This is a genomic window from Synechocystis sp. PCC 7509 (genome assembly GCF_000332075.2).
GTDB lineage: Bacteria > Cyanobacteriota > Cyanobacteriia > Cyanobacteriales > Chroococcidiopsidaceae > Aliterella.
On record NZ_ALVU02000001.1, the window covers coordinates 1548977 to 1606215 of the forward strand.

Consider the following 57239-nt stretch of genomic DNA (forward strand, 5'->3'; position numbering starts at 1 on the left):
AGCTTTACTCCATCTTCAAAAGGACGCTGGAAAGTTTTGCGCCCCGAAATTAAACCAGAACCGCCAGCACGTTTATTAATTACGGCGGTGCGAATTGCTTCAGCAAAGTCATTTTTGCCGGAAGCACCACCAGAATTGATTAATCCCGCCCGTCCAGAGTAGCAATTTAGCAACTGGTAGCGCGTTAAATCGATGGGGTGATCGGTGGTAAGGTCAGAATATACGCGATCGCTCGTTTTTCCGTAACTTTTCCCTGAAGCCTTCTCTACGGCTTCGTAACCGCGATTGTCTTCCGGTAATTTTTGTTTAATAATGTCGGCTTCAATGGTTACGCCTAAGTGATTTGCTTGTCCGCTCAGATCCCCTGCTAAATGATAGTCTTTGTCTTGCTTAAAAGCATTATTACGGAGGTAGCACCACAAAATTGTTGCCATTCCTAGCTCGTGAGCGCGGGCGAAAGCCTTGCTTACTTCTTGAATTTGCCGCGTCGATTGTTCCGAACCAAAATAGATTGTTGCGCCTACAGCTACTGCTCCTAAGTTCCAAGCTTGTTCTACTGAAGCGAACATTATTTGATCGGCTTGGTTGGGAAAAGTTAACAACTCGTTATGGTTAATTTTGGCAATGAAGGGGATTTTATGAGCATATTTGCGGGAAACACTGCCTAAAACTCCTAAAGTAGTAGCTACAGCATTACAACCCGATGCGATCGCCAACTTTACTATATTTTCCGGGTCAAAATATATTGGATTGGGTGCAAAGGAAGCCCCCGCCGAGTGTTCAATCCCTTGATCTACAGGCAAAATTGATAAGTAACCAGTGTTTCCCAATCGTCCAAAGGAATACAGTTGTTGTAAGCTGCGTAATACTTGGGGAGAGCGATCGCTGATAGTAAATATGCGATCTATAAAGTCTGCGCCAGGTAGATGCAATAAATCCCTAGAGACTTTAGCTTTATGAGTAAGTAAGTCTTCAGCTTCCTTACCTAGCAATGATGCGATCGATTGAGGGGCGGATAATGTTGCGGTCATAGCAGTTATGCCTCAAATACTTAAGTTGTTAGTTGTTCTTGCGGTGGAAAGCCGTGTTGTTCTCTTCTTGGTGCGCCATCGTATTTTTTGGAGGTTTTGTATAGTTCAAAACTTCCATCGGCGGCTAAAAGTGTAAATTTATCGCGCAGCGCTTGCAATTGTTCAGTATTCATCAGTTTAAATCCCCTAGGTACAGCCAAGTTTTGCCGCAACACTTGTATTGACCTCCTCCCCGACCTTAAGGTACGGGGATTCCTAAGACTCACGACTTAGGTTTCTGTTTCTTTCCCTTTCGGGTTTTTTGCAACTGCCTTTTAGACTCTTGCCTATCGGGTCTTATGTTCGCTCCACAGACTGACACCGCAAGCCCTGCGGCAAGTATATTCCTACTCGCGTTGATATCACGGTCATGGTTAGTTTGACACTTAGGACAATCCCACTCACGTACATTCAACGGCATTTTGTCTACTATATGCCCACAGTTTCCGCACCTTTTGGAGGAAGGAAACCATCGGTCAATTTTAATCAGTTCTCGCCCGTGCCACTCGCACTTGTAAGCAAGCTGGCGGACAAATTCACCCCAACTAGCATCGCTAATCGAGAGCGCCAATTTATGGTTTTTGACCATGTTTTTGATTGCCAAATCCTCAACCACGATGGTTTGGTTTTCGTTCACCAGTTGAGTAGTTAGCTTATGCAAAAAGTCTTTGCGACTATCAGTTATTTGTCCATGTACTTTGGCTACTTTGAGCCTTTGCTTATGTCGATTGTTCGACCCCTTCTGCTTACGAGACAAAGATTTCTGGACTCGTCTAAGCTTTGCGATTCTGCGTTTAAAGTGCTTGGGATTAGCGATTTTGTCCCCATTACTGGTAGCAATCAAGCTAGTTATCCCCATATCCAAACCAATAGATTTATTGGATTTTGGCAATGGTTCAATCACTGTGTCTACGAGCAAAGAAACGTGGAATCGCCCACTCGCATCCAACTTGACCGTGATGGTAGACGGTTCGCATCCCTTGGGCAGTTGCCTACTCCAACGAATCGGCAGCGCTTCAGTACACTTGGCAAGCCATACTTGCCCATCCTTCCACTTAAAAGCGGACTTAGTGAACTCAGCAGAGCCACCATTATGCTTCTTTTTAAAGTTGGGATACTTAGCGTGTCCCGCCCAAAAGTTTGCAAAGGCTTTTTGCAAGTGTCTAAGTCCTTGCTGCAAAGGTACGCAGCTAACCTCGTTCAGAAATTGCAAGTCTTCTTGCTTTTTCCATTGGGTAAGCATGGCAGAAGTTTTGATGTAGTCAACCTTTTCTTGCCTTTCGTACCAACCTTCCGTCCGGGAAGCCAACGCTCGGTTGTAAACCAAACGCGCACAACCCATAGTTCTCCGCAACAAGGTTTCTTGTTCGGAAGTTGGGTAAACGCGGTAACGGTAAGCTTTTTGCATACCTCACATTATAACACAAAATATGTGGGAATCTCCGGGGTGTTGAACCCCATCGATTCCCCTCCTATCCCTCCCCGTGCTGAAGCAACGGGGTTTCCCGGAGAATCCCGATGAATCTATCCTGCTTACGGTTGTAGTTACAGGTAAATTCATAGCGTAGCGTAAAGCTTCAACAGGGGTAATTACGACTTTTTTTACGGATTCGCCACCGCCTCCTATGCTTTTCATTCCAATTACAGCAATTCCCCGCTTATTTAATTCTGGCAAAACTTCCCGCTCAAAGCTGCGAAAGTTAGCATCAAAACAGTTAAGCGGTAGTTGACAAACATCAAAGGGAAAATTGTAGGAAAGCATTTTGAGATGAATTGCTGGATCTTTATACTCCCAGGCGTTATCGATAAACGTTATTCCCGCATCCATTGCTTCCTGTAGAGGCGGGTTGCTTCGGCTTGGGTTTTTACCATGCCAAGATGATAACCACCTAAAGCTAGGGCAGATACTTCAATATTAGCCCGTCCAAATTTGCGTTTTGGGACTGTACCAAAAACTACACTTGGAGGAAATTGGGCGATCGCCTCCTCATTCCCAAAACTCTGTACTATTAAGTCAGTTAATGCTACTCCTGCGCCAATTATCCCCCACTCTTTTCAAAACCTCACGCCGTTTCCAATCAAATAGGGGATTTTTGTTTTCTGTAATTTTCTACGCCTAACAATAATTTTGTTTTTAACAATTATGCTTTCTGCTAATTTAACGTGAGTTCGACAACGAACGAAAGCCAGAAAGCTTGTTCTTAGGGGAATCTAAGAAATTGGCTAGAATACAATAACTAAGATTTATGGAGAATAGGTGAAAAAGGCATAAAAAAACACCGACACTAAAAAACAACTTAGAAAAATCATGGTTTCGGCTAGGTCTACTAATAGACATCTCCAAAATCTATCAAACAGTTACTGGCAAAGAGTTTCATCTAAAAATACAAGTCTAAGCAAATACCGAAAATCGACGCTACAATCGAGTTTTGAGATATTTAATGTTAATATCAATCTAAAAAATAATCGGTTGCCTCCTCAATTATTCTTGTTCCTAACCTCAGAATTAATATTAGGTAATCTTAATCCTCCAATCCTTAATCTTACAATTCCACAAATAGTGAGAATTATTTGTTTGTATTTGTATATATTTAATCTAAATCTTTCTTTGGCTACGCGGAAGACTTGTACTAGACGAATTAAATGTTCCACAAATATTCTTTGATAAGATAGCTTTTTATTCTGGTTTTTTTGTTCAGCCGTTAACTCAAGTCTGGGCTTTTTCTTTTGTGGAGTTCTAATGAACGGCTCTCCAATATAAGCCTTGTCTCCTTTAAACTTTTGCTCTCTGTTAAAATTCTTCTGCTGTTGCCATGAACAAATTAATATCACTTTTTGTTCCCGGACTTCCTAGGATAACATCCTATACTATTTGCCGAAAAAACTGTTTATTGACATTTGTCCAAAAGGCTTACCGGCGCTAATTCCTGCTATTTTTTAATTCTGTCGAACTCACGTTACTTTATAAAGCGATCGCACTATTTCAACTTACAATAAGGCGATCGCCCTTAATATAGAGAGGTGAGAAAATATTATCCATTACCATAAGCAGTAAATTGATATTTGAAGGCAGATTGATTGATTAGGCGGATTTCTTACCTAAAGCAAAAATAACTGGCACATCTAGCCAAATTCCTTTATCTGTCGCCAATTTCTCAACTTCTGCCAAATGCTCGGTTTTAAACTGTGCTAATTTTTCTGGTAAAATCTGCGAAACTGAATGACGAAAGCCAGTATGCCACACAATATCCCACCATTCGTTTGCATTTTGGAGATGGTAGCCTAATTGCTCTGGATGAATTTTAATATTGTCTCTACAAAAACCCGCTTGCTGCATTAAATCCTGGCATTTTTGAATAGTATTCAACCTCTGAAATCCTCTAGATGCTGGTAACACAACACCATAATTATTTTGAATCCTATTTGCATACATTTCACGCATTGGATTAAAAGCAGTTTCGCCAAAACTAGAAAATGCTACTACTCCACCGGGTTTAGTTACCCGCAGCCATTCCTTTAACCCCGCCAGCATATCAGGTAAAAAAAAGATCCCCGAAGCGCAAACTACTCGACCAAAACTGCACTTCTCAAAGCTGAGATGTTCCGCATCTCCTGGTTGCAACTGGATATTATTTAGACTAGCTTTGGTAATATTTTGCCGTGCTACTGTCAGCATATCAGGTGCTATATCGATACCAATTACTCGACCCCTTGCACCGACAAGTGTTGAAATTGCGATCGCACTATGTCCCGTTCCGGTCGCTACATCTAAGATATTTTCATTAGTCTCAATGGCAGCTATTTCTACTAAACGTCTGGCTGTCAAAGCCAAAAATCTCACCGCTTGGCGATCGTAGCCTACTGAGGCTAAATTAAAACCCGCCGCCACTTGCTGTTTGCGATCGCTAAAAGTTTGCTCTTGAGTCATAGTTTTTAAGATTTAACATATCACAGCAACAGAAGTGATGATTTTGTAAAAAATATTGCAGTTTGTAACTATTTTTGTATCCCTCTACACTATTCCTTTAGACTAATTGAAATAAAAAATCTTGGGATACAAAGCTATATGCACATCCTAAATTTGGGTTGGCACAATCTGCTAATGATTTTTTCTTTCTGTGCTTGTATTACTGGTCTTTCGCTCCTGATAGACACCAAGTCTGACAAAGTAAACGACCTACAAGAAAGCGAACAAATCTTGTTTAGAATGACTTTTTCCTACTGGATGGTTTACTGTGTTTGTTTTGGTCTACAAAAGCTCGGTTTACCAGAAAATGAAATTGTCCTTATGAGTATAAATATTACGGCGGCGCTCTCTTACTTTCTTACCTTTGCTTGCGTGTTGTGTTTGCCATTGCATCGGTTTTCCGTCAAGCAAGTTGAGCAGTAGTACACACGAGCATTTAGCAATATCAATATTACAAAAGGTCAAAAGAATGATTATTTCTTTGACCTTTCTACTTTTTTCTGGCTTTATTATCAAACCATGACAAATTAGCTTTTACTCAAATTATGTCATGAAAGCATGACATAACGATCCCCAAAAGGCTGATTAATGCGTATATATGCCTAAAAAGGCTGCCAAAAACCTTGATCCCAGCTAGTGTTTGCTGCTACAAATTTAATCATAGAGCGATCCCCAAGCTCGAAAAGCACATCTTTATCAAATTGCTGCGAACTCAGTTCAATAAAAATCGAATATGTTTAAACAGCAAATAGCAAAGCTGTAACCCTTTAATAAGTAAGCGTAGAAATTGTATAACTCCTAGTTTTCAATGCAAGACTACGCGCTCAAAAGAGTTTTTGTCCGTAGAGAAAAGGATTCAAAAGATCGAACTATCGGAGAACACGACATGGCAAAAGAACGCCCCCCTTTAGAGGAGATGACATTACGTCAACTACGTAAAGTAGCTAGTGAATGCAGCATCTCTCGTTATAGTCGAATGCGTAAATCGCAACTGCTGACAGCAATTCAACAAGTCCAGCACCCAAAATCCGTAGTCCCATCTCAAACCCTGGAGGCACAAGAAACTGTGGAAGCAGCAAAATTTGAATTAGGTACTGAAGATCGTATCGGTGGTGATATTTCAGATGTAGACGAAGGACTTGCGGACTTACCTGCGGGTTACGGTGAAAGCCGGATTGTCCTCATGCCTCGCGATCCTCAGTGGGCTTACACTTATTGGGATATCCCCAACGAGCGCAAAGAAGAAATGCGCCGCCAAGGTGGACAGCAATTAGCCTTGCGGATTTACGATGTTACCGACATCAACTTAGAATACCAAAGCCCCCACAGCATCCAAGAATACCCCAGCGACGAACTAGCAAGAGAATGGTACTTACCAATTCCGGTTAGCGATCGCGATTATGTAGTAGATATTGGTTATCGTTGCGCTGATGGTCGCTGGCTGGTTCTAGCTCGTTCTATTCCTGTCCATGTCCCGCCTGTCTATCCTAGCGATTGGATTGAAGATCAATTCATTACTGTTGATTTTGAGCAAGATTTACGCGCTAAGACAATATTTGAACTAATAACACCTGCTAAACGCATGGCAGCTACCTCTAGCGAACAAACGACTCCTACTGGGACTTATGGCAACCCAATTTATGATGATATTTTTGGGATGGCTCAAGGCGCGGAAACTCAAAGAGTTGCCGGATCGATCTTTGGCTCGATGCAGCAAGCGCCTATGCACGAACAAGCGATTAGTTCCTATGTATTCCCTTCTGGGGTAGGTATGTGGGCAGTTCCCACTGCTTCAGGTTTAACCATGTCTGGTGTGGGAATGTCTGGAATCGGTTTTGGCGCTTCCATGGCTCCGATTCGTCCTCGTCAGTTTTGGTTGGTTGCGGATGCGGAATTGATTGTTTACGGTGCAACCGAGCCAGATGCTACAGTCACTATTGGCGGTCGTCCGATTAAGCTCAATCCCGATGGGACTTTCCGCTATCAAATGTCTTTCCAAGATGGTTTAGTTGACTACCCAATTATGGCGGTAGCTGTAGATGGAGAGCAAACACGCTCGATTCATATGAAGTTCAATCGCGAAACTCCATCGCGCAATACTAATACCAAAGAAGAAGCCGTACCGGAATGGCTAATCTAAAAGTTACACCTTGATAACAAAAAATCTCTAACATACCGTTAGGGATTTTTTGTAGCTATTATGCTACTACTTGCGTAGTAGTCAAGTAAAAACAATTGCTAGTTTTTTAATTAAAAACCCACCTAACGATACAAGTAGCTTGCTTGGGTATTAATTAAAATCAAATAATATTAATCATTTCCTTGACCTAAACCGTGTGTAAAATAATACTAAGTAGTATTTAAGGAATTGGTTTGCTAACTAGCTAAACAACAATAAACCTATGACACCACAAGAAATTGCGATCGCATTAGCAAAATTATTTGAACCAACAACAATAACAACAATTGCTCCTGGTTCATGGCAAATAGAACAACAAAATTTGCGATTATTAGTATTGCTATCGGAAGACCACTCTTGGCTAAGAATTTTAGTGCCAATTATCTCCGCCCAAGTAGCCAAGCCATTTATGGAGCAGTTTCTAGAGTCGAATTTTGATGATACTCAAGAAGTGCGCTATGCGCTGCATCAAGGCGTAGTATGGGGAATATACCAGCATAGCCGCGAGAGTTTGATTCAAAGCGATCTAACCAATGCGATCGCCCGTTTGGTAGCGTTGCATCAAACAGGAATAACCGGAGTATTTAATCAATTAGTAGAAAGTCGTATCGGTCAAATTGTCCAAACTGCCAAGCAGCAAGGACAATCGTTAGAAAACACCCTACAAACTTTAGATCGTTTTTATGAAGAAGGAGTATTAGGCGACCTCGAACAAAACTCCCAATCACGCGAACAAATTTTACAATCTTGGCGACGGCAATTAGAGCGGATGTGGGCAGAAAGATAGGAAATTATGGATATTGTAGAAATACTGGTTGATGATTATCGTAGGTTTCCAGTCGATCAAAATTACAACCTTTATGCCCAAGATGTGTTTTTTCAAGATCCATTGAATAAATTTCGCGGCATCAACAAGTACAAAGCAATGATTGGTTTTATCAATACTTTTTTTATTGAACCAAAAATGGATTTGCTGGCAATTAATCAAGTGGGCGACACAATTAAAATGGAGTGGGTTTTAAGTTGGAATACTCCCCTTCCTTGGAAGCCTCGCATTGCTATTCCCGGTCAAAGCGAACTAAAAATCAACGCCGATGGACTGATTGCTTCTCATGTTGATTATTGGAATTGTTCTCGCCTTGATGTAATAAGGCAGCATTTTTTAAAACCAGTTAAGTAAAATATGCCAGGACGCAGATTTGAACTGCTGACATGAGGATTTTCAGTCCAAGTATAAAGGCTGGTAAATATTGAGTTACAGCTATTTTTGCTAAAATTTACACCATCTTTACACTATTTAACGTCAGTTCGGGTCAAGCAGAGGGCAGCAAATTGTGGATGGTAGCAAATTGTGGATGGTAGCAAATTGTGGATGGTAGCAAATTGTGGATGGTAGCAATACTTGGCTTCTTTGGTTGATGTCAATAAGCAATCAATTCACAGAGGATGTTGACAAAGCAGTTGACTGGCGAACGATGCCTTGAATGCTCTATCTGGGAAATATTCTTCAATTGATCAATAATAGTTTCGATCACAGCACGTTTACGTAAAGCTCTCCGGGGGAATCTTGCCCCGGAAGACTTTACGTAATAGTAGTCGATTACTGAGGGGCATCAAACGCTGCTTCATGTTGCGCTTGAGCTTAGTAATAAGTTGTACTCCAACCTTCTCCAACAAATCTTTTGTAAGTTTCACAGAGATGTAGCCCTTATCAGCAAACACTTTACCAAAAAGATGTTGTAGTAGCTTAGGGACAGGTCGACGATCATCAACATTGCCTGGAGTCACCTGAAAGTTAAGCAATTCACCAAAATCATTGACGACTAGATGTAGTTTAAAACCAAAGAACCAATCTACGGAGGTCTTGCCACGAGCCGCTAGATTCTCAAATACTTTATGCTGACTGATGCGCTTGTTATGACAGACTCTCAGGCTAGTGGAGTCCATGAAACTGATACCACTGCAAGCGCCAAAACGAGAACGTAGATAGGCGCACAAGGGTATTAAAGTGCTAGGCATCCACTCTAAAAAACGGTTGTAACTCACAAAGAATGGAAAATAAGCCCGCCAATGTTTTTGTACCTTTTCCAAGTAATAGGTTTTAAAATTCCGGTAACAAGACTGGTGAAAGCCAATCAGAATCGTCATGATTTCGCTCAAACATAAAGTGCGCCTACGTTTGCGCCGTTGTAAATTGTGACCAAGCAATTGATTTTCCCACCGTGGTTCAAAGATTTGGCAAAAATCATCGACGGAGCAGAATAGTTCCTCTAAACTGAGCATAAGGCAGCCAGGTGGATTGATTAGTTAGTTAGTTAGTTAGCACTTTCAGACTACCTGTTTTGCCCCTTTTTTGCTTTTTCCTTATCCCGAACTGACGTTATTAGTGACGCTAGTTGGTCAAAGTTTGTCTCCATGCTGGAATACAAAGCGGATTGGCATGACAGAATTGTGCAGAAAGTTGGTACATTCTTCCCCTCATCTCAAACTTGCAATTCTTGCAAAGTGATTAACCCACTTGTCAAAGATTTAAAGTTGCGTGAATGGACTTGCCCTAGCTGTAATAGTTATAACTTGAGGGATAAAAACGCAGCCCTCAATATATTAAGTGAGGGTTTGAGATTATTAACCGCCGTCGGTACGCCGGAGGTTATAAAAAACGCTTGTGGAGAACTTGTAAGTCCTGGAGTAATTCAGGCAGAGATCGTTGAAACAGGAATCACGCCACTTTTTTTTAGTGGTGTGAGGTTCAATCTACAGAACTAGCTAGTAGAAACACGCGATCCCCAGAACCATGAGTTGGATCGTCCATTAAGTTTATAAGTTTTAAGTTTGTTAATTTACAAAATTCTTGAATTTGTTTGGTACTTAACGATGTACCTGTCCATGTCGGGTCAAAAGTGAAGGGAGCAAAACCAAAAGTTTGCAAAAACTTTTGTGGGGTAAGATGCTTAATAAATTTTTTAATAGCCTTTTTGAGTTTGCCCTGGTCGTTCATTAAATGTATATAAGCAATGCCTTGAGGGCGTAGCACTCTATGAATCTCTTTTAGGTTATTTAAAATGATTTCTGGCGAAGGCATATGTTGAAATACTTCGTAAGAGAAAACAAAATCAATGCTGCTAGAAAGTATAAAATCCAGCGATGTACCGTTTGTAGACTGTAAATGCAAATTAGGATAAAGATTAGATGGATGTAGCTCTCTAGCTTGGTTAATCATTTCGTCAGAAACATCAACGGCTGTTACCTGTTGAAAACGTTGAGAGAGTTGGCGACTAAAACGTCCTAAGCCACAACCAATTTCAAGAATATGGGACTTTTGAATATCAACATTCATATCCTTCAACATTGGATCTAGAATAAGTTGAGTTCGTTCTTCACCTAGAAGAAAAAACTTTTCAACATCACCATCCCAGAATGCAGATTCAACATAGTAGAAAGCATCCTTTTTTGCCCGCTGATTCCACATCTGTTTCATTAATGGAGTAGTCATAATTCCCTCACAAATCTATTTTTGCAAAAAGTATCGCATTTGGCAGAAAATTTTCGTATAGCATCCCTAGTTGGAGAAAGTAGAAATTTTCTGTCTGTTCAATATGTATGGAACTGTCTATTCATTATGTATGGAATTAGTATACATAACTTTCCTCATATATACACATTTTATTGTGCTAATATTGCGGGGATATTTTTTTGCTAAAGTAATAGTTTGAACGCCTATTAGTAGTATTAAAAACAAAGTTTTTTAATATTACTAACTAAAAGCAAACAAGCTCTAGCTTTTTAGAGATTGTTTAAGTATTATCACTGCTTTAATTAGTTTTTATATATACAGTAAATATTTTGCAATTAATTAAAGCAATCAAATTTTGGCGATCGCCGGTCTTACCAACTGGCAAACAAAATGTCTAAAAAAGAAATAACGTTTGTTGTATAATCCGCTATTGACTGCTACAATTACATATTTGGCAAACTTTAAGCATAATTAGTAGATACAGGAAAATTCATGTCCCGATACAGAGGACCACGGCTAAGAATCATCCGTCGCCTAGGCGACTTACCAGGATTGACGCGCAAAAGCGCTAGACGAGCTTACCCACCAGGTCAGCACGGACAAAATCGTAAAAAGAGATCGGAGTACGCTGTTCGTTTAGAAGAAAAGCAAAAGCTAAGGATGAACTACGGATTGACCGAAAAGCAAATGCTGCGCTATGTCCGTAGAGCAAGACGAGTTACCGGATCTACCGGGCAAGTATTGCTACAACTATTAGAAATGCGTTTAGACAATACCGTATTTCGCTTAGGGATGGCTCCGACTATCCCCGCCGCTCGTCAATTGGTCAATCACGGTCACGTGACGGTAAACGGTCGCGTAGTTGATATTGCAAGTTACCAATGCCGTCCTGGAGAAACCGTTGGAGTCAAAGATAGAGACGCGTCGCGTAAGCTGGTAGAAGCAAACTTGCAATATCCAGGTTTAGCAAATTTGCCCAGTCATCTAGAATTTGACAAAAACAAGATGGTAGGCAAAGTCAATAGCTTAGTAGAGCGCGAATGGGTAGCGCTGCAAGTTAATGAATTACTGGTTGTTGAGTACTATTCAAGACAAGCCTAGTCTTACATTGGCTACAACTACCGTGCGGCTGCGGTAAGCCATTTACAGAATTATTATAGTTTTGAGCAAGCTTCCTAAATCCGTTAATTAGGAAGCTTGTTTGATTTAAGTAACTTCTTGTCCTCCCCCTAAATTCCCATAAATGGTTGTACGCTTTACCGCTTGTAACGCTGATAACAATCAAAAGGCTCGGCTTTTGATTAAACTAAATTACAATATTTACTAAGCTGAAAATCAAACGATAAATTTCAACGCATGGATGCTTTTGCGCCAAATCCTCCAGAATGGATAGCTACCGCCACTCACGCTCATCAATTTTGCTGTCCTAGTTGCCTTTCAAGTAGCCAAGAAGCTGACCAAGTTTGGCTAAACCGACGTTCTCCAGTAATGACTGACAACTACCGCCGTAAATGGCAAGAATTTTATCAATGTCGCTGCGGTTATGTTTGGTGGGCTTGGAGTAGCGATCGCCCGCCATCAAAATATAGCAAAGAAGAAAATATTTAGTTGCAACTACGGCAATTTCTATGCTATAGTAGCAAAGGTTAAAAACAAATGGCTCAGTAGCTCAGTTGGTTAGAGCGCGGGACTCATAAGCCTGAGGTCGGCGGTTCAAATCCACCCTGAGCCATAAATAATTAAAAATAATTGAATAAAAGTATTACGAAGCTCAAGAACTCGACATACTGCGAGTATGTCAAAATCCTTGCTCTCTAGCTTCTTGATACCATTTCTCGGCTTTTGCTTGATCGATAGCTATACCGCGATCTCCAATCGCAAAAATTCCTGCTAAGTTATTCGATGCTATGCCATAGCCCTGAGCGGCGGATTTCTTGTACCACTTAACTGCCTCCAAAACATCCTTTTCTAATCCAAGACCTAAGTGATACATATTTGCAACTATAGATTGCGCTTCAGCATCTCCCCGCTCGGCAATCGGTTTTAATAATTTGAAGGCATCATGATAATTTTTAGCTTCAAAAGCGGCTAAACCTGCTTTCAAACTGGACATTTTAATTAAACTCCTTTTTGGAAATAACTTGCGATCGCTGTCACTCAAGACTTGATATCGTGCCAGTGGCGAATTAATTCGGCAACAGACCAAGCTTGAGAAACCGCACCTTGAGGCGCGTGAGGCGGATCGCCATCAAAAATCTCTGATATTGAACCAATACAACCAGAATTGTACAAATGCTCTAGTAAAGGTTGCTTGCTAATCGGGAGAGTTTCATCAGGGTAAAAACGCTGCCAAGCACGGATAAAAGCACCCATTAGCCACATCCAAACTGTACCTTGATGATAAGAAAGATCGCGGTGGTAAGAATTGCCCGCATAGTTGCCTATATATTCGGGATCGGTGGGATCGAGACTGCGTAAGCCATAGGGCGTAAGTAAGCGATTTTTTGCTACTTCTACAATGCGTTGTCCTTGCGCTGCACTAAATGCACAGTAATGCAGAGATAGAGCTAAAACAGCATTAGGACGGATTTGGGCATTGAGGAGATCGTCTGGCTCAATTAAATCGTACAAGTAACCTGTAAGCGGATTCCAGAACTTTTGCAAAGAGTCTTTTACTTGTTGAGATTGGGCGGTGTAATACTGAGATTGTTTGAGATAGCGATCGCTTCCAGTAATTGCAAATAAGCGCTCTGCCCAACTGCTAGACCAACATAACGCCGAATACCATAGGGCATTAATTTCTACAGGCTTACCGCACCTCGCAGTCACTGGCTGAGTGCCAATTACAGCATCCATCCATGTTAAAGCTACATGGGGCGCATCCCAACCGAGCAAACCATCCGCCGCATCTACTTGAATGTTGTATTTCGTACCAGCGCTAAATGCTTTATAAATTTGCCGGACGGTGGGGTATTGCTCAATTAAAAAATCCCAATCTTTAGTCGCTTCTAAATATAACCCCAAGGCTTCAATCCACCACAGTGTTGCATCAAGACTGTTATAAAATGGTTCGCTATTGGTATCGGGAAAAGCGTTAGGAATCAAACCATCACGGCAATAACGCCCAAAAGTTTGCAATAGTCCTTTTGCTAGATCAAACCGTTTAGTAGTTAGTGCTAATCCCGGTAAAGCAATCAGCGTATCGCGTCCCCAATCATTAAACCAATGATAGCCAGCGATCGCACTAAGTCCTTTAATTGACTGACGATAAACTATAAAACTATCTCCAACCTGTAATAGTTGCGGCAGCACAGAAGTTGCTGAGAATAATTGTTTGAACCTGCTTTGCTGGGATTCGACGGCGCTAGTAAAGTCTTGCTCTTTGAGTATTGGTGTGTCACCAGATCCTAAGCTTGCTTCTATAGTTAGGCTTTCTCCTGGCAATAATTTTACGGTTAGGTAGCCCGGACTATGTAAGTCTTCGCGATCTCCTAATCCTCTTCTAGTTTCTTCAATCAGTTGATAATCCCAATACCATAAAGGGTTAGCTTGATACTCTCCTCTTGTCCATTGCAACTGCCAAAGAGTACCGATTTGTCCTGGTCGAATTGCTTGCAAATATAGCTGGTTTTGTTTTACTGATTGAGAAAATTGTAAATTGGGTTCGGCGCGTTGCTGGTGGTGAAAATTGCGATCGCCAATCATCAATCGCAACCTTAAAATTGCGGCTTCTTTGCCTTCGTAGCGATATTGAATCAAGACGCAATGGGAAAATTTTTCGGCTTTTTCTCCTTCATGGGGCATAACTATTTGTCTAGTCAATTGCCAATCACTTTCACCCCATACCCAAGTTGGAATTGGATCGATACTAAAGGAGCGCAACAACTTATAGCCCAATGGCTCTACTATGCCGCTACCCCAGAAATTTGTCCCCAAATTCTGCATTTCCCCACTTACTTCTAAGCAGGCTTCTAAGTGGGAAAATAACATAGTGCGACTTCTTGGGGGATTGAGCGCCGCTACTAGCCAACCGTGATAAGTCCGCGTCCTCGCATCGCTTACCGTCCCACTGGCAAAACTTCCTAGCCCGTTTGTTAGCAGCCATTCTCTTGTATCTAAATCGCCCATTTGCTACTCAAAATCGTTATGACTATGATATAGTTGTAACAGTTCGTAAATAATCAATTATTTCATGGGCGGGTAGAATTTAGCTAAATATTACCCGCGAACAGATTGAGAAAACGTATAAGTTATTAAGGAGAACTAATTTAATGCCTCTAAGTTACGCAGCCGAAGGATGCTTGAGAGTTGGACAAACAGCGCCAGAATTTTCCGCCACCGCCGTATTTGACCAAGAATTTAAGACAATCAAGCTATCTGACTATCGTGGCAAATACGTCATTTTGTTCTTCTATCCTCTAGACTTTACCTTTGTTTGCCCTACAGAGATTACTGCTTTTAGCGATCGCCATAACGAATTTAAAGCCATCAACACGGAAGTATTGGGAGTTTCGGTAGATAGCGAGTTTTCACACTTAGCATGGATTCAGAGCGATCGCAAATCCGGCGGTGTGGGCGACTTAAATTATCCTTTAGTCTCGGATATCAAAAAAGAAATTAGCGCCCTTTACAACGTCCTTGATCCCGAAGCAGGGGTTGCTTTACGTGGTTTATTTATCATTGACAAAGATGGCGTAATTCAACACGCAACCATCAACAACTTGTCCTTTGGACGTAGTGTAGATGAGACATTGCGGACATTGCAAGCGATTCAGTACGTACAATCTCACCCTGACGAAGTATGTCCCGCAGGTTGGCAACCCGGCGATCAAACAATGGTTCCCGATCCCATCAAGTCAAAAGTATTTTTTGCTTCGGTCTAAGTTTCGTTAACTGAAAATTAAACTAAAAAATGCCCCAATTGCTAAGAGATTAAATATCTACGGCTGATTGGGGCTTTAATATTTTTAAGGAGATAACTATTTATGCTGACTTCTAACGACTTTAGCGGTTTATTAACCGAGCGTTTTTTCCGCAATCTTTTGCCGATTCCCGCCACGAACGATTTAAAACTAGGCGAACTAGCACCGGGTTTCAGTTTGCCAGATATTACGAATAGTCGCACGATTAAATTTTCCGAATACCGCCACAAGCAGCCTGTATTGCTTGCTTTTACGCGCATTTTTACTGAAAAGCAGTATTGTCCGCTTTGCTTTCCCCATATAAAAGCTCTAAATGAAAACTACGAAAAGTTTACAAGTATGGGTGTAGAAGTTTTATTGATTGCTAGTACCGACGAAGCGCAAAGCCAAACAGTTGTTAAAGACTTAAAGCTGAAAATGCCTTTATTGAGCGATCCTACTTGTCGGGTGTTTCATTCTTATAAATTAGGTCAAGCCTTGGGAGCGCCTTTACCAGGGCAATTCGTTACAGATATAGAAGGTAAGTTGCGCTACAAACATTTATTTTCCTTTCTTTCTCACAACGCTAGTATAGAAACTTTGCTAGAGCAATTTTAGAGATTAAGTATAAGAATTTTGATGTGAAGACGTTACATTGCAACGTCTCTTTTATATCCCGGAGAAAGGCACGAATGGCAGAGAGTAAGTAATTATAGTTTTAGTGAGGAAGTAGTTGTAATGTAATGCACAAGGAAATAGCTTGATAAATCCAACACCACCACAGCTATTAGCTTTATTTCAAGATTCAGTATTTTTAAGCGATGCGTTAAAAAGTATTCATTTAGTAAGAATTGACGAGCGCACGAATAAAGTAGTGATTTTAGCAGGTGATTCAATCCAAATAGAAATTAGCATTAATGGAAGGAGAGAGATTCGATGACTAATTTAGGGTTTATGACTTTGGGGGACGATTCCCAAAAACGCCCAGACTTCTCTAGTATGTCTGATACAGACTTGAGAGATTACGTGCTTGCTCACAGAAAAGACCAAGCAGCTTTTTATGCCTATGTAGACCGGATGCACGAACGCCCGCCAATTGCCATAATTGAACCGGAGGACTGGAGCGAGGAAAGGATGCAGGAAGCTATAGAAGGGACTAATGAACTGTAAAATCATTTACAGACCAAAACTTTTGATTAAAAACTTGGACGGAGGAAATTTCTCCCCGTCCATTTTTAACAAAATTTACAACTTAACTTGCTGTAAATTACTGCGCGGATTAAAGGTACGGAGATCGCGGATTTTTTCATAATACTCGCGCTCTTGGGGAGTTATTTCTTTGGGAGATGCGATCGCAATTTTGACTAACTCGTCGCTGCGTCCATCTTTGGCTAAACGCCATCCCTTACCCTTCAACCGTAAAGTTTGACCGGAGCGAATTCCCGCCGGAATATTTACTTTTACCGTACCATCTGGTGTTGGGACATCAATTGACGCACCTAGCACCGCTTCATCGGGTGTAATCGAGACTTCACAAGTTAAATTATCGCCGTCAAACTGAAAAAATGAATGGGGAAGTATATCTATTTTGAGGTATAAGTCGCCCCGTTGTTGGTTTGTAGGGTTGATTTGACCTTTTCCCCGTACTCGCACTCGGCTACCAGCTTTAACACCCGCAGGAATGCGAACTTCAATAGTTTCATTGCCTAAACTCAAGCGTTTTTGTACGCCATTAAACGCCTCGCCAAAACTTAGAGAAATTGCTGCTTCTGTATCTTGAGCCGTTGTTCTCGCGGTAGCATTATTGAAACCCGCAAAATCGCCGAAATCATCAAACCCCGCACTTCCCGGCGTAGTTCGATAACTGTAAGCTTGTCTATTGCTAGAACCGCCGCTACTAGGCTCGTTGAAGCGTCCTAGTAAATCATTGATAAATTCATCAAAATTAGTATATTTACCAAATTCAACTTCATTAAAGTCAGTGTTAGCCTTAGTATTTCTAGAAGCCCAAGGGGTTTGTCCAGCCTGTCGCCAATACTGACCAAACTCGTCGTATTTTTGCCGTTTTTCCTTGTCTGACAGTATCTCGTAAGCTTCGCTTACTTCTTTAAACCGGGCTTCCGCTTCTTTGTTTTTTGGGTTAACATCTGGGTGATATTTACGAGCTAGTTTGCGGAAAGCTTGTTTAATGTCTTCGTTGCTGGCAGTTTTGTTTACTCCCAAAATACTGTAATAATCTTTGAAGTCGGTTGCAGCCATCTACTAGCCTCCTGTAGTCCCCATTATATTTTCTCTAAAATATCGATTTACTGAATAAATCTCGTCAAAACCTTATAGTCTTTGAGCTTAACCTATCAAAGCTTAAAGTACCGTCAAGTTTGGTTATTGCTCAAAAAATCGCCACAACTTCCGCCCAATTTCAAATTATGCTGTTTTCAATCGCCTCTAACTAAATTTAATTTATGCAAACTAAAGTTATTTGGCAGCAAAATAGCCAACAACCTGATAATACTGATAACTTAGCTTTGATTAGTCAATGGTGGTCATCTTTAGCCAATCAAGGTATCACTTTCGCCCAGCGATTGATTCCCGATAATGGCGCATTAGACCAAATTAATTGGGAAACACAGCGTTTTGATGAATTTTTCCCGATCGCAAATCCTCAAATTCGCGGGATTACTCTTTATTGGTGCAAATTAGATTCCGATCTTGAACGCAACACGTTGCCTTACCAACTTGTACTCGATACTCGCCGTCAGCAGTTGTATATATTTCCCCAATCCCAAAATCAGCTAATTATTCGCGTCGGATTACCAGAGGTTTCCTACGAAAAGGTAGAAATTACTAATCCAGAAATTGAGTGCAAGCAATTTGATAGCAAGTATCTTTTAACTTTACGGGATACAGCCCAGCATATTGAAGTTAAAGTAACTCTCACCCCGGAAAATTTGAGCCAATTAAAACAAAAATTATGAGGATAATTGCCACTAGAGAGAGTTTAGTTTTTGATAAACAACTTTTTGCCTAGCTGCCTATCTTCGCTCTATACAGCAATACAAATGAACTATTCAATCTAGAATTTGTTTGATAAATGTTACGACAAGAGTATTGTTAATATGTTTGTGCTGATGGCAAAGGAAATTTTATGGAGTCCAAACATACAACTAATCAGGCGATCGCGTATCCTCCAGTAACGCCACCTAATAATCATCTTAAAATTTTGGTAGGGATAACTGGCACTAGCGCGCTAATTTTATTTATATATAGCGCTTTACGCCATATATTGTTTCAGTCAACAGCTTTTGATTTAGGTATTTTTGACCAAGCAGTCTATCTGATTAGTCAAGGAAAAACACCAATTTCTACATTCATGGGATTTCATATTATTGGCGATCATGCAGGTTTTATTTTTTATCCCTTGGCTTTGTTATATAAAATCTATCCTAGTGTTTATTGGCTGTTTGCCTTACAGGCTTTAGTTTTAGCATCGGGGGCGGTGTTTACCTGGTATATCGCCTTGCATCGGGGGTTAAAGGCAGATATGGCGATCGCAATTTCTGTGGTTTATTTACTGTACCCGGTAGTTTTTAATATTAATTTATTTGATTTTCATCCCGAAGTCATTGCTGTACCACTACTATTGGCAGCAATTTTAGCCGCACAGTTAGGAAAAATTGGCTGGTTTTGTTTGGCTATTTTAATAGTTTTGTCGTGTAAAGCAGTCCTATCTTTGACTGTTGCTGCCATGGGTTTCTGGCTATTAATCTTTGAAAAAAAACGTTGGTGTGGTGCGATCGCTATTTTTGCTGGTATTAGCTGGTTTTTAATTAGCACTCAAGTAATTATTCCCTTTTTTAGTGGACGAGAAGCCGCCGCCGTCGGACGTTATAGCTACTTGGGTGACTCTGTTCGAGAAATTGGTCAAAATATTTTATTTCATCCAGGACTTGTTTTTGGGAAAATTTTATCTTTAGCCAATTTAGAATATTTAGTTTTATTGTTTGTACCTATAGTTTGGGGACTTTCCCTCTTAAGTCTCAAACCATTAGTTGGTGCGATACCGTGCGTTGCACTCAATATATTAGCTGACTATCAAGCGCAAAAAGATTTAGTTCATCAATACTCTTTACCTGCGTTGCCTTTTTTAATTTTGGCGGTCATATCTAGTTTGGCGGTAGGTAAAGGATTGGTGCAAAATAAACGAGTAATTATTGTCTGGTCGTTAGTAACATTTTTGTTTTTATCAAAGCTTTTTAGTTTTGGCTCAAATAATTTTCAGCAGCTAGATACTTGGCAAGCCACAAACACAGCAACGTCACACGTTACAACTAAAGGCAGCGTGCTGACAACGGCAGAAATTGCCCCACACTTATCTCATAGAGAATTAATCAAGTTAGCTCGTGCTGATGCTCCACCAGACAATCTCAATGAATTTGATTATTTTCTCCTCAACGTCCGTCATCCTGGATGGGCGAGTAATCCTGAATTTGCGAAAAAGTTAGTCGAGCGATTGCAAAAAGCCCAAGAATTTAACATGAAATATCACCAAGACGATGTTTATCTATTCGCTAAAAAGTAGACCCATACATGGCTAAACTACAAAAAAGTTGGAAGTATTGGTTATTATTTCCACTCTGTTTGTGGTTATTTAGCCGCTTAGTTATTTGTATAGTCATGGTAGACTTCGCCCCATTATTACCCGCACCACCGGGGGGAATTGTTGCTACAGGGGGATGGGATGTGTTTGCAGCTTGGGATAGCGACTTTTACGAACGCATTGCTATTTTTGGCTACAACACGCCTCATTCTGTCGCTTTTTTCCCTTTATATCCGCTTCTGGTCAGGGGAGTAATGGCTTTAGGTTTGCCCTTTGTGGTGGCGGGTACTATAGTCAATAATTTAGCTTTTTTAGCGGCATTAATCTTTATCTACAATTGGGTAGCCAGCAGTCATAGTAAAAGCGTTGCAAGGTGGACAATAGTTGTTTTAGCCTGGTTTCCACTTTCTATTTTTGGCACGGTTATTTACTCCGAAGGATTATATTTATTACTTAGTTCTGTAGCCTTACGTGCTTTTGAGCAAAAGCGTTACTGGTGGGTAGTTTTGACGGGTTCTCTAGCTACTGCTACTCGTCCAACTGCGATCGCCCTAATTCCCACATTTTTAATTGTCTGTTGGCGAGAAGGTCGAAAAGTAAAGGCTTACATTGCTAGTTTAGCTACGGGTTTAGGTGTATTTTTTTATAGCTTGTATTGTCAAATTTATTTTCAAGATGCTTTAGCGTTTATCCACGTCCAAAAAGCTTGGCAACCAGCACAGGATTTTTTGGGTCAAGATTGGCTAAAAATGGTGATGCAGGTTGCTGTAGGTACGAGAAACTGGCAACGGGGGACAATTGTTGATGTTTGGCATCCCCTAATATTTGTAGTTATTTGCGTTAGTGGTTGTTCATTGTGGAAGTCAAGTTTTAAGCTACGCGGTTATAGTTTGTGCTTTTTGGGGTTTGTTTTATGGTTAGTTGCGGGGAATCCGTTACTTAATAGCGCGATTACTTTTGGTGGTATTTATTTACTATGGTATTGTCGCTCTTTACTTAGCAATACCTTAGTTACTTACGGGATTTGTAGCTATGCTTTGATTTTGAGTACCGGGCGAACAACTTCTATTGAGCGTTATGTTTATGCAATTGTCAGTGTGGCGGTTTCTCTAGGAATATTATTGTCGCGCTATCCTCGCTATGGATATATAGTTAGCGCTTTTTTTGCTTTTTTGCTTATTCTCTACTCTTTGCGCTTTGCACAACACCTGTGGGTAGCTTAGAAAAATTGCTTTGCTTCTAGCTTATTCCAGTTTGGTTGGGCGATCGCTCCCAACAATTGTTCCTTTGTTAAGAAGTTTTACATAACCTCCCATCCTTCCGAAAAATAGAGATGAAAATCTGATTCCTAGTTTAGGGAGCAAAACATTAACTTGTGATTGCTCAAGCATGACTTGAGAACGCATCTTTCTACCTTGGTTCAAATCTCATAAGCCTATAAATACTTTACTGATTACCTCGATTAAATAAAACCATCAAATTACACCCTTTAGGGAGAATTAATTATGAGGGATACATCTAAAGACGGGTTTAGAAATAAACTAGAAACCTATGCTTTGACTCACTTTAAGCCAATTTGGAACTTAATTCAAAGCAACGATACTCTCAAAAAAAAAGTTAATAAGTTTCTTGTCAACAACGCCATTTATAAAGTTCCTACTCGCCCTTATCCGTTTAGTACCATGTCTCCCTACACTTCTTGGGATTCATTGAGCGATCGCACTTATAGCGGGCTTCATCTTCCACCCCTTGATTGGCAACCTTTAACTAATGAAAATCATTTAAAACTTAAGTTGGCTGATACGAAAGACTTTGAGAAAAAGCTACCAGCTATAGAAGATTTGCGGGGGTTATATCGCAAATCTGGCGAAACAAAATACTCGCCCAAATCTACCTTAATTTTTCCTTATTTTGTTCAATGGTTTACCGATAGTTTTCTCCGCACAGATCGCCATAATCATCGTAAAAATACTTCCAATCACCAAATCGATCTCTGTACTGTCTATGGATTAAATGCAAAAATTACTCACTTGCTGAGATCCTACCAAGGAGGTAAATTAAAAAGTCAAATTATTAATGGCGAAGAATATCCACCTTTTTATTATGACGAAAAAGGAGAAGCAAAAAAAGAGTTTATTGGTTTACCACATCAATTAGATAATGATGGTAATCCAAAAGCTGATACTTTTCCTCTCGACAAAAAACAAAAGTTGTTTGCAATGGGAGTTGAAGTAGAAAGATCCAATGTTCAAATTGGTTATGTGATGCTAAATGTTCTGGCTTTAAGAGAACACAATCGCTTGTGCGAATTATTAGCAAAAACTTATCCAAGTTGGGATGATGAAAGACTTTTTCAAACCGCTAGAAATATTTTGATTGTGGAAGTTTTGAGAATTGTAGTAGAGGATTATGTCAATCACATTACCCCTTATCACTTTCAATTTATTACCGATCCTCTGACTTTTAGTAATGAAAAATGGTATCGCCAAAATTGGATGACGGTAGAATTTACTTTAGTCTATCGTTGGCATAGTATGCTACCAGATACTTTAATTTATAATGGGCAAAAAATCCCCACTTATGAGACGCAGTGGAACAATGAAATGATAATTAAGCAAGGATTAGGAGCTTTGTTTGAAGAAAGTTGTTCCCAACCATGCGCCCAACTGAGTTTATTTAATACTCCTGAATTTCTAATTCCTGTGGAGTTGGCGAGTGTTCGTTTTGGACGAGAAGTAAAGTTAAGAAGTTACAACGATTATCGCCAATTGTGTAAGTATCCACGCGTAACAGATTTCGATCAAATTAGTAGCGACAAGAACATTCAAAAAGAACTACAACGGCTCTATGGTCATGTAGATAATATTGAATTGTATGTAGGAATTTATGCCGAAGATTTACGCGAAAACTCTGCTTTACCTTCTTTAGTTGGGCGATTAATTGGCATTGATGCTTTTTCACAAGTTTTAACTAATCCCCTACTCGCTGAAAGTGTTTTTCATCCCGAAACTTTTTCTCCCGTTGGCTGGGAGGAAATTCAAAATACTAAAACTCTTTCCCAATTACTACATCGCAATCTTCCTCCATCCGATAAAAAGTATAGAGTTTCTTTTGATCGCGCTTCAACTTAGGCGTAATACACCTATACAAAATTAGGTGCTAAAACTTGCAGCTTTAAAAACTAATAAAAAGTGAGCATTTTAAAATGAACAAACATTGGCTTTTAAAAGTAATCGCTTTGTTGCTTGGGTGGCTGTTATTTATTACTCCCGCCTATGCTTCCGATCATCAAGATTCACCCAAAATCCTTAGCACTCCAGTATTAGACATTTCGGATCTTTTCGCCTTTACTAATCCAGAACAACCAAACCATTTAGTAATGGTAATGAATACATTACCCCTCGCCAGCGAATCGGCGTGGTTTGCAGATGCCTTTGAATATAATATTGTTGTAAAACCCATAAGTATTGCGGGGACTGGATCGCAAGCGGGTTTTAGTGTAGGCGATCGCGAATTTCGGTTTACTTGCAAATTTAAAACTCCAAAGGTGGGACAGCTCGGCACTTGCACCGCTCCAAAAGGGATCTCTGTACCTGTAAAAGTAAACGATGAAGACGGCACGCAAGGGGCGGGAATGCGTGTATTTGCAGGTCGTCGTTTAGATTCGTTCTTTTTGGACTTTAAACGGATTGCTGAAGGTAAACTCGGCGCTGATGCGGAGGGGAAAAATTCGCTGCAAAACAAAAATGTCCTCAGCATTGTAATTGACGCAGACATGGACAAAGTGTTTGGGACAGACAATGGTTCGATGTTTGCAGTAGTGGGAGAAGTAAATACGATCGCCAAACCAACAATCCGCATCGATCGTCAAGGGCGATCGGAAATGACTAATATTACCCTCTCTTTTAAGCAATTTGACCAAGTAAATAAAGACTTGGATGTGCGGGACTTGTACAACCAGGAAGATACTTTTAAGCCATCAAAAGACTACATTGGAGCTTATCGCGCCCGGTTTAACGCCAATCTCGGCTTTTGGGACAACTTCGATCGCCAAATTGACTGGCAAATTAAAGAAAACGGTCAACATCCCCTCACAGACTTGCTATTGAATGACATTTTAGTTATCGATACCGCTAAACCTTGTACCGAAAAAGGCTACTTAGAGATTGAAAAAGCAATTTTGAAAGGTCAGCCCTACGCAACTTGTGGCGGACGAATGCCCAATGAGGACACCGTAGACGACACCATCAGTTTGTACATCAACAAAGGCAATGGAGCGCATTTCGGTGATGGAGTTAACCAACCCACTCAGTTAGCTGGCAACACTTTTCCTTATTTAGCACCACCCTATAGCGCCAAATAAACCTATGCACCATCACGATAGTTACACCCATACACACGGCGCAATTTCTCCCGAAATTGTGACTTCTGAGCGCGGAATTTGGGCAGTTAAATGGTCATTTATGGGACTGCTACTAACGGCTTTGTTGCAAGTTGGGGTTGTCATCCTTTCCGGTAGTGTAGCTCTCCTTGCCGATACAATCCATAACTTAGGCGACGCTGCAACGGCAATTCCTTTATGGATAGCTTTTTCTCTAGCCCAATGGAAACCCAATCAACGTTTTACCTACGGATATAGACGGGTAGAAGATTTAGCGGGAGTGGCGATTGTCGGGATTATCTTGCTAAGTGCGGCGATAACAGGCTATGAGGCAATAGAGCGATTTTTGCATCCCCAAGCAATTACTCACTTAAGAGCCGTTATGGTGGCGGCGGTGATTGGCTTTTTGGGTAACGAGGCAGTGGCAAGATTTCGGCTCAAAGTTGGGCAAGAAATTGGCAGCGCGGCTTTAGTAGCAGATGGCTACCACGCGCGAGTTGATGGGTTTACAAGCCTGTCAGTCTTTTTAGGCGCAGCTTTGACGGGGTTGGGGTTTCCTTTAGCCGATCCAATTGTGGGGTTATTAATTACTGTAGCGATCGCCCGAATTGTCATCCAATCGGCGCAAACAATTTTTACCCGCTTGCTAGATGGAGTTGAACCGGAAGTAATTGCTGACCTTCATCATGCTATTAGCCATGTCCCAGAGGTACTAGAAATTAACAGTATCAAAGCTCGATGGACAGGTCATTGTCTCCAAGCAGAAATCGCCATTGCTGTTAATCCAGAACTTTCTGTAGTTGAAGCGCAAAAAATTGCTACTTCTGTGCGATCGCAATTGTCTAGCCATACGCACTTAGTCGAAGCAACCGTTTGTGTTGAACCACAACTAATCGCTAAATATAGCCTCCATCGACCGTTAGTTGTTTCCTAAATAATTTTGTTTAAATTACTGATTTCAAACCTATGAATAGCAACATTGAAGACACCCAAATCTATGATTACATCGTTGTTGGTTCTGGAGCGGGGGGCGGCCCTTTAGCAGCCAATTTAGCCAAAGCAGGTTACAGCGTCCTGTTACTAGAAGCTGGGGGCGATCCTTTGCAAACCGATGATGGGAAACCAATGGAGCGTTACAGCTACTCAGTTCCGGCTTTTCATCCCCGCTCAACCGAAGACGACGATTTGCGTTGGAGTTTCTTTGTCAAGCACTATGCAAATGACGCAAAACAACGCCGCGATAGCAAGTATCACAAAGAACAAAAAGGGATTCTCTACCCCCGTGCGGGGACGCTTGGTGGTTGCACGACTCACAACGCCATGATTACGATTTATCCTCACAACAGCGACTGGGATAAACTCGCCGAAATTACCGGGGATTCGTCTTGGCAAAGCGACAATATGCGTAAATATTTTGAGCGCTTAGAACAATGCAGATATATCGAGCGTCCCCAAAGTATTGAAGATAACACCAGTCGGCACGGGTTTGATGGCTGGCTGGCGACATCACTCGCCGATCCTAAACTTGCAGTGCGCGATCGCCAATTATTAGGCACGATTGTTAAAGCTGTTTTAACTACCTTGCAAGACAAAGTACCCAATTTTTTCCAGCGAATACAGTATCTATCTTCCCAACTCAGTAACAGCTTTTTCTCAATCCTCAAAGGCGAAACGGCGCTCAAAGATATCATCGATCAATTGCTCGATCCCAACGATTGGCGAGTAGTGCAAAACCGCCCGGAAGGGGTATTTATGATTCCTTTGGCCACTAAAGATGGTCGGCGCATTAGTACCCGCGACTATATCCGAGCAGTGGAGCGCCAGCACCCCGACAAGCTAAAGGTACAAACTCATGCCTTGGTAACTCAAGTGCTATTTGAACCCGATGAAGGCAAATACAAAGCGATCGGTGTGGAATATCTAGAAGGGAAACACCTATACGGGGCAGATCCTAGAGCTTCCCAAACCAATAACTCTACAGCGCCAAAGCGTCAATACGCCAAACGAGAAATTATCCTCTCTGGGGGTGTATTTAATACGCCTCAATTGCTCAAGCTCTCTGGTATTGGTGCAGAGGAAGAATTAAAGCAGCTTAATATCCCTGTAAAAGTTAACTTACCTGGAGTAGGAGCAAACTTACAAGATCGTTATGAGGTGGGCGTTATTAGCCAAATGAAAGAAAATTTTGTCCTCCTAGAAGGCGGTACTTTCAAAGAACCCGAATCAGCAGACGCACCCAAAGATCCGCATCTCCAAGAGTGGGAAAAATCCAAGTCTGGCTTATATACCAGCAATGGGGCGGTGATTGGAATTATCAAAAAATCCGATGAAAAGCTGAATGATCCTGACTTATTTATCTTTGGCTTACCGCTTCACTTTAAAGGGTATTTTCTCAAATACGCTGACGAAATTGCCGCCAAGAGCGATCGCTTTACCTGGGCAATTCTTAAAGCTCATACCAACAATACGGCGGGGACGGTAAAATTGCGTTCCACTAATCCCCAAGACGTACCAGAAATCAACTTTCATTATTTTGATGAAGGTAACGACACCAAGGGCGAAGATTTGCAAGCGGTAGTCGAAGGGGTCAAATTTGTTCGGGAATTAACCGACCAATCGGATTTATTTATTAAAACCGAAATGTTACCCGGCGGTGAAATTGACCAAGAGGACGAAGTTAAGCAGTTTATCAAGGATGAAGCCTGGGGACATCATGCTTGTGGAACTTGTAAAATTGGACGACCAGAGGACAAAATGGCAGTTTTAGACAGCAATTTTCGCGTGTATGGAACGCAAAATTTGCGCGTAGTCGATGCTTCGGTATTTCCTTTTATTCCTGGCTTTTTCATTGTTGCCCCCATCTACATGATTAGCGAAAAAGCCTCGGATGTAATTATTCAAGCTGCCCAAAATCAGCCTTAAACAAGCGATACAACCTGTCAATTTATAAATTAGGAAAAATATATCATGGCTCAAAAACTAGCGATCGCCATTAGTGGTGCTGTTTCTTTAGGTAGCTTCGAGTCTGGGGTAATGTACGAGATTATTGAAGCTATTGCTCAACACAACTTGCACCCAAATACCACCGAAGACCAAAAAATTGTTATTGACGTAATTACTGGAGCATCCGCCGGAGCAATGACGGCGGCGATTGTCGCTCAAAAACTGCTGTTTGAAGCTGATAAACTCCGAGAACCTCTCCACAACGATATTTACCGCGCCTGGGTAGAAGAAGCTGACATTCAAACGCTACTTCAGTTTGGAATGGAAGATAATCCTGATATGGCGATTTTGTCCTCTGGCTTTGTGCAGCAAGTTGGCAACAAGTATCTGTTGAATCGCTATAACTCTAATGCTCCAACAAGTATTGCTAAACGCCACCCGGCGGTAGCTAAGAGTATTCAGCTAGGAATTGCTTTATCTAACCTCAATGGGTTTGACTTCAAAATTAACTTAACTAACATCCAAGGACAACTAAATTCAGACAACCAGCAAAACAATGCTTTTACCTACACAAAACATAAAGATTGCTATATCACCCAAATTCAAAGCGACAAAGATGATAACTATAATCTTTGGGAATTAATCAAGCGTATTGCGATCGCTTCTGGTTCGTTTCCCTTCGCCTTCCAAGTACAGGAAGTTGACAGAATAAGCTCTGATTCAGCTTATAAAGGCTCAGAATTTTATACTGAGCCAGAACCCGGAAAAGAGCCGAATAAACAACCTTTTGCCTATACCGATGGCGGTGTTTTTGAAAATGAACCTTTAGGTATGGCAATTAGTCTAGCCAAAAAACTCGATAAATCCCCCCAAGATTATGAAAAACGCTTTTTCCTCTATGTAGCTCCAGGGCCGAAAAGTTCTAGCATAAATAAGGATTTTACTGCGGCTAAAGCTTTCTATGTGAATACAGCCTTCGCTTTAGCTGGAGGAATTTTTACTCAATCACGCTTTCAAGATTGGATTCAAGTTAGCGATGCCAATGAATCGGTGGAAAAGTTTAACAATCAAGCTCTGTTTTTAAGAGACTTACTTAAGCAACATCCAGAAAAATATTCAGAGTTTGCCGAAGTTGCCGAAAAACTTTTAAACACTCTTTATACAGATATCAAATACAGAGAAGCGGACGAAAAGCGACTAAAGCAGCAGTTTGAGGAAGAAGTGCAACAACTTACTAGCTTGGGAGAAAATGGCAAAGCGATTGCTAGTAGTTGGTTGAAGGCTGTTCAAGCTCTAGAAAAAGCGGCTAACCTTGGCGCTAAAGAGCTTTTGACCGTTTATGCTATTACTGCCAAAGATGGAGAATTAGCTGGAGAAAAATTATCAGCTTTTGGTGGTTTCTTCGATCGCAAGTTTCGCGATTACGATTACTATATTGGGCGTGAAAAGGCTGCGGAGTTTCTGAGAAATCTTCAAAAGCAAAATAGTCAAGGTGGTAAAAAAACAGGTCAAATTTATTTGCTTAACTGTAATCCTGGACAAAATTTACAAAAACCTGCCGTTCATTTGGGAGACGTAGAACTAGATAACGTTGACCGAAAATTGCGTAAGCAAGTTAAAAGTCTGCTTTTGGAACGTTTGGGGAGAATTATTGATTCTGTAGAAAAACGACCATTAATTGCCTTTCCTTTGAAGTTTTTTGTCAAAAAAATGGCTGAAGATAAACTAGAGGAAATTTTGCACTTGAAGCGATAGAGTTTTTGCTTGTTACTACCTAAAAAGTGGTTTTTGCATAAAACTGTTTTTTTTAAAAGGCGATCGCATTTCCAGAGCAGTTTATCATCGCGGCTACGGCTGATTGCTAGTAGCCTCCTTCACCTTAATGATGAGAAAAAATCGCTTTCTAGCTATAGCTCAACGGTGCTGTGTCAAAATGACTGTAAAAGTAATTCCTTCCTAAACCCCAATCATGGCAGATACTACTCCAAATAATTCCCCTGAAGAACAAGCACCGACTGGGAAAACTGCGGGAGAAAATGCCCCACCAAGTACCGTAGACCAGCAAGCTCCAAGTATAGTTGAGGAGCATCTTCATAGTACATCCGAGGCAGAGGCTACCGATATTCCTACTGCCAATGCGCCCGATCCTACGGCAGTAGATCCTGAAATTAATCCTAACGCCAGCAAAGAAAAACCCACCTCCGAAGCTTCTACTCCTGACGAATCCGCCTCCCAAGCTAAACCACCCAAAAAGAGCGCCCCCGCCGACAAAGCAGATTCACCCGCCGCCAAAAAAGAAAAAGCTCCCGCCGTTGAAGACAAGCCTTTTGCGGAATTTGTACAGCAACACTATTTACCAGCATTGCAAAAAGCCTTCGCAACTCAAGGAGTACCAGAAGCAAATTTAAAGTTTGAAAAACAAAAAGTTGCGATCGCAGGTTATGATTCTAGCGAGTGTTGGCAAGTCAAAGGCAGCTTATACAACGGTTTGCGTCAATTTAGCGTTTATTTCCCTCAAGAAAATATCCAAGGACAAAGAGCTTTTTCCTGTAACGAAGGCTCTAAACCAAGTACCCTAGAATCGTTTTTGATTGACGAGCGCAAAGTAACTTTAGATTTGCTAGTATTTGGCGTAATTCAGCGCTTAAATGGTCAAAAATGGCTGGCAAGAAACTAGCTCAATTCTAAAAAGTGATAGATAACCACTCCAGTATCGGGGTGGTTGTCTATTGCTACATAACCAGTTTTCAGCATTTCTCTTAAAGTTGCTTCAACTTCAGCAAAACTAGCTTCTGTATCCATGACAGCTTGAGTAACGGAGAGCTTTCCTCCTCTACGCTCCGCCGCTAGAAGCAATTTCATCATTAATTGCGATCGCGTATATTTGGAACTAATAACGCTACTAGCAACTACAGGCTGATACAACGGAATCCCAACTTCCGATACTCCTAATCTGGCTCGTAGTTTTGTATTATGCTCGTCTACCATATTGGGAATCAACAATAAATCTACTAATTGTCCAACCCCAAATAAACCCAAAGTGCAAAGCCACAACAAACCTGTAAAAACTTTGCCATTGTACAACCGATGCAATCCATGTAACTGTAGTAAGCAAGCAAGCCAGAGAAAATAAGCGCTGGATACTTTCGTCTCTGGCGGTGTTGGTGGTTCGTGGTTCATCATTTAGCTGCCTAAAATTAGCGCTTGATAGATATATTTTCGCGCTACTGCTTCTTTAGTGACAACACATATTTGGGCTTTAGTTCCGATATCAGTTAAAGATTAGTTACAAAATTTGCCTCAATGTTGCAACTCTTAACGTAATAACTGAGAAACTTCGCCTTTAGGATTGCTAAACTAAATTCCATAAAGAGCGTATTTGCAGCATTAGCACGCTACCTTTCGTCAAAAGAGATTAAAAAAAGACATGGTAGATTCCCTCAAAAAACCGAGCTTTGAAGAAATGCGTCCGGGGGTAAAAGTCCCCTCCAAGGAAACCCTACTTACACCTCGGTTTTACACCACCGACTTTGAAGAAATGGCGCAAATGGATCTCTCGGTAAATGAAGCCGAGCTAAGAGCGCTGTTAGCAGAATTTCAGACAGATTACAACCGCACTCACTTTACCCGCGATGCCGAATTTGAGCAATCTTGGGAACATATAGACGGCGAAACTCGCCAAGTATTTGTAGAATTTTTAGAACGCTCTTGTACGGCGGAGTTTTCGGGCTTTTTACTTTACAAAGAACTCAGCCGTCGCTTAAAAGACAAAAACCCTCTACTAGCGGAGTGTTTTAACCTCATGTCACGCGATGAAGCGCGTCATGCTGGCTTTTTAAATAAGGCGCTATCAGACTTTAATTTGTCGTTAGATTTGGGATTTTTGACGAAAAGTCGCAAATATACCTTCTTTAAGCCTAAGTTTATCTTCTACGCCACTTATTTATCCGAAAAAATTGGTTATTGGCGATATATCTTGATTTACCGTCATTTAGCCGCTCATCCTGAAGATCGGATTTATCCTATATTCCGCTTCTTTGAAAATTGGTGTCAAGACGAAAATCGGCACGGCGACTTTTTCGATGCGATGATGAAGTCTCAACCCAAAATGTTGAATGATTGGAAAGCTCGGTTGTGGTGTCGGTTCTTCTTGCTGTCAGTATTTGGGACAATGTATCTCAATGATATTGGGCGCTCGAAGTTTTATGCAGCCATTGGTCTAGACGCGCGCGATTACGACAAGCAGGTAATTGAAAAGACTAACGAAACGGCTGGGCGAGTGTTCCCGGTGATTTTGGACGTTAAAAAGCCAGAATTTTATGATCGCCTAGAAACTTGTACTCAGAATAACGATAAATTGAGTGCGATCGCTAGTTCCTCTACTCCCAAGTTTCTGCAACTATTCCAAAAACTGCCTTTATACATTTCTAATGGTTGGCAATTTGTGCGCCTGTATTTTATGAAACCTATTGACATGGCTTCTGTGCAAGGTAAAGTTCAGTAAATTTTAACCGTTTGGTGCTATGAGTGACTTTGCTTGAAGCGGAGTCACTTTTTTTTGGGAATTTACGCTAAATAATGAATTATTGCCTATTTGCTTTGATTTCTACAAGTCTTTGCTTGCCTATGGCTGTTAAAAGTGCGCCACTACCAAGTACTGCTAAAGATTTAAGTATTGAAAATAGCCCAGTTTTTCAACGTTGGCAGCGTCAAATACCAAATATTTTAGAAGATATTAAAAACGATCCTAGTTTTCGGACTCGTTTGCGGCTAGGTTACAATCTTTTTTCCACCGAAAACGGCGTAAATATTGGCGTAGAAGATGTATTTATAGGGCGAAGCAGGTTAACAGTCAGTGGAGAGTATCAGCAAGCTTTTAGAGGGGATAATACTAGCTATGGTGGCGATTTGCATTACTACTTGCGTCCTTTGGGTAGCTATGTAAATATTGCGCCGCTTGTAGGCTATCGGCATCTGCAAAAGGACGAATATTCACTAGATGGCGTTAATGTTGGTGCGAGGTTGCTATTAGTATTATCTCGCGGCGGTGCGGCAGATATTGCTTTAACTCAAAGCTGGGTTTCTCCCGGTACGGCGGAGGAAGTGGGATTAACTACACTTTCTTTTGGTTATGCTGTTACTTCCAATTTGCGATTATCTACAGATATTCAAAAGCAAAACTCTAGGCATAGTAAAGATAATCGGGTGGGAATTGTTTTGGAGTGGATGCCTTAAAGTAATAAAAGTGCGATCGCTCAATACGCAATCTAGGTAAAATACTACCTAATTTTTAGTTGGCTGAATTAACCCACGATGATTTGACTTCTAGCAATTATGTTATGCTCAACACAACTTTTTTGTTGTGTTAGGATTGTGAGGAGATGATTCCACCATTTAATTCCAATGGTAACCTGCCACCAGGAATTCATTTTTGCTCCTGGGAAGAATTTGTAGCGCGATTTGGAAGTATACAATATCGGTTAAACCTGATAGCAGGACTCAAAATTGCAATGGAACAGTTACAGACAGCAGGTTGTTCAACTATTTATATTGATGGCAGCTTTGTAACTAACAAGTTAATTCCAGGTGACTTCGATGCGTGTTGGAGTGGCAATGGTGTGGATATGAACAAGCTAATATCTATTGCTCCTACTTTGATCGTAAGCGTGAGGCTCAAAAAGCTGAATACGGAGGAGAATTTTTCCCTGCTGAGTCGGAAGCGGATGGCGATGAAACTCATTTTCTAGAGTTTTTTCAAAACGACAAAGATAGAAACCGAAAAGGGATAATAGCTATAGATTTATTGAAGTGGCAGCCATGATTAAGAATGAGAGACAGTACCGTATTACTAAGGCTCAAGCGCAAAAGTTTCAGCAAGCACTGACAAAACTGACAGAATACTCAGAAGAAGCAAAACAGGTCAATCCCTTGTTATGGCAAGCTAAGAAGTCAGCAATAGAAAGTCAGTTAAATGAATTGCAGGAGGAAATTAAGGAGTACGAAAGACTTGCTAAAAGTTCTTCTAGTAAGTCGATAGCGTTAGCAGGTGGATCGATAGAAGCATTACCAAAAGCTTTGATTGAAGCGCGTATAGCTGCGAAAATCAGCCAGAAAGAATTAGCTGCTCGACTGGGAATTAAAGAACAGCAAATCCAGAGGTACGAAGCGACAAACTATGCCTCTGTAAAACTGTCACGAGTTATAGAAGTAAGTCAAGCTCTTGATATTAAGTTGCCATCTATAAGAAGAATGGTAATAGCGAAGTCAAAAAAACTCCCTTCTAAAAGACTGGAACGTTCAGTTTAGAATTAAAAGCACTTAAGTATAGTGGATGCCTTAAAGTTATATAAATCGCCAAAAATTAGTTTAAATCTGGGTATAGATAGTTCCTGTAACTATGCAATTAACTGGGACTCCATGAAAATTTGTGGGGATTTGCTTCTTAACTTCCTCATTATTCGTGTAAATATTCAAAGAGCGATCGCTAATTCCAAATCCTTCTATTCCTGAAATATCACCAAGCTCTTTTTTTGCGGCTGCCTTAATAGCCTGCATATCTATTTCTTCTGACATTTAGACCTCCCAAGCCCTATATAGTTTTGCCTAAGTTATAGGATATCAATATTAATAAAAACATGGGCTAAGATACTTAAATAAGTACAAAGGTACTTGTTGGAATTTACTCAAATTAGCAAATGTACACTCCCGAACAACTTAGCCAACTTTTTGACGAAGAGTCTCTTCGGTATATACATAACAAAAATAGAGGTGGTAGTAGTGCAGCAAAAGGCAATACCTATGAAAACTTTTTTGCTATTTATCAAATAGCTCTGCGATCGCAACAAGTAATTGAAAGCAACAAAGAAATCATACTTTCAAGCCAGATTGTTGCTTTTGTTGAGGACTTGATCGTTGATTGCCAAGATGCAAATCCCCTCCAACACTATCAATTAAAAAATAGTGAAAATGAAAGCTGGGGACAAGGACTGAGAAGTATATCTGATGATTTTATAAAACAATACGATCTCAATAGGTCTATATCCAAACAATCACATATTTACTTGGTTGTTTCTTCTCGAATACTCAAAAATAAATTAGAATCAACTATGCCCTTAGCTATTCAGAAATATAGCCAAGTAATTTATTTTTCTTACGATGCCGAGCTAGTCAAGTTAATTACGTTAGAACCTGAGTTTCAACAAGCTATAGAGTATCTCAGTGCTTACGATCGACCTGCTCCTGATAAGATTGAGTGTGTAGCAAAGGTACTACTGGGCGCGTGGGCTTCTAGCGCTAAAACACAAGTATCTATTATGGAGATACTAAAAAAAGCTCAAGATATGACTCCCTGCTTCATCCGCTCGTTTAGCAAGGATTTGAAACTAGATCCTGCTGTTGAAAATATTTTAGCTAGTATCGCTGATTTTACCTATAATTTGACAAAGGGTTTTCTATATTGGCAGTTCAAAGATGGACTTATGGAGGGTACGTTACCTTTTAGCATGGAGACAAGCCAGTTCAAACAATTCCAAGAACTCCTAAAGAAAAATCCTCCAACTTGCTTTGAGGAACTTGAGGTTTACTTACCTATTGATTAATATGACGAGAAGCTATTCAAACCTCGTAAATGAAAATATCAAAGATTTGCTCGGCATTCTAGCCGATAAAAATGTTGCACCCGATATTTACAAAGATACGATGACTAAGCTTGGTATGTTTTTGGGTAATGCAATTCTAAATCATATCGACAAAGAGCATTGCAATGTTTACCTTGCTTGCACCGTTGAGGATGCGGATTTTCTTAGCTTAGGAATGCTCTTAACTCTAGAAAAAAAAATTAAAAAAGTTGGTTTCGCCTGTTTTTGGAATCAGCGTTTTTCACCTTTTGAAATTGAAGATATAAAAGTAGCGCCAATTTTAAAAAAATACCAAGAACCAGCAAACCTACCTACCAATTATTTGATTATTGTAAAATCAATCATTTCTGGAGCTTGTATAGTGAGAACAAACCTTACTGATTTAATTCAAAAAATTGAACCTGAGAAAATATTTATAGCTGCTCCAGTAATATATGTAGAAGCAGAACAGAAACTTAAAAATAGCTTTGAAAAACCTATATATGATAAATTTAATTTTTTCTACTTTGCTAAAGATGATAGGCGCACAGATGACGGTGAAGTAATCCCTGGTATTGGTGGAAACGTTTACAATCGGCTCGGTTTTGATGGACAAGATTCTAAAAATAAATATATTCCTGAAATTGTTAAAGATAGGCGCTCTAAATTCATAAAAAGTTAGAGTGTATATCTCAAAAATTAGAGATTTATGGCGAAACAGTGATGAAGTGCGATCGCGCTACAAAAAAGCTGCTTAACCGAGATAAAATATAGTTGCAATGCCAAAAATTGCTACTCCTGCCCCTAAAATTGCTCTAATACTAGGCTTTTCTCCAATAAAAACAGAAATTGGCAAGATAAATATTGGTGCAGTATTGGTTAAAGTTAAAGCAATTCCTACCTCTGTAAATTTGATTGCTGTTTGCTGCAACCAAATTCCTAAATAAGTCCCCATAAAAGCAGCTAACCCAATCCCTGCAAAAACTCGTGGCGTTGGCTTGTAAGCAAAACTATTTTGTTGAAGGCGTAAAAATGGTAATAAACTAACAACTGCGGCACTTATCCGCAGTAATGCCGCCCATAGAGGAGAAATACTGTTATTGGCGATCGCCGCCCGCGCTAAAATCCCCCCAATTGCTAAAGAAATCGCGGCAATTATGCCAAATATAATTCCTTTACGCAGATATACGGGGCGACCTTCGGTAGCTGGGGTACGTTCGGTTACAACCCAAGCAACTCCGGCAACTGTTAATAAAATACCACCCCAAACACTAGCTTTTAAACGTTCTTGTAGAAAAATTAGTGCCAAAATTGCTGTAATGGGCGGGGCTAAAGTTTCCATTAATAAAGCACGACGCGCACCTAAACAATTTAACGCTGCAAAAAATGCCGTATCGCCTAAACCAATGCCGATACTACCGCTTAGTAATAGTAAGCATAAGTTAGTTGCTGATACAGTAGGGAATAACTCGCCACGCACTAATAAAGTTAAACCTAGTAAAATAATTGCGATCGCGCCTTTAAATAAGTTTAAGTACATTGGTGAAATTTCTCTCCCCAAACTCCCATAAATCACCGACGACACCGCCCAAAGACTTGCAGCACTGAGCGCGGCGATTTCTCCTGGATACTTTACTAGCCAAGAACTTGATATCTGTTCTATTGCGATCAACATTTAGCTAAGTACAAACATTTATGCATTGGTAAAAATTAAGTGTAATTTTACTAAATTATTTTGGGTATTCTTAAGCTGGACATGGTTTTGTTTATTAGTCTGAACGCCTGAATTTACCGACGAGTTTACGTTGAAAATAGACTAAATCTTTAATAAAATGTATCCAAAGTAACAACACAGATAAAAAATTTTGTGGTAATCCTAACACTTAAGTTTAATAAGGCGTTGTAGTGAACCAAGGTCAAGGATCGAAAAAGTGTTGCTATTGCTAGGTTGTCAGACACAGTTAGTTTGGTTTGGAGATTAGAAGTTACTTATAAGTTTGAGATAAAATCTCAAACTCAATTAGTTTAGCCCCGTCTGACTACCGATAATAAATCTATGGAATTAGTTTACGACCAACTAGAAAAACTTAGCCATAGCACCTATTTTGTAAAGCCTAGTGAAGGCAGATAAAGGAGAGTTTAATTTAATGACATCGCGCGAACCCATAATTATCGTTGGTGGCATCAATCGCCGTAAATTTATCAAGTATGGCTCGTTAGCCCTTGGTAGTGGCGTGCTTGCAGCCTGCTCTGGTGGCGAACAGCCTTCAGCCCAAAGCCCCGGTAGTGATGCTAGTCCCGCCGCTTCTGGGGGCGATGGCATCAAAATTGGAGTGATGTATTCGACGACTGGAACAATCGCCATTGTGGAGAAGTCTTTGCAGGATGCTACTTTTCTAGCGATCGATCAAATTAATGAAGGTACAGGCCCTTGGAAAGGTGGAAAAGGGATTAAGGGTAAACAGTTGCAACGAGTCGTAGTTAACCCCGATTCTAACTGGGACTTGTACAACCAAATGTCCAAACGCTTAATTGATGAAGATAAAGTTGCCTGCGTTTTAGGTTGCTATACTTCCGCAAGTCGTAAATCGGTACTACCAGTTTTTGAAGAAAAAAACGCCATCCTCTATTACCCGGTTTACTACGAAGGTAATGAATGCAGTTCTAATGTATTCTATACGGGTGCTGCACCCAACCAACAAATTACCGATTCTATTCCTTATTGTGCCAAAAACTTTGGCAAAAAAGGCTTTTTCATTGGTTCAGATTACATTTATCCCAAAGAAAGCAACCGCATCGCTAAAGCAGAATTAGTTAAATCTGGCGGTGAAGTTGTTGGGGATGAGTACGCGGCTTTGGGAACTACCGAATTTATTACTATTATTAATAAAATCAAGCAAGCAAAGCCAGATTTTGTTTTGAGTAACTTAGTCGGTGACAGTATTCCAGCTTTTTACAGACAGTATAAGGATGCTGGGATTACTTCGGCGGACACTCCGATTATGGCTTACCCCACTACTGAAGAAGAAATTCAAGCGATGGGTCCAGAATACGCGGAAGGTCACTACAGCAGCTTTAACTACTTCCAAAGTGTAGATACGCCAGAAAATAAGGCATTTGTGGAGCAGTTTAAGGCAAAATTTGGTCAAGATCGCGTAACGAATGGCGTTATGGAAGCGGCTTATTTGCAAACTTTCTTTATGGCGCAAGCAATGGAGAAATTACTAAATGAAGGCAAAGAAATTACTCCTGACAACTTACGGGAAGCAACTCGCGGTCAAGTTTTTAATGCTCCCCAAGGTACAGTAAAGAGTGATCCCGATAACTACCATACTTACTTGTATTCAAGAATTGGGAAGTGGAAAGCTGATGGTCAAGCAGAGATTGTATTTGCCACCCCGGCGGCGGTGAAACCGATTCCTTGGAGTCAGGCACTTTACAAAGGTCGTACTTGCGTTCATGGTTCGCCTGATGGGCGTACTAACTCAATTAAAGAAACAGGCGCAGACTTAAAAGTTGAGTACCTGAAGATTTAAGTAGTTAGACTAACTTGAAATCTCTAATCTTTAAACAGGTTAGAGATTTTTACTAATTTAATCGGGCAATAATTTGTAATGTATTTATCCATAATTGAATTACTAGCACAAGCTCCTACTGCCAAAAGCTTAGATTTAGTAACCTTTACTAACCAACTTCTGAATGGAGTTGGTATTGTGGGAGTTTTATTATTAACGGGGTTGGGATTAGCGATTACTTTTGGAGTGATGCGAATAATTAACCTAGCTCATGGTGAATTCATCATGTTAGGCGCATACACTACTTTTGTAATGCAATCCACTTTCAAGATGGATTTAGTGCTAACTATTCCTTTTGCTTTTTTATCTACAGCAATTATTGGGGCAATTATTGAGCTAACTATAATTAGGCGGCTTTACGGTCGCCCTTTAGAAACTTTACTTGCCACTTGGGGTTTAAGTATTGTGCTTCAAGGAGTTGTTAAATTAATTTTTACAGCGCAGTTAAAGTATGTAAAAGCTCCCCGTTATATATCAGGAAACTTAAACGTATTTACTAGCGCCGATGGTGGGTCAAGTATTACAATTTCCTACTATCGTTTGTTTATTGTAGCGATCGCATTAGGGCTACTAGCACTGACAGCTTACTTACTTTACGGTACGGCTTTAGGGCGACAAATTCGCGCTGTGACTCAAAATCGAGATATGGCGAAATGTTTGGGCATTAATACAAGTTTCGTTGATATGGTGACCTTTGCCTACGGTTGCGGACTAGCGGGGGTTGCTGGTGCGGTACTTTCTTCGCTAAAAAGCGTTGCGCCACCAATGGGACAAGATTATTTAGTTGATGCTTGGATGGTAGTTGTAACCGGCGGTGTAGATAAGCTAGTTGGAGTTTTGGCGGGAGCATTTTTAATTGGCGAATCGAACGCAGCGATCGCATTTTTGCTTAACGATCCTTTAGCGCGAGTGATCGTATTAGCGGCGGTAATCATCTTAATTCGCTATCGTCCTGAAGGCTTGTTTACTGTCCAAAAACGAGCTTAATTATTAAGTTGTAAATATTTAGAGCAAATAAGCAAATGACTGATGTATTAGGGGGCGTTCAACGGGCTACTATTCCTGTTAAGTTGTTGGTAACAACGGGAATTATTCTTTTACTATTTATAATTTTGCCTTTTGTATTAGGAGAATTTCAAACGGCTTTAATGGCAAAGCTGTTATTGTTTGGGATTTTAGGGATTTCTCTAGATTTAGTTTGGGGATTTACAGGCATTTTGAGTTTTGCTCACGGGGTTTTCTTTACCCTTGGTGGTTACGCTATGGCGTATTATTTAAAACTCAATTTGTCATCAACGGCAAATACTTACGGCGGCGAATTGCCGGACTTTATGGTGTGGAATGGGTTAAAAGAATTACCTTGGTTTATTGCCCCATTAAAGTTTTTTCCCATCGCCGCCATTGCTACAATTGCTGTACCCGCAGCTTTTGCTTACATTATCGGTTGGTTTATTTTTCGCTCTAAAGTGAGCGGAGTTTACATCACTATTATTACTTTAGCGATCGCATCGGCATTAACTACATTTTTTGTCAGCCAGCAAGCTTTCACGGGTGGGACGAATGGCATTACTGATGTTTCTCGTCTCAGTTTTTTTGGTGTAAATATTCCCTTAATAGGTTTGTATTACATCATTCTTGGTTTTACTACTTTAGTTTTATTTGGTAGTTGGTTACTGACAAAATCTAACTTTGGCTTAATTTTGCGATCGATTAAAGAAAACGAGCAACGAATTTCTTATTTAGGTTACGATGTCGCCAGCTTCAAGATTTTTATTTGGACACTATCGGCGGGTATAGCAGGTTTAGCTGGGGGATTATTTGTACCGCTAAATAGATTTATTTCTCCAGTATATTTAGCCGTAGCTTTTGGTACGCAAGTTGTGATTTGGGTAGCAATTGGTGGGAGAGGAACTTTAATTGGCCCGATATTTGCGGCTATTTTACTAGGTCAAGTTCAAAACTACGCCGAAAGAGTAACCCAAGATTGGCAATTAATCGTGGGCATTTTGTTATTAGTTGTCGTGCTATTTGTCCCGGATGGCTTAATGAGTTTAATTCCCAAAAAATTCAACTTATTAAACACCCGCAACAACCAATAAAAGCAGTGAATTTATCATGTAACAATTGCAACAAAAAACAACTTCAATTCATGCTACTGTAACCAAAAACTATAAAACCAATATGAATACAATACTTGCTGTTAAAGACTTAAAAGTAGTCTTTTCAGGATTTCAAGCTCTCAAAGGAATAAATTTAGAAGTCGGCGAACGAGAAATTGTCACGATTATCGGCCCGAATGGTGCGGGGAAAAGTACGCTTTTAGATGCAATTGTTGGTAAGTCTCCAGTAGCTTCTGGTCACGTATACTTTCGCGGTAAAGAAATTACTAATAAAAATCGTTATGAAATTGCGCGTATGGGAATTGGACGTAAGTTTCAAAATCCAAATGTTTATAACGATCTAACAGTATTTGAAAATATCTTATTAGCACTTAAAGGAACTCACTCAGTTTTAGCTTCAATTAAATCGAAGTTAACGAGAGTAAAAAAAGCAAAAATCGAAGCAGTTTTAGAACGAATTGGGTTGTTAGATAAAGCTTATACCAAAGTTTCATCGCTTTCTCACGGACAGAAACAATGGGTAGAAATTGGCATGGTAATCGCTCAAGATCCAACAGTGGTATTGTTAGATGAACCAACGGCGGGGATGACTTCCGACGAAACCCATTTGACAGGAGAAATTATTAAATCTATCTCCGAAGATCATTCCGTAATAGTAATTGAGCATGATATGGAATTTGTTAAGCAAATTGCTCAAAAGCTTGTAGTTTTACATCAAGGCGAAAAACTAATTGAAGGATCGGTTCAAGAAGTTCAAAATAATGCACAAGTTATCGAGGTTTATTTAGGTCGTGAACGAATTGATGTCGCTGCTTAAGCTTACAGATGTATCGGCGGGTTACGGGCAAACTCCTGTTTTAGTTAACGTCAATATGGTAGTAGAAAAAGGAGATATTGCTTGCATATTGGGTCGCAATGGTATGGGAAAAACTACCCTTTTGCGGAGCATTATTGGTTTAAATAAAGTTATTAAAGGCGATATCGTTTTTGATGCGGATGATATAACTAATATCCCAACTTATAAGAGGTCGCGTTACGGGATTGCTTTTATTCCCCAAGGGCGCGAAATTATCCCTTATCTGTCGGTTTTAGATAACTTAAAATTGGGATTAGCCGCGAGTAAGAAAAAACTCAAGAAAATACCCGATGAAATCTTTGAGTTTTTCCCCATGCTAACGCAGCATCTCAAGCGCCAAGGGGGATTACTAAGCGGTGGACAACAACAGCAACTAGCGATCGCACGGGGGCTAATGTGCGACCCCCAAATTATGCTCTTAGACGAGCCTACCGAAGGCATCCAGCCCTCTATTGTCCAAGAAATAGATGAAACCCTAAAACGAATTAATCGTGAAAAAGGGATAACTTTATTGGTGGTAGAACAAAAAATCGATTTTGCCAAACAACTAGCGCAAAAGTTTTTTATTATGGAGAAAGGGGCGATCGCTGCAAAAGGTAACACTAGCGATCTGACAGATTCCTTGGTACGGCGATATTTGACTGTTTAGGCTAGTTTTTTAAGGATGTAGCGTTTCCTAAACCAGTAAGGTGCGTAAAATTTATCATTCGTGTAAGGGCGCAATGCATTGCGCCCTTACAAATGTAACTCGCTCAATTGAGAACCTTTATAAAACTTTTATAAACTTGATTAGGTAGTCAATTGCTACCTAATCAAGTTTTATTTCAGTGACCAATTGCCCAAGGTCGTCCGTGATGATGGTTGTGTTTGTGGGCCAAATGGTTGTGCTGAGTTGTGCGTTGAACTACGCGCGGTTCGGCGCTTTGCTCAACTCGCTTACTTAATTGCGTTGGTGTCTTAAGTATTCCCACCGCAGAGATCAAGCGTTTGGCTACAGCCTGACAAGTTGGGCAAAACATCGGATCGTTTGCTGTTTGCATACTCCGGCTTTGTTCAAACACGCCACAAGCTTCACAGCGAAAATCGTACAAGGGCATTATTTGTCATCTCCTTAATTATTCTAGGTAGGCAGCACATTACGCTCAAAAATTGCCGTTGGGACAGCAATCGTACAGCAAGCGTTGGGAATGTCTACAATGCCGCTAATTCGTCCTTCTACGGGCGCAGAACCTAAAAGCAAATAAACTTGTTCGCCAGTATAACCAAACTTCTTGAAATAGGCGATCGCATTCAAGCAAGCGCGACGATAGGCAACATGAGCATCTAAATAGTACTGTTTGCCAGAAAATTCATCTACAGAGATGCCTTCAAATACCAAAAATTCTGAGTAATGAGGTTGAACCGGGCCGGGCTTAAATATCGGGTTAATTAGCCCATATTTTTCTACACCACCTTTGATGAGTTCTACGTGCAAATCTAAATAGCCAGCCATCTCAATCGCGCCGCAAAAAGTAATTTCGCCGTCACCCTGGGAAAAGTGAATATCCCCCATTGAAAGCTTTGCTCCTTCAACATAAACGGGAAAATAAACCTTTGAGCCTTTAGATAAGTTTTTAATGTCGCAGTTTCCGCCATGTTCGCGGGGGGGAATTGTGCGACAAGCTTCTTGAGCTATGCGGTCAAATTCCGCGCCTTTGAGAGAACCTAATATTGCATCCTTTGGATTTGGGAGTAAAGCTAATGCTGGTACGCGATCGGGATCTGTTGCTACTAATTCCGCTTCGCGCTTATTCCAAGTAGCCAGCAATTCATGAGAAGGAGCGCAGCCAATTAGTCCGGGGTGAGGAATCCCCGCAAACTTTACATCGGGAATGTGACGACTACGCGCGTAAATTCCTTGTAAATCCCAAATTGCTTTTTGAGCAGTCGGGTAATGTTCAGTTAAAAATCCGCCGCCATTTTCTTTAGCAAAAATCCCTGTAAAACCCCACTCATAGTTAGGCAAAGTTCCCACATCTAAAATATCGACAACCAGCAAATCGCCAGGTTCTGCACCATTGACGTGAATGGGCCCACTGAGAACGTGAGGAATAGTTAAATTAACCGTGCGGATATCTTCAGGACTATCATTGTTGTGAATTTGTCCATCCGTCCAATCTTTGCACTCAATCCGAAATACTGTACCAGGATTAACAGAAGCTACCGCCGGAATATCAGGATGCCAGCGATTATGCCCAACAGCATCTTGTTCCGTCATTGGCTTATTTAAGTCAACTTTAAACAGCACTTCTGGCATAACTTTCTCCTCTTTGCCTGCTTGTAACAAGTTAGTTATTTTGAAAGAAAATTAAGCAAGGGCAGCCTAATTTTTCTCAATAATATTATTAATTAGCAGTTAAATAAAGTAAATAAATTAATTATTTAAAACACTATTTTTCAACTGCTAAAAAATTGTATATGTTCAATAAAAGCAAAAATATATCAAGTAGATTGTATTGATTAATACAAAAAATAAAATAAACTTACAATACTTATGTAACTAGGCTTGCAAAAGCGAAAAACTTATATTTTACAGATATGACTCTGGTTTGCAGGGGGTTTGGGGGAGGCAACTCGTCCCCCAATGGGGGGTTTGGGGGGCAGACCCCCCATATCTTGGTTTTTATGCAGGTAAAATTTTAGATTAGAAATAGTAGTTATTCAAGCAGATATTTTGCTTGCTCAACAAAAGACATAAAAGAACAAATTTACTGCATTTCTTGTAAAACTTGATGAATTAAATCTGTATGTACTTGGTCAGTTATTTCTACTGCACCAATTTGAGTAGGTAGCACAAATCGAACTTTACCCGCTTTAACTTTTTTATCAGTTTGTAAAGCATCAATAATCGCATCAATATTTATTCCTGACGGCAATTTAGTTGTCAGTCCAGCTTTTTGAATTAGTTTGATTTGCTTTGCTTGAGAATCTGCATCCCACAGATTAAGTTTGAGTGCGAGTTGTCCCGCCGCTACCATCCCGATCGCTACAGCTTCGCCATGATTAACTACTTGATAGCCTGTCAAGCTTTCTACCGCATGACCGATAGTGTGACCGTAGTTAAGAATAGCTCTTAATCCCGCTTCTTTTTCATCTTTGCTGACAACATCGGCTTTCGCTTGACAAGAACGCGCCAAAATAGTTTGTAGCAGGCTTTGAGAAAGATAACGCATTTCGTCTAGGCGATCGCACTTTTCCATTTGTGCAAACAAGTCCAAGTCCCAAATTATCCCGTATTTAATTACTTCTGCCATCCCTGCTTGAAATTCTCGCACGGGTAAAGTATCCAATACTTGCGGATCGATTAGTACCAATCGCGGTTGATGGAATGCGCCAATTAGATTTTTACCCTGGGGATGATTTACGCCCGTTTTACCCCCAATAGAAGCATCCACCATTGACAACAGTGTTGTGGGTACTTGGATAAAATTAACCCCTCTTAGCCATGTAGCCGCCGCGAAGCCTGTCATATCGCCAATTACGCCCCCACCCAAAGCAACCATAGTTGAGGAGCGTTCTAGACGGTTTTCTAGGGCTTTGTCGTAGATTTGCTGGATAGAGGTTAAATTTTTGTATTGTTCGCCATCTTTGAGAATGCTTGTTGTGACATCAAAACCAGCATTTTTCAGAGCTAATGTTGCTCTTTCCCCATAATGACCAAAAACTACAGGGTTAGATACTAATAAAACTTTTTTACCTAGCTTGAGGGTAGCCATTTTTTCGCCCAGCAAATCCAAGTTGCCTGGTGCGATCGCAATGTCGTAAGACTCGGAAGGTAGATTTACACTAATAACAGGCATAGCAAATACTTCAATCGGCGACTCTACGCTGCAAGTTACTGCAACTAATGTTTCAATATTCTTTATAACTGATAACGGGGAAACACAAATGTTTGGAGTTATTTCTTACGTCTTGCTATTAGGCGGATTTTTTGCCCTGGCTGTAGGGTTACTTTTCGGTCTACGTGCGGTTAAATTGCTGTAATTACTGGGTTGGGCGCATAGGTGTAGGATGCGCCCAACGTTTAAAATTAGCTAACTAAAGCTGTGACATTTACTTGGGAAGTTTGAGCTTTTATTTTTGCTTCTTCTGCCAAATATTCGGCTAACTGAGTTTCAATTTCGACTTTGACAATTTCTCGGTACTCTAGAAAATGCTCGATTTGGGCGCAAGTTGACAAGTAACTGCTAATACCACCGCGATTGAAGCGATACATATTGAACAAGTTACGCCAGAAAGCATAACGAGTTTTGCGAACTACCCCTTGTCGCCAGCAAATTGTCAAAAATGCCTGAATTACCTTTGAGTCAACCCCAGTTTTAGAAGAATTGCCTTTATCGGGATATTTGGCTTCGCCTAAAATGCGGAAGTGGCGATAGGTACGATCTAAAAACTTCTCTGGATCGTACAATTCCCAAAAAGCTGCAATATATTCCGTGGCTATTTCTTCCAAAGGACGAGTGGGGACATAGTTCATCAACGTAGTTTGGTTGATGTTACCGTCTTTCGATCGCAGTCTGCCTTCTTTTTCGAGACGAATAGTTAAAGCTGTATCGGGTAATGCTTGCAGCATACTAAATATAGCTGTAGGAATTGAAGTTTTTTCGACAAATTTAACTACGCGATCGCCCGCGCCAGATTTTTCGCCATCAAAACCAATAATAAACCCTGCCATAACTCTAAGCCCAGTGCGGGTTATAGCATAAACAGAATCGGTTAAGGAATCGCGGGTATTTTGAAACTTTTGCGTCAAAGTCAAGCTTTCTTCGTCCGGGGTTTCAATCCCCAAAAACACCGAACCAAAGTTACAATCAACCATCATATCCATCAATTCTTGGTCTTTTGCTAAATCAATTGATGCTTCAGTAGCAAAAGAGAAAGGATAGCGTTTTTCTACCATCCATGGTTTTAAGTCTTTAAGAAACAACTTCACATTGCGTTTATTGCCAATAAAGTTGTCGTCTACCATAAAAATACTGCGTCGCCAGCCAAGCTCATAAAGATATTCTAATTCAGCGATAATTTGCGCCGGGGTTTTAGTCCGAGGTTTGCGTCCGTAAAGTACGATAATGTCGCAAAACTCGCATTGAAACGGACAACCGCGCGAAAACTGTACCGACATTTCCGAATAAGCGTCAAATTTTAGCAAGTCAAAGCGGGGAGTTGGCGTATTGCTGACATCGGGTTTTTCGCCATTAACAGCCCGGAAAGTGCCGCTTTTTTCCCCTCTTTCAACGGCTTCTACAAACATCGGCAGGGTAATTTCCCCCTCATCCAAAATCAAAAAGTCTGCTCCCGCACCTTGGGCTTCAAGAGGTAAGGCTGTAGGGTAAGGGCCGCCCACCGCTACTAATTTACCGCGTTTTTTTGCTTCTAGCACTTGGGCAAGCAAGTCTTTTTTCTGGACAATCATCGCCGAAAGAATCACCAAATCAGCCCATTGCCATATATCTTCGGTTATTTCGCTGACATTGCGATCAACTAGCTTAAATTCCCATTCTTGGGGCAAAATTGCCGCCACTGTAACCAAACCCAAAGGTGGTAACATGGCTTTTCGCCCTAACAATTCTAAAGTTTTTTCAAAAGACCAAAAGCTTTTAGGAAACAAGGGATATAAAAGTAAAACTTTCACGAAATATTTAACCTCTAATTTTGTTTTTAAACCAATCTGCTTTTTGTTGTTCAACCAAAAAGCGCTTTACGGGAAGTTCCAAAAATCCCCATCTTTGTTAATAACGTTATTGCACATATACACATATATTAGTGCTGCAAGGCGGCGGTTTTACTGGGTACAGCAGATTTTAGTTGTACCTCAGCTTCGTGAGTAAGAAACTCCTCAAGCTGACTTTCAATTTTTTGATCGCGCACGATTTGGCGGTACTCCATAAAATGCTCAATATGAGCGCAAGCCGCCAGATAATGTTCCGCAACTCCTGGATTGCGTTTAATTATATATAACCTCACACTATACTTTTTAGACGAGCTTAAAATTTATAGGCGCAAACTTGATTTAGGTTTGTAATTGTTTGTGAAATTGCTTCGTATTATAGGCGACTGAAGCCCTAATCGGTTAGCTAATCCTAGGCGATTTTAAGGGAAAATATTTATACAATTGTTACTTTAGATAGATGACAAAAATCTTAATCACTTTTTGGGTATTTTAGATCCGCCAATCACAGGTATTTTTTTGGTAGCAATTAGGCTTTTTTAGCTAACAGTGGGGAAGTAGCCAGTAAAGTGAGTTGCGCTTTTTGCCATTGAATGCCAATTAAACTAATCATAAAGAGCATATAACCTGGTTCTTCCATCCAAGAAAAAATTGCTCCGTGAACGAGTATTGTGACTAGAAAAAATTGAGATAGAGTATCGGGGCAAGTTTTCCATACTAAAACCCAGAGATATAGATAAACTCCAAGTCCAATAATTCCCAAGTCTCCCCATACACCCGCCCAAGAAAAGGTTAAGGAGAACATACTACTACCAGTAATTTTGTTGGTTAAAGGATGTGTATCATTGACAAGAAAAATAGTTTCTGCCACTTCAGGGTTGGAAGTTATACCTAATGGTTGCAAAAGTTCTTGATAATCTGGAATTAACCAAGCTAATCGCCCAATAGAATGACCAGGACCAATACCAAACAACCAGTCTAGAGGCGAACTGTAATAAGAATTAATAATCGGAAAAACTGAAAATTTTACGCCAATTCCCTGCAAAATTCTATCATCTTTACCCCAAAAAGACAAAGATGAAGAAAACGCAATTTGGGCAAACCAATAGGTTAAACCAATAATAATTATTGCGATCGCTAAGTATTTTATTATCTCTCCTAAATTTTTGAGTTTTGTAAAAATTATAATTACAAAAGAAACTACAAACACAATTAATACTTGTTTGGAGTCAGAAAAGCTAATATCCGCAGCAAAAATAACGCCTACTAATATTCGCAGCCACAGAGCTAACTTAGGATAAGTCATCACAAAAAAGACCGCCACAGCTAAAGCGATCGCCCCACCAACATGATGACCTGCTCCTTGTCCAGTAAAAACCCCTTGTACATCGTCGGGATCTGGAGAACGAATAATAAAAAATTGGTAATAAATAATAATAATGTGAATAGCGCTAAAAATCATCAGCCATGTTTTAAATTGCTCGTTACTGGTCTGAGATATAGGGATACTTGTAATTACCATCAACAACAAAAATGGTTCAGCAAGCAGCAAAAAACTTAAAACTATATTGAGAAAACCAGCATTGTTAATAAGGGCGCTAGCAGTAATTGTAGTAAATAAAATGAATAGACCAATAAAAAATTTTTTTGAGGTCAAAGTTGTAATTTTAGGAACAATCGAACCAGTAAGCAATAATACAAAAGGAAAGTGAAGAAAGTTAATTAATGCTGGCGCTCCCATTGCTGTTAGAATACGCGGAAAAAAAACTACGGCGATAAAGATTATTATTAAATTAGAAATCTTAATCATTTGTTGGCAGATACTATTATCTGTCGTCTTGGATATAAGCGATTCATTAAGCTTTACAAGAATCGATAGTTTGCTAGAAAATTAGTTAGTTGAAGCTTTTTTTGAGAAATTGCTATAGCTATTGCCTCCGAATTGTGGCATATATTTCCATTATTCTCCTATAGTTTTCTTTGGCAGTGTACTTAGTTTCAAATTCATTTCGAGCCTCTTGCCGCATCTTTGCCATTTCCTGGGAATGGGTCAAAGCCCACTCAATTTTAATTGCTAGATCCTCTGCGTCGCCAGGACGAAAGTGTAATCCATTGCGGTCAGATTCTACTAATTCAGAAATCGCCCCTACTTGAGAAGCAATAACTGGAGTTCCCTTGGCAAAAGCCTCAATCGCTACTCGTCCAAAAGTTTCATAGCCAATAGTCGGAAACACTAAAAACGTGGCATTGCCGATCAGTTCGTAGACTTCGGGCAAAGGTTTACGTCCCAGCCATTCGATACCTCGATCTAAATTCACCGCTTCAGCTACTTGTGCCGCTAACGGCCCTTCGCCAACAATTTTGAGTGGAACTTTTTTATCTAACTTTTGCCATGCTGATAGCAAAGTGCTAATGCCTTTTTCTGGCGATAAGCGCCCGACATAAAGAGCATAACCGCCGCGTCCGTCTCCAATAGTCGGGTCGGGATGAACAAAGTTAGGTTTAACAGCGATTTTCTCTTTAGGAAAACCTGCTTGAATAAACTTATCGCGGGCAAACTCGCTAAGGGTAATATACTTATCTACCATTTGATTCCAAGTAGGTAGAATTCGGTGGGTTGTTAGCATGGTAGTTAGTACGCTAGTGGCGGCGCGGCTACCTCGGTAGCAGGAATGCAGCACCGCCGGCCAAGGCACAAACTTACCCAAACAGTCCTCACAAACGCGATCGTCGCGGAAAAAGAAGCCGTTAGGACAAAGCAGGCGGTAGTTACGGAGAGTTTGAATAACTGGTACTCCCTCAGCCTTGGCTGCATAGTGGACTGAAGGCGAAATCAAGGGGAAAAAATTTTGGACGTGGACTAAATCGTAAACCTGTTCTTTGAGCCGATGTCTCAGTGTATTGTAAGCTTCGGTAGACCAAACTGTTTTGATTGCCGTGGAAATTGCTCCTAAATCAGCTACGCGATCGTTATTTTCCTCGTAAGTCTCAACTACATGACCATTTTGCTGCAAAAGCTTTTCCTCAGCTTCACGGGATTCATCTTCTCCACCACGAATCTGATAGCGATTATGCACGCTTAAGATACGCATTTTTTCTAATCCCCCTTTAAAACTGATATTACTTTTACCGTCACGAAAGCCAAACAGAAATTAAGTAGGGACTTTAACTTTGTCCAAATTGAGAACATCGTCATAGAGGTTAAGTAAAAACTGACCCTTGGCTTCCCAGCCATAAGCTTCAACTATACGTTTTTGTCCCGCTTGCCCCATCTGCATCCGCAAATCTGCATCTTGAGCTAGACGAGTCATAGCTTCAGCTAAGTCTTGTACTACTTGCTCCGGTGTGTGGGCGGAAACTTTGAAGCCAGTTTCTTCGGTAACTTGGATCGCTGGACCTCCTAAATCCAAACAGATTACTGGGCGGCCGGCGGCCATTGCTTCCAAGGAAACCCATCCCCCCGAATCGTGCAAGCTGGGATGGACTAAAGCTGTACACTCTCCTAGCCTTTGTAAGGTTTGATCGCGAGGTAGCTTACTCCAGAACTTAACTTGCTCAGTAATACCTAATTCTTCGGTAAGCTCTTGAAGTTGCTTTGCTTCTGGCCCATCACCAATAATCCAATACTCAGCATCCGGTAAATTAGCCTGCGCAAAAGCTCGGATTCCCAAATGAAAGCCTTTCCAGTGTAAAAGCCTACCGATGGAAATAAAACGAGGTTTTTGGCAGACAACGGGTAGTTGCATCAGGCAATTAAAATCAGCTTCGGGTAAACTTGCTACCTCACATAGTTCTACTCGTTTGCAACCCAAAGCAGATAAACGTTTGGCTGTATCCTGCGTAGCTGCTAAAGCCACAACACTTCGTCGAGCAGTAAGGTTTACAAGTGGATCGCGCTCTCCCACCCACCTAGCAATGTCTCGCAAAGTTTCGTAAGTTTTCCCACGCAAGCCGAAATCTTGCCAAAAAGCTTTTGGTGCAGATTCTCCACCGCCCACAGGGCCCCAAACAAAAGGTACTGGCAGCAGCGCCAGGAAACTAGGTCCCCAATATTTTACATAAGTTACATGGTGGCTTAGGTCAAAGCCAATTTCAGATTGAAGCTGGCGCGCTAATCCGTAAGCTCCAATCTGCCATAGATAGTAGTGCAACTGTACTCCTTTTTGTTCCCGCTTCCACCATTGCACCCACGCAGGCAAATCGTAATATACGAAGTGAAGTTGAGGAATTGGATTAATAGCTAACTCCGCTTCAATAAATGGGCGATTATCATTCCGGGTAATTGCCCAGACTTGATGCTGCTTAACCAATTCCCGAACTGTGTTCCATCCTATGCCTGGATCAGAGCCATTGCCTGGTCTACAAGCATAAGTTGAGATCAGCACTTTTAAGGGTTTTGTTTTCTCCTGAATTTGGATAATTTGCATTTTATAGATTGCCTCTAGGGATTGTTAATTAGGTTTTATGATTTAACTGAACTTGGATTGTTATCTTATTTGACCGATCATTTTTTCATATTCTGTGGCGATCGCCTTAGCGGTTGCTTCCCATGTAAAAAGTTTTGCTCTGTTTAAGCCTTTTTCTCTCAACGATTGACGGTAATTAGAGTCTTGATAAAGACGCTCTACCGCCGCTACCATTGCTGACACATCCGTTGGTTCTGTTAATACTCCCGCATCGCCTACTACTTCCGGTAAGGATGTAACATTTGCCGCAATAACTGGCGTACCACAAGCCATTGCTTCGATGACAGTCATCCCAAAGCCTTCGTAATGGGAGGGCGACAATAGTACGTCCGCAGCATTATATATTTCAACTAAAGTTTGTTTGTTTGGCTTACCTAAATAACTGACAGATGTTTCTAAAGCTTGAGTTTGAATGAAAGTTTTTTGTTCTTCAGTAAAATCTGCACCTACTTTCCACAAATGAATAGAGAATCCTTGAATTTTTAAAGCGGCTAGAAGTTTTAAAATTGTAGAAACATTCTTGCGTGGATGGTTAGAGCCAACGTGAAGCAAACACATTGTTTCTGCCGAAATATGGTGTTGAGAGCGAAAAAATGCCACTTTGTCTGCGGCCAGAGGATGAAATAAAATTTCAACCGCATCAGGCACAATAGCTATTTGCTCTTTGTTTATATCAAGTTGTTGGACTATATCTTTTGCTGTGTGAGCAGAGACAGCAATAATGCGATCGGCTTTTTTTAGACCTTGAACTGCATATTTCCAAACTGCCATGCTAATCGCCGGAATACGTGCTTGATTAGTAACATTTTCTGGGTTAACAAGGTTGATTAAATCGTGACAAGTTACTACTATAGGCTGATGGTTTTTTTTCAACCAATAAATCAAATGCCCGTCGCTATGGTCGATCACATGAAATAGGTCTGCTTTTTTTTGTTTGAGAGTCAGGGGATAGCGCCAATAACGTTCGTAGTATTTCTCTAACCCCGTTAACCAAGAATTATTTTTTTGCTGTTGCCGATCGTCCATTGGTGCTATTTCAACAATTTCCCACTCTGGCCTAGATGCTTTAAGTCCTGCAACTAAACCATCGGCATAAACATCCATGCTGAAAGAAGCTCCCGCCGCCCTACGCAAAATTGCTACACGCATTATTGTTGCCCCTCAGAATCTTTCTGCTTTATAGCTTTGCGCCATAGTTCCAGCGATCGCTCGGCAATGCGTTCGTGAGTATAATTTTCTTTGGCTCTAGTCAGGCTATCTTGTTCTAATTGTTGCCGCCAAGGGCGATCGCCTATCATCCGCTCTAAAATCGCTGCTAGTTGCCCCGCATCTCCTTCGCTAAACACTAAGTCCGGTCGTCCAATCACGTTAGGAATCTCGCCGCAACTAGAACCGATAACGGGTATGCCCATTGCCATCGCTTCAATAAGTACGTGACCAAACTGCTCTTTCCATTCTGGGACACTACGCGAAGGCAGAACTAAAACATCAAACTTGCTCATTTCTGCTGGTACTTCGTCGTGGCGCACGCCGCCTCTCCAGGTAATTAGATCGGCTACATTTTGCTTTTGCGCTTCTTGACGCAGCATTTCCTCCTCCGCTCCCGATCCACACAGGACAACTTGACACTCTAAGGCGCGATCGCGCAGTTGACTTACCGCCGCTATCAACACGTCAATGCCTTTTTGGTGTGCTAGTCTACCGACAAAGCCGACAATCAACGGGCGATCGCTTGGCGGCGGACGCAAACCTGGATGAAATAGGGTTGTATCTACGCCCATTTGGGGCATGACTTCAATTAGTCCGGTGTAACCCCATCGGCGCAATAATTCTTCCCCATCAAGATTTCCCGCAATGATTAGTTGGGCGGTATTCAAGACAAACTGACGCAGTTGGGTACGAACTATTGATAACTGGCGATCTCTATTTTCCCAACAAAAAAGCACTAAGGGTTTACCTGTAAACCTAGCCCAAAGCGCAAATTCAAAAGCTGCTAAAGAGAATACTTCTTGCTCGACTTGAATTATATCAGGACAAAAATCGGCGATCGCCTGCCCCATTACCCAAGGTGGATAAAAGTATGCACCAACTTTCCCTTCAAACCACACTTTTGCTGGATATAGTTGGATATTTGGATAGGGTGTTTCAACTTCAAACCGCTTTCCCCATGCCTTCGCTTGCCATTTTTGGGGGACAAGCAAGCCAACGGTTGCTTGATTTGTGGCGGCGATCGCATTTAATTTGCCTTGATTTACTCCTACTACATAAGTATGGCTAACAAAAAGTACGCGTAAGCCGGAATTGGTGGGACTGTTTGTTTGAGTCTCATCTTTACAAATATCGGTGCTATTCATATCGGTTTCCTTTTGCTTCTTCAATGCCTTTGAGTATTGCCAAAGCTGTTTGCTCCCAAGAAAACAACCTCGCTACTCGTTCTCGACCAGCCAAACCCATTGCAAAGGTTTTTTGTGGGTCTTCCATAGCCGCGATCGCCGCCCCAGCGAGTAAATCTACCCGATCGAGCGGTACTAACCAACCTGTAACATCTTTTTCAACTATTTCTGGCACCGAACCAACATCGTAGGAAATCACTGGTAGTCCCGCCGCTTGTGCTTCGGCGATCGCTCTCCCAAAGGATTCCGCATGAGATGGCAATATAGCTAAGTCTGCGCTTTCCAACTCGCGGGCTAAAGCTATTGAATCCAATCGTCCTAGTAAAATAACTTTGTCTTCAATACCGCGATCGCGGGCTGCTTTTTTTACTAATTCTTCATTGCCCCACCCGGCTATTTTCAGTGTCCAGGAATGTTGACTTTGAGCAGCTACAGTTCCCAATGCTTCAATAACATCAAAAACTCCTTTTAAAGGCGCTAAAGATCCATAAAAAATTAGTTGAGATACTTCTCCTCTATAGATTCGTTGCACTTTGCCAAATACTGTATCTATGCCGCGATGGATAGTTTTAATTCGTTCCGGTGCGACTTGAAATAAAGTTATTAATTCGTTTCGCGTAAAATTTGACGATACAAATACTACGTCCGCAGATTTCAATGGTCGCCAACGAAACCAGGCATCGGTTACTGCTTTAACAAGCGGTAGCTTAGTTTTTCTCTTTACCCAAGTTTCGTAGGAGGGAGAAGATGCGATCGTGCCAAATACAATGTTTTTTGCCTGTAAAAGTTTAGGCAGAAAAGCAGCCTCGTAATCCCAACTCAACACTGCGTCTATATTTTTATTTGCAATCAGCCTTTGCACGCTTTTTGCTACATTTATGCCGTTGAATAAGTAATGTATCCGGCTGGGTGGTACGGGCATAACTTGAGCTGAACTAGCTTTTAGTTCTACCGTTGGATCGTTCGATACAGGTACGAGGAATACATCGACACCTAATTTTTGCAAATGTTGAGCAATTTGCAGGCAACTTAGCGTCCCACCTCCAGGACTACTTAGGGAATGTTGATGGGTAATAACAATGCACTTGCTCATTCACTTTTAATCACTCTAACGACATAATCCATAGTTATTTTACTTAAGATGAGAATATTATTTAATTATGATAATTATGCTACATATTGTTTGACTGGCAAGTCTTTAACTATACAATATTGAGATTTTCTGATAGTAGTAGCTAATATAAACAATCGTTATGTTTTATACTTTTGATTGATTAATCTTCTTCAAGTAGTGATAGCAGGCTCTAGCATAAATTTCTAGTTTTTCCAGTGGAGAGCTAGTAGACAAGTAATTTTTAACAACATCTTGGTATTTAGGATCGATGCCACCAATTGCCCAGTAAGAACTGATACCCATTCCTAACATTTTGTTGGCAAGTTTTGCTAAAACTGGAAACTTAGCTTTTACCCAATAACCTGTAAGAATAAAAGATTTAGCTGCTACCCATTGCTTATCATCTCTAAGCGTATAAGCGTTATTATTGTGTATTCGATGAAAAGTTAAGACTTTCCCCAAGAAACAACCGCAATCGAGAGCTACAGCTACATATTTAAGATAGCGATCGGCGGAAGTACCGTCAGATTCAAACATAGGTAAAATCTGCTGAAGGAGAGTTTTTTTAAAGCAAAGTGCAGAAGTAGCCGGCAATGGTGGAGGTAGTTTCCCTGCTTTCATAAGCGCTCTAAAGTCGCATTTTTGCGATGAGCGCTGAGTGCTAGTTTGGGGGAGCGGCTGAGTATTTTCATCTACCCACTGTTGATTGTGAAAACACCAACCAATGTCTTTGTTCTCAGTAAAGACATTTACAACTTCAGCAATTTTTTCGGGCAGAAATACATCGTCTGAATCCAAAAAGCAAATAATTTCTCCCTGACTAGCGGCAAATCCAGCATTAAAAGTTGATGCCTGACCGCCATTTTTTTTCAATACAGGGATGATTTTATCGCCGTATTTAGTAATAATTTCCTGGGAATTATCGGTAGAGCCATCGTCTACAACAATAATCTCAATTCGCGGATAAGTTTGGTTTAAGGCGCTATCTATAGCTTGGCGAACAAAGCGATCGTAGTTGTAATTGTTAATTAAAATACTAACTAAAGGTTGCGTTTCAAGATTATCTATTTGATTAGCGATCGCGCTATCGTCCTTTGATAAAGTATCATGTTCGTCCATTGCCCGCCTTCTCCATAACTTCGCCATAGACATGAACCATAGACTGTGTCACTTTAGACCAGGTAAAACGGTTTTCGATCAGTTGTCTTGCCGAGTTGCTCATAGATGTGTAATTTTCTGGCGTAGTATCAACCAGTAATTTTATTCCTTGAGCAATCTGTTCGGGGTTTCCCAGAACTACAATACCAGCTTTGTCTTGCTGCACTACGTCCCCTAGATTAGTTTCTGGTGTAATTAAGGCTGGACATCCTACAGATAAAGCTTCCAAAATTGCAAAAGGCATCCCCTCCTAACGAGAGGTCTGCACAAAAGCATAAGCACTTTTTAACAGTATCCACTTATCCTCGCCAAAAACTGGCCCTGGAAAAGATACGCGATCGCTCATTCCCAAAGAACTAACAAGTTTATTTAATAAATCTTTGTCGCCTCGATAGTCTGGGCCAGCTAAAATTAAATGAGTTTCTCGATCTCCTGTATTTTTGATAAACAGGCTATAGCCTTGGAGCAATCGATCCAATCCCTTATGATCCATTGCCAAACGTCCCAAAAATAGCAAGTTTTTCTTCTGGGGAATATCTACGCTGCTAGACAAATTCTTCAACGGGTTTATAGCATTGGGAATGGTTTTTACCATTACATTATCAAAAAGTTTTTCTAATTGTTCGCTTTCCGATTGGCTCACGGCATGAATTAATGAGGCTTTGCGGATGTATGCCTGTTC

57 protein-coding genes, 1 tRNA gene and 3 pseudogenes (2 of these 61 running past the window's edge) are annotated in these 57239 nt (G+C 40.7%); 34 read left to right on the plus strand and 27 right to left on the minus strand.

Annotated features, from left to right (window positions below):
- The 6 genes from SYN7509_RS0207955 to SYN7509_RS0207980 form a co-directional block, all read right to left on the minus strand.
- Positions 1-1031, minus strand: partial view of a class I fructose-bisphosphate aldolase gene (locus SYN7509_RS0207955; RefSeq protein WP_009630755.1) — the 5' portion only. The gene continues 52 nt to the left of window position 1, outside the view; the window shows 1031 of its 1083 coding nt (coding positions 1-1031); its start codon is at positions 1029-1031; its stop codon lies beyond the left edge, outside the window.
- Between the two features lie 20 nt (positions 1032-1051).
- Positions 1052-1204, minus strand: coding sequence for a hypothetical protein (locus SYN7509_RS30085; RefSeq protein ID WP_158506139.1), 153 nt, complete (start codon positions 1202-1204; stop codon positions 1052-1054).
- Between the two features lie 89 nt (positions 1205-1293).
- The gene (locus tag SYN7509_RS0207965; protein ID WP_028954175.1) at positions 1294-2478 is read right to left on the minus strand and encodes an RNA-guided endonuclease InsQ/TnpB family protein; all 1185 of its coding nucleotides are present in this window, start codon (positions 2476-2478) and stop codon (positions 1294-1296) included.
- Positions 2479-2481: 3 nt separating this feature from the next.
- Positions 2482-2898 (minus strand): aldo-keto reductase family protein, encoded by a 417-nt coding sequence (locus tag SYN7509_RS0207970; RefSeq protein ID WP_028954176.1) that lies wholly within the window; start codon positions 2896-2898, stop codon positions 2482-2484.
- Between the two features lie 650 nt (positions 2899-3548).
- On the minus strand, positions 3549-3902 hold the full coding sequence (locus SYN7509_RS31690; RefSeq protein ID WP_148297954.1) for a transposase family protein: 354 nt from the start codon (positions 3900-3902) through the stop codon (positions 3549-3551).
- A 250-nt stretch (positions 3903-4152) separates the two neighbouring features.
- Positions 4153-4998: a class I SAM-dependent methyltransferase gene (locus SYN7509_RS0207980; RefSeq protein WP_009630008.1), complete on the minus strand. Its 846-nt coding sequence runs from the start codon at positions 4996-4998 to the stop codon at positions 4153-4155.
- A gap of 138 nt (positions 4999-5136) precedes the next feature.
- On the opposite strand from SYN7509_RS0207980, the gene SYN7509_RS0207985 reads away from it, so the two are divergent.
- The 4 genes from SYN7509_RS0207985 to SYN7509_RS0208000 all read left to right on the plus strand — a co-directional run bounded on the left by SYN7509_RS0207985 (position 5137) and on the right by SYN7509_RS0208000 (position 8396).
- A complete protein-coding gene (locus SYN7509_RS0207985) occupies positions 5137-5460 on the plus strand; it encodes a hypothetical protein (protein ID WP_009630007.1) in 324 nt (107 codons plus the stop codon).
- A 463-nt stretch (positions 5461-5923) separates the two neighbouring features.
- Complete coding sequence (locus SYN7509_RS0207990) at positions 5924-7177, plus strand: DUF4912 domain-containing protein (RefSeq protein ID WP_028954177.1); 1254 nt, start codon at positions 5924-5926, stop codon at positions 7175-7177.
- A gap of 262 nt (positions 7178-7439) precedes the next feature.
- Positions 7440-8003 carry a hypothetical protein gene (locus SYN7509_RS0207995; protein WP_009630005.1) on the plus strand — a complete coding sequence of 188 codons (564 nt, stop codon included), beginning with the start codon at positions 7440-7442 and terminating at the stop codon, positions 8001-8003.
- A 6-nt stretch (positions 8004-8009) separates the two neighbouring features.
- Positions 8010-8396, plus strand: a complete 387-nt coding sequence (locus SYN7509_RS0208000; protein WP_009630004.1) for a DUF2358 domain-containing protein — start codon at positions 8010-8012, stop codon at positions 8394-8396.
- 241 nt (positions 8397-8637) lie between these two features.
- Here the strand turns inward: SYN7509_RS0208000 and SYN7509_RS25420 are convergent.
- A pseudogene (locus SYN7509_RS25420) lies at positions 8638-9499 on the minus strand (IS982 family transposase).
- Between the two features lie 99 nt (positions 9500-9598).
- Between SYN7509_RS25420 and SYN7509_RS25425 the strand changes: the two are divergent.
- Positions 9599-9982, plus strand: a complete 384-nt coding sequence (locus tag SYN7509_RS25425; RefSeq protein ID WP_227501543.1) for a transposase — start codon at positions 9599-9601, stop codon at positions 9980-9982.
- Here SYN7509_RS25425 and SYN7509_RS0208015 read toward each other — a convergent pair.
- Entirely contained in the window at positions 9966-10709 is a 744-nt protein-coding gene (locus SYN7509_RS0208015) for a class I SAM-dependent methyltransferase (protein WP_009632864.1), read from the minus strand. The two genes, SYN7509_RS25425 and SYN7509_RS0208015, sit on opposite strands and share 17 nt — an antisense overlap.
- A gap of 513 nt (positions 10710-11222) precedes the next feature.
- Here SYN7509_RS0208015 and rpsD point away from each other — a divergent pair.
- The 3 genes from rpsD (at position 11223) to SYN7509_RS0208030 (ending at position 12462) form a co-directional block, all read left to right on the plus strand.
- Complete coding sequence (rpsD, locus tag SYN7509_RS0208020) at positions 11223-11831, plus strand: 30S ribosomal protein S4 (protein ID WP_009632865.1); 609 nt, start codon at positions 11223-11225, stop codon at positions 11829-11831.
- 255 nt (positions 11832-12086) lie between these two features.
- A complete protein-coding gene (locus SYN7509_RS0208025; RefSeq protein WP_009632866.1) occupies positions 12087-12338 on the plus strand; it encodes a hypothetical protein in 252 nt (83 codons plus the stop codon).
- 50 nt (positions 12339-12388) lie between these two features.
- Positions 12389-12462 (plus strand) — tRNA-Met (locus SYN7509_RS0208030).
- Positions 12463-12528: 66 nt separating this feature from the next.
- On the opposite strand, the gene SYN7509_RS0208035 is transcribed toward SYN7509_RS0208030, so the two are convergent.
- Together SYN7509_RS0208035 and SYN7509_RS0208040 are read right to left on the minus strand one after the other, a co-directional pair.
- Positions 12529-12843 carry a tetratricopeptide repeat protein gene (locus SYN7509_RS0208035; protein ID WP_009632867.1) on the minus strand — a complete coding sequence of 105 codons (315 nt, stop codon included), beginning with the start codon at positions 12841-12843 and terminating at the stop codon, positions 12529-12531.
- Positions 12844-12887: 44 nt separating this feature from the next.
- Positions 12888-14858 (minus strand): amylo-alpha-1,6-glucosidase, encoded by a 1971-nt coding sequence (locus SYN7509_RS0208040; protein WP_009632868.1) that lies wholly within the window; start codon positions 14856-14858, stop codon positions 12888-12890.
- A gap of 143 nt (positions 14859-15001) precedes the next feature.
- On the opposite strand from SYN7509_RS0208040, the gene SYN7509_RS0208045 reads away from it, so the two are divergent.
- The 4 genes from SYN7509_RS0208045 (at position 15002) to SYN7509_RS25435 (ending at position 16801) form a co-directional block, all read left to right on the plus strand.
- The gene (locus SYN7509_RS0208045; protein ID WP_009632869.1) at positions 15002-15613 is read left to right on the plus strand and encodes a peroxiredoxin; all 612 of its coding nucleotides are present in this window, start codon (positions 15002-15004) and stop codon (positions 15611-15613) included.
- Positions 15614-15715: 102 nt separating this feature from the next.
- Entirely contained in the window at positions 15716-16249 is a 534-nt protein-coding gene (locus SYN7509_RS0208050) for a peroxiredoxin family protein (protein WP_009632870.1), read from the plus strand.
- A gap of 142 nt (positions 16250-16391) precedes the next feature.
- On the plus strand, positions 16392-16571 hold the full coding sequence (locus tag SYN7509_RS25430; protein ID WP_038020858.1) for a DUF6888 family protein: 180 nt from the start codon (positions 16392-16394) through the stop codon (positions 16569-16571).
- Complete coding sequence (locus SYN7509_RS25435; RefSeq protein ID WP_009632871.1) at positions 16568-16801, plus strand: DUF6887 family protein; 234 nt, start codon at positions 16568-16570, stop codon at positions 16799-16801. Before SYN7509_RS25430 ends, SYN7509_RS25435 begins: the two co-directional genes overlap by 4 nt.
- Before the next feature lie 75 nt (positions 16802-16876).
- Here SYN7509_RS25435 and SYN7509_RS0208065 read toward each other — a convergent pair whose 3' ends face one another.
- Positions 16877-17890, minus strand: coding sequence for a DnaJ C-terminal domain-containing protein (locus SYN7509_RS0208065; protein WP_009632872.1), 1014 nt, complete (start codon positions 17888-17890; stop codon positions 16877-16879).
- 203 nt (positions 17891-18093) lie between these two features.
- Here SYN7509_RS0208065 and SYN7509_RS0208070 point away from each other — a divergent pair, with 203 nt between their 5' ends.
- The 9 genes from SYN7509_RS0208070 to SYN7509_RS0208110 all read left to right on the plus strand — a co-directional run bounded on the left by SYN7509_RS0208070 (position 18094) and on the right by SYN7509_RS0208110 (position 30229).
- A complete protein-coding gene (locus SYN7509_RS0208070; protein WP_009632873.1) occupies positions 18094-18606 on the plus strand; it encodes a hypothetical protein in 513 nt (170 codons plus the stop codon).
- A 170-nt stretch (positions 18607-18776) separates the two neighbouring features.
- Positions 18777-20210, plus strand: a complete 1434-nt coding sequence (locus SYN7509_RS0208075; RefSeq protein ID WP_009632874.1) for a DUF2079 domain-containing protein — start codon at positions 18777-18779, stop codon at positions 20208-20210.
- 8 nt (positions 20211-20218) lie between these two features.
- Positions 20219-21451 (plus strand): mannosyltransferase family protein, encoded by a 1233-nt coding sequence (locus tag SYN7509_RS0208080; protein ID WP_009632875.1) that lies wholly within the window; start codon positions 20219-20221, stop codon positions 21449-21451.
- Positions 21452-21733: 282 nt separating this feature from the next.
- A complete protein-coding gene (locus tag SYN7509_RS0208085) occupies positions 21734-23359 on the plus strand; it encodes a peroxidase family protein (RefSeq protein ID WP_009632876.1) in 1626 nt (541 codons plus the stop codon).
- A 74-nt stretch (positions 23360-23433) separates the two neighbouring features.
- Positions 23434-24591, plus strand: a complete 1158-nt coding sequence (locus SYN7509_RS0208090) for a DUF4331 family protein (RefSeq protein WP_009632877.1) — start codon at positions 23434-23436, stop codon at positions 24589-24591.
- A gap of 4 nt (positions 24592-24595) precedes the next feature.
- Positions 24596-25543: a cation diffusion facilitator family transporter gene (locus SYN7509_RS0208095; RefSeq protein WP_009632878.1), complete on the plus strand. Its 948-nt coding sequence runs from the start codon at positions 24596-24598 to the stop codon at positions 25541-25543.
- Between the two features lie 32 nt (positions 25544-25575).
- Positions 25576-27531 (plus strand): GMC family oxidoreductase, encoded by a 1956-nt coding sequence (locus SYN7509_RS0208100; RefSeq protein WP_009632879.1) that lies wholly within the window; start codon positions 25576-25578, stop codon positions 27529-27531.
- Positions 27532-27576: 45 nt separating this feature from the next.
- Complete coding sequence (locus tag SYN7509_RS0208105; protein ID WP_009632880.1) at positions 27577-29307, plus strand: patatin-like phospholipase family protein; 1731 nt, start codon at positions 27577-27579, stop codon at positions 29305-29307.
- 214 nt (positions 29308-29521) lie between these two features.
- Entirely contained in the window at positions 29522-30229 is a 708-nt protein-coding gene (locus SYN7509_RS0208110; protein ID WP_009632881.1) for a DUF2996 domain-containing protein, read from the plus strand.
- Here SYN7509_RS0208110 and SYN7509_RS0208115 read toward each other — a convergent pair.
- Positions 30226-30735, minus strand: coding sequence for a TM2 domain-containing protein (locus SYN7509_RS0208115; RefSeq protein ID WP_009632882.1), 510 nt, complete (start codon positions 30733-30735; stop codon positions 30226-30228). The two genes, SYN7509_RS0208110 and SYN7509_RS0208115, sit on opposite strands and share 4 nt — an antisense overlap.
- A 244-nt stretch (positions 30736-30979) precedes the next feature.
- Here SYN7509_RS0208115 and acsF point away from each other — a divergent pair, with 244 nt between their 5' ends.
- From acsF to SYN7509_RS25445, 5 genes and pseudogenes are all read left to right on the plus strand, one after another.
- Entirely contained in the window at positions 30980-32056 is a 1077-nt protein-coding gene (gene acsF, locus SYN7509_RS0208120; protein ID WP_009632883.1) for a magnesium-protoporphyrin IX monomethyl ester (oxidative) cyclase, read from the plus strand.
- Between the two features lie 74 nt (positions 32057-32130).
- Positions 32131-32787 (plus strand): hypothetical protein, encoded by a 657-nt coding sequence (locus tag SYN7509_RS0208125; protein WP_202807216.1) that lies wholly within the window; start codon positions 32131-32133, stop codon positions 32785-32787.
- Positions 32788-32933: 146 nt separating this feature from the next.
- A pseudogene (locus SYN7509_RS25440) lies at positions 32934-33185 on the plus strand (DUF6932 family protein); the annotation flags it as partial.
- The gene (locus tag SYN7509_RS31895; RefSeq protein WP_432205681.1) at positions 33152-33373 is read left to right on the plus strand and encodes a DUF6932 family protein; all 222 of its coding nucleotides are present in this window, start codon (positions 33152-33154) and stop codon (positions 33371-33373) included. The pseudogene SYN7509_RS25440 and the gene SYN7509_RS31895, both read left to right, overlap by 34 nt.
- The gene (locus tag SYN7509_RS25445; RefSeq protein ID WP_009632886.1) at positions 33370-33858 is read left to right on the plus strand and encodes a helix-turn-helix domain-containing protein; all 489 of its coding nucleotides are present in this window, start codon (positions 33370-33372) and stop codon (positions 33856-33858) included. The genes SYN7509_RS31895 and SYN7509_RS25445 overlap by 4 nt, the downstream gene beginning before the upstream one ends.
- A gap of 60 nt (positions 33859-33918) precedes the next feature.
- Here SYN7509_RS25445 and SYN7509_RS0208140 read toward each other — a convergent pair whose 3' ends face one another.
- Positions 33919-34125, minus strand: a complete 207-nt coding sequence (locus SYN7509_RS0208140; protein WP_009632887.1) for a hypothetical protein — start codon at positions 34123-34125, stop codon at positions 33919-33921.
- Positions 34126-34247: 122 nt separating this feature from the next.
- Here SYN7509_RS0208140 and SYN7509_RS0208145 point away from each other — a divergent pair, with 122 nt between their 5' ends.
- Entirely contained in the window at positions 34248-35150 is a 903-nt protein-coding gene (locus SYN7509_RS0208145) for a hypothetical protein (protein WP_009632888.1), read from the plus strand.
- A gap of 1 nt (position 35151) precedes the next feature.
- Positions 35152-35850, plus strand: a complete 699-nt coding sequence (locus SYN7509_RS0208150; protein WP_009632889.1) for a hypothetical protein — start codon at positions 35152-35154, stop codon at positions 35848-35850.
- Between the two features lie 72 nt (positions 35851-35922).
- On the opposite strand, the gene SYN7509_RS0208155 is transcribed toward SYN7509_RS0208150, so the two are convergent.
- Positions 35923-36843: a DMT family transporter gene (locus tag SYN7509_RS0208155; protein ID WP_009632890.1), complete on the minus strand. Its 921-nt coding sequence runs from the start codon at positions 36841-36843 to the stop codon at positions 35923-35925.
- Between the two features lie 472 nt (positions 36844-37315).
- Between SYN7509_RS0208155 and SYN7509_RS0208160 the strand changes: the two genes are divergently transcribed.
- The 5 genes from SYN7509_RS0208160 (at position 37316) to urtE (ending at position 42368) form a co-directional block, all read left to right on the plus strand.
- The gene (locus tag SYN7509_RS0208160) at positions 37316-38704 is read left to right on the plus strand and encodes an ABC transporter substrate-binding protein (protein WP_009632891.1); all 1389 of its coding nucleotides are present in this window, start codon (positions 37316-37318) and stop codon (positions 38702-38704) included.
- Positions 38705-38782: 78 nt separating this feature from the next.
- A complete protein-coding gene (urtB, locus tag SYN7509_RS0208165) occupies positions 38783-39730 on the plus strand; it encodes an urea ABC transporter permease subunit UrtB (RefSeq protein WP_009632892.1) in 948 nt (315 codons plus the stop codon).
- 35 nt (positions 39731-39765) lie between these two features.
- The gene (urtC, locus tag SYN7509_RS0208170; RefSeq protein WP_009632893.1) at positions 39766-40842 is read left to right on the plus strand and encodes an urea ABC transporter permease subunit UrtC; all 1077 of its coding nucleotides are present in this window, start codon (positions 39766-39768) and stop codon (positions 40840-40842) included.
- 82 nt (positions 40843-40924) lie between these two features.
- Positions 40925-41680 (plus strand): urea ABC transporter ATP-binding protein UrtD, encoded by a 756-nt coding sequence (urtD, locus tag SYN7509_RS0208175; protein ID WP_009632894.1) that lies wholly within the window; start codon positions 40925-40927, stop codon positions 41678-41680.
- A complete protein-coding gene (gene urtE / locus SYN7509_RS0208180; protein ID WP_227501483.1) occupies positions 41655-42368 on the plus strand; it encodes an urea ABC transporter ATP-binding subunit UrtE in 714 nt (237 codons plus the stop codon). The genes urtD and urtE overlap by 26 nt, the downstream gene beginning before the upstream one ends.
- 175 nt (positions 42369-42543) lie before the next feature.
- On the opposite strand, the gene SYN7509_RS0208185 is transcribed toward urtE, so the two are convergent.
- The 3 genes from SYN7509_RS0208185 to aroB all read right to left on the minus strand — a co-directional run bounded on the left by SYN7509_RS0208185 (position 42544) and on the right by aroB (position 45558).
- Positions 42544-42816 carry an FmdB family zinc ribbon protein gene (locus SYN7509_RS0208185; RefSeq protein ID WP_009632896.1) on the minus strand — a complete coding sequence of 91 codons (273 nt, stop codon included), beginning with the start codon at positions 42814-42816 and terminating at the stop codon, positions 42544-42546.
- Between the two features lie 23 nt (positions 42817-42839).
- A complete protein-coding gene (gene fmdA / locus SYN7509_RS0208190; protein ID WP_009632897.1) occupies positions 42840-44015 on the minus strand; it encodes a formamidase in 1176 nt (391 codons plus the stop codon).
- 451 nt (positions 44016-44466) lie between these two features.
- Positions 44467-45558, minus strand: coding sequence for a 3-dehydroquinate synthase (gene aroB / locus SYN7509_RS0208195; RefSeq protein ID WP_009632898.1), 1092 nt, complete (start codon positions 45556-45558; stop codon positions 44467-44469).
- Positions 45559-45646: 88 nt separating this feature from the next.
- On the opposite strand from aroB, the gene petL reads away from it, so the two are divergent.
- A complete protein-coding gene (gene petL, locus SYN7509_RS31545; RefSeq protein WP_071994149.1) occupies positions 45647-45742 on the plus strand; it encodes a cytochrome b6-f complex subunit PetL in 96 nt (31 codons plus the stop codon).
- 46 nt (positions 45743-45788) lie between these two features.
- Here the strand turns inward: petL and SYN7509_RS0208200 are convergent, their stop codons facing one another.
- The 10 genes and pseudogenes from SYN7509_RS0208200 to SYN7509_RS0208250 form a co-directional block, all read right to left on the minus strand.
- Positions 45789-47390: a B12-binding domain-containing radical SAM protein gene (locus SYN7509_RS0208200; RefSeq protein WP_009632899.1), complete on the minus strand. Its 1602-nt coding sequence runs from the start codon at positions 47388-47390 to the stop codon at positions 45789-45791.
- Between the two features lie 128 nt (positions 47391-47518).
- Positions 47519-47722 carry a DUF4070 domain-containing protein gene (locus SYN7509_RS0208205; RefSeq protein WP_009632900.1) on the minus strand — a complete coding sequence of 68 codons (204 nt, stop codon included), beginning with the start codon at positions 47720-47722 and terminating at the stop codon, positions 47519-47521.
- Between the two features lie 233 nt (positions 47723-47955).
- A complete protein-coding gene (locus SYN7509_RS0208210; protein WP_009632901.1) occupies positions 47956-49236 on the minus strand; it encodes a hypothetical protein in 1281 nt (426 codons plus the stop codon).
- Between the two features lie 118 nt (positions 49237-49354).
- Positions 49355-50518 (minus strand): glycosyltransferase family 4 protein, encoded by a 1164-nt coding sequence (locus tag SYN7509_RS0208215; RefSeq protein WP_009632902.1) that lies wholly within the window; start codon positions 50516-50518, stop codon positions 49355-49357.
- Positions 50519-50578: 60 nt separating this feature from the next.
- Positions 50579-51853 (minus strand): glycosyltransferase family 4 protein, encoded by a 1275-nt coding sequence (locus SYN7509_RS0208220; protein WP_009632903.1) that lies wholly within the window; start codon positions 51851-51853, stop codon positions 50579-50581.
- A 60-nt stretch (positions 51854-51913) separates the two neighbouring features.
- On the minus strand, positions 51914-53041 hold the full coding sequence (locus SYN7509_RS0208225; RefSeq protein WP_009632904.1) for a glycosyltransferase family 4 protein: 1128 nt from the start codon (positions 53039-53041) through the stop codon (positions 51914-51916).
- Complete coding sequence (locus tag SYN7509_RS0208230; protein WP_009632905.1) at positions 53041-54246, minus strand: glycosyltransferase; 1206 nt, start codon at positions 54244-54246, stop codon at positions 53041-53043. Before SYN7509_RS0208230 ends, SYN7509_RS0208225 begins: the two co-directional genes overlap by 1 nt.
- Complete coding sequence (locus SYN7509_RS27540; RefSeq protein ID WP_009632906.1) at positions 54239-55378, minus strand: glycosyltransferase family 4 protein; 1140 nt, start codon at positions 55376-55378, stop codon at positions 54239-54241. Before SYN7509_RS27540 ends, SYN7509_RS0208230 begins: the two co-directional genes overlap by 8 nt.
- Positions 55379-55543: 165 nt before the next feature.
- A complete protein-coding gene (locus SYN7509_RS0208240) occupies positions 55544-56518 on the minus strand; it encodes a glycosyltransferase family 2 protein (protein ID WP_009632907.1) in 975 nt (324 codons plus the stop codon).
- A pseudogene (locus tag SYN7509_RS0208250) lies at positions 56505-57239 on the minus strand (glycosyltransferase) (it continues 429 nt past the right edge of the window). Before SYN7509_RS0208250 ends, SYN7509_RS0208240 begins: the two are co-directional and overlap by 14 nt.

What these genes read in the sequence shown, in the direction of transcription:
- SYN7509_RS30085 (WP_158506139.1), bottom strand. Translation starts at nt 1,204, where the DNA reads ATGAATACTGAACAATTGCAAGCGCTGCGCGATAAATTTACACTTTTA.
- SYN7509_RS0207965 (WP_028954175.1), bottom strand. Translation starts at nt 2,478, where the DNA reads ATGCAAAAAGCTTACCGTTACCGCGTTTACCCAACTTCCGAACAAGAA.
- SYN7509_RS0207970 (WP_028954176.1), bottom strand. Translation starts at nt 2,898, where the DNA reads ATGGATGCGGGAATAACGTTTATCGATAACGCCTGGGAGTATAAAGAT.
- SYN7509_RS0207980 (WP_009630008.1), bottom strand. Translation starts at nt 4,998, where the DNA reads ATGACTCAAGAGCAAACTTTTAGCGATCGCAAACAGCAAGTGGCGGCG.
- SYN7509_RS0207985 (WP_009630007.1), top strand. Translation starts at nt 5,137, where the DNA reads ATGCACATCCTAAATTTGGGTTGGCACAATCTGCTAATGATTTTTTCT.
- SYN7509_RS0207990 (WP_028954177.1), top strand. Translation starts at nt 5,924, where the DNA reads ATGGCAAAAGAACGCCCCCCTTTAGAGGAGATGACATTACGTCAACTA.
- SYN7509_RS0207995 (WP_009630005.1), top strand. Translation starts at nt 7,440, where the DNA reads ATGACACCACAAGAAATTGCGATCGCATTAGCAAAATTATTTGAACCA.
- SYN7509_RS0208000 (WP_009630004.1), top strand. Translation starts at nt 8,010, where the DNA reads ATGGATATTGTAGAAATACTGGTTGATGATTATCGTAGGTTTCCAGTC.
- SYN7509_RS0208015 (WP_009632864.1), bottom strand. Translation starts at nt 10,709, where the DNA reads ATGACTACTCCATTAATGAAACAGATGTGGAATCAGCGGGCAAAAAAG.
- rpsD (WP_009632865.1), top strand. Translation starts at nt 11,223, where the DNA reads ATGTCCCGATACAGAGGACCACGGCTAAGAATCATCCGTCGCCTAGGC.
- SYN7509_RS0208025 (WP_009632866.1), top strand. Translation starts at nt 12,087, where the DNA reads ATGGATGCTTTTGCGCCAAATCCTCCAGAATGGATAGCTACCGCCACT.
- SYN7509_RS0208035 (WP_009632867.1), bottom strand. Translation starts at nt 12,843, where the DNA reads ATGTCCAGTTTGAAAGCAGGTTTAGCCGCTTTTGAAGCTAAAAATTAT.
- SYN7509_RS0208040 (WP_009632868.1), bottom strand. Translation starts at nt 14,858, where the DNA reads ATGGGCGATTTAGATACAAGAGAATGGCTGCTAACAAACGGGCTAGGA.
- SYN7509_RS0208045 (WP_009632869.1), top strand. Translation starts at nt 15,002, where the DNA reads ATGCCTCTAAGTTACGCAGCCGAAGGATGCTTGAGAGTTGGACAAACA.
- SYN7509_RS0208050 (WP_009632870.1), top strand. Translation starts at nt 15,716, where the DNA reads ATGCTGACTTCTAACGACTTTAGCGGTTTATTAACCGAGCGTTTTTTC.
- SYN7509_RS25435 (WP_009632871.1), top strand. Translation starts at nt 16,568, where the DNA reads ATGACTAATTTAGGGTTTATGACTTTGGGGGACGATTCCCAAAAACGC.
- SYN7509_RS0208065 (WP_009632872.1), bottom strand. Translation starts at nt 17,890, where the DNA reads ATGGCTGCAACCGACTTCAAAGATTATTACAGTATTTTGGGAGTAAAC.
- SYN7509_RS0208070 (WP_009632873.1), top strand. Translation starts at nt 18,094, where the DNA reads ATGCAAACTAAAGTTATTTGGCAGCAAAATAGCCAACAACCTGATAAT.
- SYN7509_RS0208075 (WP_009632874.1), top strand. Translation starts at nt 18,777, where the DNA reads ATGGAGTCCAAACATACAACTAATCAGGCGATCGCGTATCCTCCAGTA.
- SYN7509_RS0208080 (WP_009632875.1), top strand. Translation starts at nt 20,219, where the DNA reads ATGGCTAAACTACAAAAAAGTTGGAAGTATTGGTTATTATTTCCACTC.
- SYN7509_RS0208085 (WP_009632876.1), top strand. Translation starts at nt 21,734, where the DNA reads ATGAGGGATACATCTAAAGACGGGTTTAGAAATAAACTAGAAACCTAT.
- SYN7509_RS0208090 (WP_009632877.1), top strand. Translation starts at nt 23,434, where the DNA reads ATGAACAAACATTGGCTTTTAAAAGTAATCGCTTTGTTGCTTGGGTGG.
- SYN7509_RS0208095 (WP_009632878.1), top strand. Translation starts at nt 24,596, where the DNA reads ATGCACCATCACGATAGTTACACCCATACACACGGCGCAATTTCTCCC.
- SYN7509_RS0208100 (WP_009632879.1), top strand. Translation starts at nt 25,576, where the DNA reads ATGAATAGCAACATTGAAGACACCCAAATCTATGATTACATCGTTGTT.
- SYN7509_RS0208105 (WP_009632880.1), top strand. Translation starts at nt 27,577, where the DNA reads ATGGCTCAAAAACTAGCGATCGCCATTAGTGGTGCTGTTTCTTTAGGT.
- SYN7509_RS0208110 (WP_009632881.1), top strand. Translation starts at nt 29,522, where the DNA reads ATGGCAGATACTACTCCAAATAATTCCCCTGAAGAACAAGCACCGACT.
- SYN7509_RS0208115 (WP_009632882.1), bottom strand. Translation starts at nt 30,735, where the DNA reads ATGATGAACCACGAACCACCAACACCGCCAGAGACGAAAGTATCCAGC.
- acsF (WP_009632883.1), top strand. Translation starts at nt 30,980, where the DNA reads ATGGTAGATTCCCTCAAAAAACCGAGCTTTGAAGAAATGCGTCCGGGG.
- SYN7509_RS0208125 (WP_202807216.1), top strand. Translation starts at nt 32,131, where the DNA reads ATGAATTATTGCCTATTTGCTTTGATTTCTACAAGTCTTTGCTTGCCT.
- SYN7509_RS25445 (WP_009632886.1), top strand. Translation starts at nt 33,370, where the DNA reads ATGATTAAGAATGAGAGACAGTACCGTATTACTAAGGCTCAAGCGCAA.
- SYN7509_RS0208140 (WP_009632887.1), bottom strand. Translation starts at nt 34,125, where the DNA reads ATGTCAGAAGAAATAGATATGCAGGCTATTAAGGCAGCCGCAAAAAAA.
- SYN7509_RS0208145 (WP_009632888.1), top strand. Translation starts at nt 34,248, where the DNA reads ATGTACACTCCCGAACAACTTAGCCAACTTTTTGACGAAGAGTCTCTT.
- SYN7509_RS0208150 (WP_009632889.1), top strand. Translation starts at nt 35,152, where the DNA reads ATGACGAGAAGCTATTCAAACCTCGTAAATGAAAATATCAAAGATTTG.
- SYN7509_RS0208155 (WP_009632890.1), bottom strand. Translation starts at nt 36,843, where the DNA reads ATGTTGATCGCAATAGAACAGATATCAAGTTCTTGGCTAGTAAAGTAT.
- SYN7509_RS0208160 (WP_009632891.1), top strand. Translation starts at nt 37,316, where the DNA reads ATGACATCGCGCGAACCCATAATTATCGTTGGTGGCATCAATCGCCGT.
- urtB (WP_009632892.1), top strand. Translation starts at nt 38,783, where the DNA reads ATGTATTTATCCATAATTGAATTACTAGCACAAGCTCCTACTGCCAAA.
- urtC (WP_009632893.1), top strand. Translation starts at nt 39,766, where the DNA reads ATGACTGATGTATTAGGGGGCGTTCAACGGGCTACTATTCCTGTTAAG.
- urtD (WP_009632894.1), top strand. Translation starts at nt 40,925, where the DNA reads ATGAATACAATACTTGCTGTTAAAGACTTAAAAGTAGTCTTTTCAGGA.
- SYN7509_RS0208185 (WP_009632896.1), bottom strand. Translation starts at nt 42,816, where the DNA reads ATGCCCTTGTACGATTTTCGCTGTGAAGCTTGTGGCGTGTTTGAACAA.
- fmdA (WP_009632897.1), bottom strand. Translation starts at nt 44,015, where the DNA reads ATGCCAGAAGTGCTGTTTAAAGTTGACTTAAATAAGCCAATGACGGAA.
- aroB (WP_009632898.1), bottom strand. Translation starts at nt 45,558, where the DNA reads ATGCCTGTTATTAGTGTAAATCTACCTTCCGAGTCTTACGACATTGCG.
- petL (WP_071994149.1), top strand. Translation starts at nt 45,647, where the DNA reads ATGTTTGGAGTTATTTCTTACGTCTTGCTATTAGGCGGATTTTTTGCC.
- SYN7509_RS0208210 (WP_009632901.1), bottom strand. Translation starts at nt 49,236, where the DNA reads ATGATTAAGATTTCTAATTTAATAATAATCTTTATCGCCGTAGTTTTT.
- SYN7509_RS0208215 (WP_009632902.1), bottom strand. Translation starts at nt 50,518, where the DNA reads ATGCGTATCTTAAGCGTGCATAATCGCTATCAGATTCGTGGTGGAGAA.
- SYN7509_RS0208220 (WP_009632903.1), bottom strand. Translation starts at nt 51,853, where the DNA reads ATGCAAATTATCCAAATTCAGGAGAAAACAAAACCCTTAAAAGTGCTG.
- SYN7509_RS0208225 (WP_009632904.1), bottom strand. Translation starts at nt 53,041, where the DNA reads ATGCGTGTAGCAATTTTGCGTAGGGCGGCGGGAGCTTCTTTCAGCATG.
- SYN7509_RS0208230 (WP_009632905.1), bottom strand. Translation starts at nt 54,246, where the DNA reads ATGAATAGCACCGATATTTGTAAAGATGAGACTCAAACAAACAGTCCC.
- SYN7509_RS27540 (WP_009632906.1), bottom strand. Translation starts at nt 55,378, where the DNA reads ATGAGCAAGTGCATTGTTATTACCCATCAACATTCCCTAAGTAGTCCT.
- SYN7509_RS0208240 (WP_009632907.1), bottom strand. Translation starts at nt 56,518, where the DNA reads ATGGACGAACATGATACTTTATCAAAGGACGATAGCGCGATCGCTAAT.